The sequence below is a fragment of the Arthrobacter humicola genome, from assembly GCF_022803015.1.
Classification (GTDB): domain Bacteria; phylum Actinomycetota; class Actinomycetes; order Actinomycetales; family Micrococcaceae; genus Arthrobacter; species Arthrobacter humicola_A.
The window spans coordinates 115344-172275 of record NZ_JAFKON010000007.1 but is presented as its reverse complement, the minus strand read 5'-3'; the positions used below and the strand labels follow the sequence as shown (position 1 = coordinate 172275).

Here is a 56932-nt window from a genome sequence, read left to right as displayed (position 1 = left end):
CCGGCGCCGGATACGACGGCGGCGTGCCCTGCCCGGCGCAGCGCGCCGATCAGTTCCGCGCTGGGCCGCATGGCCTCGGCTCGGTAGCTCTGGTGCAGGTAGTCCTCGGTGCCGGGCAGCAGGAATTCCGGGTTCGTGGTCAGGGCATGGATCAGCAGGGCGGCGCGGCCGGAGTTCATGGCCGCGGCATGGTGGCCCACCGAAGCGGGCAAAAGGGCCCGGGCGGCCTCAGTGGAGAGCTCGTAGTCGGGCACGGCGACCACAGGGATCACCGAGGCGGCCACGGACGCGCACGTGCTGCTGTACTGGTCACTGTCCTGCCATGACAGCGCCAGTCCGCCGAAAATGGCGGGTGCAACGTTGTCCGGGTGGCCTTCCATTTCGCTGGTGAGCTGCAGGATCCAGTCGCTGCCACGCCGGGAGGCCTCCGGAACCAGGGCATTGGCGGCGCTGACGGCCGCCACCACGGCCGAGGCCGAGGAGCCCAGGCCCCGTCCGTGCGGGTTGACGTTGTCCGCCGTGATCCGCAGGCCTTCGTGCCGGAACCCCAGGCGGTGCAGGGCCTCGGTCAAGGCCTTGACCACGAGGTGCGTCGCATCGCGGGGCAGGGACTCGGCACCCTCGCCGCTGAGCTCGAATTCGAGTTCACCGCTGGCCAGGGTTTCCACGGTCAGCGTGTCATGCAGCGAGAGGGCCAGGCCGAGGCTGTCGTACCCGGGGCCCAGGTTGGCGCTCGTGGCCGGGACACGCACGGTGACCAGCTGGCCCGCCGGAACGGCCGGGGAGCCGGCAGCTGATTCGGCCGGGACGGTGAGGGTTGTTTCCAACGTTATTTTTCTTCCAGTCCCAATGCTGCGGCGACGGTGACGACGTCGTTGGAGACCTTGACCGGCTGCACGTCGCTGCCGTCCTCGGTGCGCAGGGCCCACTGCGGGTCCTTGAGGCCGTGACCGGTCACCGTGATCACGATCGTCTTGCCTGCCGGCACTTCCCCGGCCGCGTGCTTCTTGATCAGCCCGGCGACGCCGGCAGCGGAGCCGGGCTCCACGAAAACGCCTTCCCGGGCGGAGAGCCACCGGTGCGCGGACAGGATTTCCTCGTCCGTGACGGCCTCGATCACGCCGCCGGATTCATCCCGGGCCGCCACGGCGGTGTCCCAGGAGGCCGGGTTGCCGATCCGGATGGCGGTGGCAATGGTGTCGGGCTCGGTGATGGGGTGGCCGGCCACGAAGGGTGCCGCCCCTGCGGCCTGGAAGCCCCACATGACGGGTGTCCTGGTGGACACGGCGGGCAGCGACCCGGCGGTGGGCGACTCAAACGCCGCAGCGTATTCCTTGTAGCCCTTCCAGTACGCGCTGATGTTGCCGGCGTTGCCCACCGGGAGCACATGGAAGTCGGGGGCGTCGCCGAGCGAATCCACCACTTCGAAGGCACCGGTCTTCTGGCCTTCGATCCGGGCCGGGTTGACGGAGTTGACCAGGAACACCGGGTAGGACTCGCCGAGCTTGCGGGCGATGTCAAGGCAGTCGTCGAAGTTGCCGTCCACCTGCAGCAGCGTGGCTCCGTGCGCGACTGCCTGGCTGAGCTTGCCCATGGAGATCTTGCCCTCCGGGACCAGCACCGCGCACTGCAGCCCGGCAGCCGTCGCATAGGCCGCGGCGGAGGCGGAGGTGTTGCCGGTGGAGGCGCAGACCACGGCCTTGGCGCCGGCGGCCACCGCTGCCGTCATGGCCATGGTCATGCCGCGGTCCTTGAAAGAACCGGTCGGGTTCATGCCTTCGACCTTGAGGTAGACGGTGCTGCCGGTCAGCTCGGAGAGGTGGCGGGCATGCACGAGCGGGGTGCCGCCCTCGCCCAGGCTGATGACCTTGGTCGCTTCCGTGACAGGAAGACGGTCGGCGTATTCGCGGATGACACCGCGCCATTGGTGAGCCACTTAGACTCCTTCTACCCGGAGTACGGATGTGACGGAATTGATGACGTCCAGGCGCCTGACGGCCTCGACGGTTGCTGCAAGTGCGGCTTCGCGTGCACGGTGTGTCACGATCCGCAGCTCGGCCGATTCCACGTTGGAGTCGGCGTCGCGGTGAATGGTCTGCCGCATGATTTCGATGGACACGCCGTGCTCGGCGAAGAGCTGCGCGATCCTGGCCAGGACGCCGGGCTGGTCCGCGACGTCGAGTCCGATGTAGTAGCTGGTGACGGCCGCGTCGATGGGCAGCGATGGCACGTGCCCCGTGGTGGTTTCGGTGCGGCCGGGGCCGCCCAGGACAATGCGGCGGGCCGCGGAGACGAGGTCGCCCAGCACGGCGGACGCCGTCGGGGTGCCGCCGGCACCCTGGCCGTAGAACATGAGCTCGCCGGCGTTCTCGGCTTCGATGAAGACGGCGTTGAATGCACCGCGGACAGCAGCGAGGGGGTGCTCGCGGGGCAGGAGCGTGGGGTGGACACGGACTGAGACGCCGGTTTTGCCGTCCTCGTCAACAAGTTTCTCGGCAATGGCCAGCAGCTTGATGACAAAGCCGGCTTCCTTGGCGGCGGCGATGTCCGCCGCGGTGACCGACGTGATGCCCTCGCAGGAGACATCTTCCAGGGCAAACCGCGTGTGGAAGGACAGCGAAGCGAGGATTGCGGCCTTGGCGGCGGCGTCGTAGCCTTCGATGTCGGCCGTGGGGTCGGCTTCCGCGTAGCCCAGGCGCTGGGCCTCGGCCAGCGCGTCGGCGAACTGCGCGCCGGTCGAGTCCATCTGGTCGAGGATGAAGTTGGTGGTGCCGTTGACAATCCCGAGCACCCGGGTGATCCGGTCGCCGGACAAGCTGTCGCGGATGGGTCGCAGGATGGGGATGGCGCCGGCCACGGCGGCCTCGTAGGACAGCTGCACCCCGGCCTTGTCCGCTTCCTCATACAGGGTGGGGCCGTCCTGGGCCAGGAGCGCCTTGTTGCCGCTGACAACACAGGCACCGTGCCGCATGGCGGTAAGGATCAGGGTCCGGGCCGGCTCAATGCCGCCCATGAGTTCAATGACGACGTCGGCGTCCTTGACGAGGACTTCGGCGTCAGTGGTGAACAGCTCCCGCGGCAGCTCGACGTCGCGCTTGGCATCGAGGTTGCGCACCGCGATGCCCTGCAGTTCCAGCCGGGCGCCGGTGCGCGCGGCGAGGGCGTCGGCGTCGTTAATGAGAATCCGCGCAACCTGGGCCCCAACGTTGCCACAGCCCAGCAGGGCCACTTTCAGGGTTCGCAATTCAGACATTCAGACTCCCATGTCGCGGTTGAGCAAATCTTCTTCGGTTTCCCCGCGGACAATGAGCCGGGCAGATCCGTCGCTGACAGCGATAACGCCCGGCCGGGCCAGATAGTTGTAGTTGCTTGACAGGGCCCAGCAGTAGGCGCCGGTCCCCGGTACAGCAAGCAGATCACCGGCTGCCACGTCCTCGGGCAGATATACATCTCTAACAACTATGTCGCCGCTCTCGCAATGTTTGCCCACCACTCGGGACAGCTGCGGCGCCGCGTCGGAGCTCCGCGAGGCGAGAATCGCCGAATAATCCGCGTCGTACAGCACCGGCCGGGGGTTGTCGCTCATCCCGCCGTCCACCGACACATAGCGGCGGGGGTGCGTAACGTCCCCGGCTCCGTCGTGGCCGGCCGCGGCACCAGCAGAGGCCGGGGAATCCACCCGGACGGTCTTGAGCGTGCCGACCTCATACAGCGTAAAGGTGGTGCTTCCGACGATCGCGCGGCCCGGTTCGATCGAAATCCGGGGGGCGGTTATGCCGAGGGCAGCGCATTTGGAACGGACGACGGCGGCCATCGCCTGCGCGATTTCGGCGGCCGGGCGCGGGGTGTCCACGGGGGTGTAGGCGATGCCGTAGCCGCCGCCGAGGTCAAGCTCGGGCAGCACGATGGAGTACTTCGACTGCATCGCTGCCAGGAAGTCCAGCAGCCTCTCGGCGGCGAGGGCGAAGCCGTCCGGTTCGAAGATCTGCGAGCCGATGTGGCAGTGCAGGCCCAGCAGTTCGATGCTGGCGTGCCCGGTGGCCGCGGCCACGGCTTCCTCTGCGGCGGACAGGCCGGCCTGGTCCGTGGAGTCCCCGGCCATGGACAGGCCGAATTTCTGGTCCTCGTGGGCCGTGGCGATGAATTCGTGGGTGTGGGCGTGTACTCCGGGGGTCAGCCGCAGCATCACCCTGGCGGTGTCGCCCCGGTTGGCGGCGATCGCCGCGACGCGTTCGAGCTCGTCGAGGCTGTCCACCACGATCCGTCCCAGCTGCATGTCCAGCGCCCGGTGGATTTCGCCGTCGGACTTGTTGTTCCCATGCAGGGCGACGTCGGCGCCGGGGATGCCGGCGCGGAAGGCCACGGCGAGTTCGCCGCCGGACGCCGTGTCCAGGCGCAGCCCCTCTTCCTCGACCCAGCGGACCACGGAGGTGCACAGGAAGGACTTGCCGGCGTAGTAGACGTCCACTCCCCCGCAAATATCGGCGAAGGCGTCGTTGAAGGCGTCGCTGAACGCCCGGGCCCGGGCCCGGAAGTCTGTCTCGCTCAGCACGAACAGCGGCGTGCCGTACTGGCGCTGCAGCTCACTGACCGTCAGCCCCTCGATGGTGAGCTCGCCGTCGTCGTTGCGCGCAACACCGCCCGCCCACAGCGGTTCGTGGAGGGCATTGAGGTCGGCGGGGACCTCGAGCCAGTCCGGGGCGAGCGGGGACTGTCCTGAATTCGCGGTCATGGCGGTTACATCCGTTCCGGCGCCGAGACGCCCAGCAGTTCCAGTCCGTTGGCCAGCACCTGGCTGGTGGCGTCGTTGAGCCACAGCCTGGTGCGGTTGGTGTCGGTGATGGGTTCCTCGCCCTGCGGCGCCACGCGGCAGGCGTCATACCAGCGGTGGTAGGCGCCGGCGATCACTTCGAGGTGGCGGGCCACGCGGTGCGGCTCGCGCAGCTCGGCGGCCTTGGCCACGATCGAGGGATAGCTGCCCAGGTGCGAGAGCAGCTCGTTTTCGGTGGGGTGCTCCAGCAGGGCAGCGTTGAAGCTGTCTAGGCCGTCCACACGGCGCTCCACGCCGGCGGCCACGGCATTGCGGGCGGCGCCGCGGGAGCGGGCGTGGGCGTACTGGACGTAGAACACCGGGTTTTCGTTGCTGTGTTTCTTCAGCAGCTCCGGGTCCAGCGTCAGCGGCGAATCGGCGGGGAACCGGGCCAGCGAGTACCGGACGGCATCCTTGCCGAGCCAGGAGATGAGGTCCTTGAGCTCGATGATGTTGCCGGCTCGCTTGGACAGTTTGGCGCCGTTGACGGAGACCAGCTGGCCGATCAGGACCTCGATGTTGACCTCGGGGTCGTCCCCGGCGGCTGCCGCGATGGCCTTGAGCCGGTTGATGTAGCCGTGGTGGTCGGCGCCGAGGAGGTAGATCTTCTCGGTGTAGCCGCGGTCCTTCTTGGACAGGTAGTAGGCGGCGTCGGCGGCGAAGTACGTGGGCTCACCGTTTGCGCGGACCATCACGCGGTCCTTGTCATCGCCGAAGTCGGTGGTGCGCAGCCAGACCGCGCCGCCGTCGTCGAACACGTGGCCCTGTTCGCGCAGGCGGGCGACGGCGTCCTCGATCGCGCCGGCGTCGTGGAGCTCCTGCTCGGAGAAGTAGACATCGAAGTCGACGCCAAACTCGGCCAGCGTCTGCTTGATGTCATGCATCTGCGCCTTGTAGGCGGCGCCCCGGATCACCGGCAGGGCCGCCACTTCGGTGAGTTCGCGGATGTCCGGGTGTTCGGTGAGCACTTCGTGGCCGAGGTCCGCGATGTACTGGCCCGGGTAGCCGCCCTGGGGCACGTCCCGGCCGTGCAGCCTGGCGAACACGGAGTTCGCGAACACGTTCATCTGGGAACCGGCGTCGTTGATGTAGTACTCGGCAGTGACGTCGGCACCGGAGGCCCGGAGGACGCGGGCGATCGCGTCGCCGAGGGCGGCCCAGCGGGTGTGGCCGATGTGCAGCGGGCCGGTGGGGTTGGCCGAGACGAATTCCATGTTGACCGTGTGCCCGGCGAGCGCGGTGTTGGTGCCGTAGGCCGCACCGGCCTCGACGATCGCCTTAGCGAGGGCACCGGCGGCAGCGGCGTCCACGGTGATGTTCAGGAAGCCGGGGCCGGCGATGTCCACCGCGGACACGCCGTCGATCGTCTTGAGCCGGGCGCTCAGGACGGACGCGAACTCCCGCGGGTTGGTGCCCGCCGTTTTGGCCAGCTGGAGGGCGACGTTGGTGGCCCAGTCCCCGTGGTCCCTGTTCTTGGGGCGCTCCACGCGCACCTCATCCGGGATGTCGGCCGCGGAGAGGGCTATGTCACCGGCGGCGACGGCGTCCTTCAGGCAGGCGGATATGGCGAGGGAGAGTTCTTCTGGGGTCACACTTCTAGCCTACCGGTGGGCCCGGAGTGCGGCGGAATCTGCCGTCCCGGCATGACGTCGGGGCCGGTTACGGGAAGGCCCGAGGTCATCAAGGCCTCGCGCCCAGGGTGAACCGTTACCCTGAATTCAACGTCTGCAACCTGTCATGCCTCCACCTTGTTCGCTGTCCGATCCCCGCAAAGAATCGAGTCCCGCATGAATACCGCCTTCCGCAAAAGCGTCCTCGTCGGCATTGCTGGCCTCTCCGTGGCCGGAACAGCGGCTGGCTGCGCCCCGTCGGCCCAGGCCCCGGCCGCACAGGGCGCGCCCCCGGCATCCGAGTCCGCTGCAGGTACCGGTTCTTACAAGGACGGCACGTACAGCGCCGACGGGAACTACACCTCCCCCAACGGCACTGAGACCGTGGGCGTGGAACTGACGCTGGCCGGCGGTGCCGTGTCCGCCGTGAAGATCACGCAGCACCCCTCGAATCCGAACACCCGAAAGTTCCAGGGCGAGTTCGCCGGCGGCATCCAGTCCCAGGTTGTTGGCAAGAAGCTTGACGAGATCAAGGTTTCCAAAGTGGCCGGATCCTCGCTGACCAGCGGCGGCTTCAACCAGGCCGTGGCGAAGATCAAGTCACAGGCCCAATAGCGCAGCGAGGGACAGAGGAATCGTGGCGCATCCGGGCTGGACGCACTTCAGCTTTGACGGGATCGGGACCCGCTGGGAGATTTCCACCCCGTCCCGGCTCTCCGGCGAGCTCCGCCGTGGCCTGCTCGCCACGGTGGAGGAGTACGACGCCGCGTGGTCCCGGTTCCGCCCCGATTCGCTCATTGCCGACGCAGCCCGGACGCCTGGCCGCATTGAGCTGCCCGCCGAAGGGGCCGCCCTGGGCGAGCTGTACGGCACCCTGTACCGGCTCACCGAGGGTGCGATGACCCCGCTCATCGGCGGGAGCCTGGAGCGACTGGGCTACGACGCCACCTACACCCTGCGCCCGGGCGGCGCGCCGCTTCCCGCGCCCCGGTGGGAGGATGCGCTGGACTGGCAGGGCACCGCGCTGACCACCACGGTTCCGGCGGTGATCGACGTCGGCGCGGCCGGAAAGGGCCAGCTGGCGGATCTGCTCTCCGCCCGGCTCCGGGACGGCGGCTGCGCCGGGCATTTCATCGATGCCAGCGGGGACCTGCTGAATCCGGGGCCGGATCCGGTGGTGGTTGCCCTCGAGCACCCCTACGATCCCACCCGGGCAATCGGCACCGTCCAGCTGGGGGCCGGCGCCCTGTGCGCTTCCGCCGCCAACCGGCGCGCCTGGGGCGACGGGTTCCATCATGTCCTGGACGGCACCACGGGAGCTCCGGTGCGTACCGTTGTCGCCTGCTGGGCCATGGCCGGGACCGCGATGGTGGCCGATGCGCTGGCCACTGCGTTGTTCTTTGTCGACGGTCCGCGGCTGGAGCAGGAGTTTGATTGCGCCTGGCTCACGGTGTATGCGGACGGGCACGCGGAATATTCAGCCGACTTCGAAGGGGCCCTGTTCTCATGACTGCCATCACCACCACCGCCCTTGGCTCGAGGCTGGACACCGCCTTGGGCCGGCTCACGATGTACCGGCTGGTGCTGTGGGTCCTGGCCGTCCTGGCCGGCTACAGCCTGCTGCTCAATGTGCTGGGCTGGTTGACGTTCGGGCTGCCGGAAATGCTGACCCACCTTGCCCTGTGCCTTGGCCTGACGTACGCCTCCAGCCAGGGGCTGGCCGCCCTGTTCCGTGTGCGGCCGCACACGGAATCCTCCCTCATCACCGGCCTGCTGCTGTACTTCCTTTTCTGGCCCAGCGAGCTTTTCTGGCCCAGCCAGCCGACCCAGGGCCTCCAGCTGGCAGAGATCGCCGGCGTCGCCCTGGCCTGCGTCCTGGCCTCGGCCTCGAAGTATGCGCTGGCCTGGCGCGGCCGGCACATCTTCAATCCGGCCGCGGCCGGCGCGTTCCTGGCCGGGCTGACCGGGCTCAACATTGCCACCTGGTGGGCCGCGACGCCGGCCATGCTCTGGCTGGTGCTGCCAGGGGTGCTGCTGGTGCTCTACCGGACCCGGAAGTCCGCCATGGCCGCCGTCTTCACCGTGGTTGCCGTGTCCATCGTGGCCGCGGATCTGCTCCAGGCCGGGATGGATCTCCCCGAGGCCCTGTGGCAGACGCTCGCGCAGCGGCCGGTGCTGTTCTTCGTCGGGTTCATGCTCACCGAGCCGCTCACCCTGCCCCCGCGGCGCTGGCAGCAACTGGCGCTGGCCGCCGTCGTCGGGGCCCTGTTTGCCGTCCCCTACAACCTGGGGTTTGTGGCCAACTCCCCCGAGCTGGCGCTGCTCGCGGGCAACGCGCTTGCCTTCGCCGTCGGACAGCGGGGCGGGGTCCGGCTGGCGTTCGTCGCGAGCCGTCCGCTGACGCCGACGACGACGGAATTCAGCTTCCGCCCGGAACGTCCGGTGCGCTTCGCTCCCGGACAGGCCCTGGAGCTGCACCTGCCCCCGGACACGACCGGCGGGAAGGATGACGGCAGGGGCGATGGGAAGGGTGACGGCAAGGCCCCCGGCAAACGTGACGGGAAGTCGGCCGGCAAGGGTGACGGGAAGGGAATCCGGCGCGTGTTCAGCCTGACCAGCGCGCCCGACGCCTCCCTGCTGACGATCGGGGTGGGGACGGCGGAGCCGGTGTCGTCAGCCAAGCGCTCGCTGCTGGCCCTTGAAGCGGGCGACGGGCTCACCGCAACCACGGTGAACGGCGACTTCCTCCTGCCGCGGAACCCGGCCACCCCCGTGCTGCTCATCGCGGCCGGAATCGGCATCACCCCCTACATGGCCCAACTGGCCGCGGTGTCCGCCGGAACCCCGTCCGGGAACCGCGACGTTGTCCTCCTGTACCTGGCCAAGAATGCCGCCGAGCTGGGCTACGCCGAGGAGCTGCAGCGCTCCGGGGCGCGCGTCCTGGCGCGGCTTGCGGACGGTTCGGCGCCGCCGGCGTTCATGCAGGACGCAGGTTCAAGAAGGATCGATGCGGCGGCCCTCAAGGAGCTGGTCCCCGACATCAGCGGCCGGGTGGTCTTCGTCTCCGGCTCGCCCGCCAGTGTGCGATCGCTGCGGGCCGCGGCACGTGGCGCGGGCGCCCGGCGGGTCCATGTGGATACGTTCACTGGCTACTGAGCCGGCTACGGAACCGCCGGCCAATTCGCTGGACTTGCCACGCACCCAGGACACGTTTGACTGCCGCTTGACTCCACTTGACGCTATAAATGAGCGACCGTTTTCCATGGTTTTCCGTTGGAGGCCAACTTCCTGCTAAGCTCTAGGACGTCCCGCCCGCAACGGCAGGATCCCTGGATGCCCTCGTAGCTCAGGGGATAGAGCGTCTGCCTCCGGAGCAGAAGGTCGTTGGTTCGATTCCAATCGAGGGCACGAACAAAACCCCGCCGTTTGAAACGGCGGGGTTTTTTGTGCCCTGAATCCCGCCAAAAGACCGCGGAAAACCAGCGGCATTGCCCCTGCCGATTGTCGGTGCTCCCTCGTAGGCTGTTTTCATCGGTGGCGGGCTACCCTGCCCGCTCCGAAGCGTGAAGGGGGTCTCACATGTTCTATCCAACTCCGTCCTGTTCTATCGTTCCGCCCTATTTGCTCCGCAGGCTGGCCGCACAGCAAAAGCCGGAGCTCTCCAGGGCCGCCCACGGGGCAAAGCAGGCCCTGCAACACGTCCCGAGCTTCCAGGCCTCCCGCACAGTGCCAGGGCCCGGCAGCCGTCCGGGCCTGCGGGAACTCAAGCCGTCCCCGCCGGAACGGACGGTCTATGACGCTAAGTCCACCGAGAAGCTGCCCGGCAGCGTGGTCCGCAAAGAAGGCGAACCGCCCACCGGCGACCCCGCCGCCGATGAGGCCTATGACGGGCTGGGGCACACCCACCGCCTCTACGCCGAAGCCTTCGGACGCAATTCGATCGACGGCAAAGGCCTGCACCTTGATGCCACGGTCCACTATGGCCGCCTGTACGACAACGCTTTCTGGGACGGCCAGCAAATGGTCTTCGGCGACGGTGACGGCCAGGTCTTCGAGCGGTTCACGAAATCCTTGAGCGTCATCGGGCACGAGCTCACCCACGGCGTGACCCAGTACTCCGCTGGGCTGGTCTACCGCAACCAGGCCGGCGCCCTGAACGAATCGATGTCCGACGTCTTCGGGGCCCTCGTTGAGCAGTATGTCCGGAAGCAGTCGACGGCGGAGGCCAGTTGGCTGATCGGCGAAGGCCTCTTCACCGACCAGGTGCAGGGGGCCGCCTTGCGTTCCATGAAGGCTCCGGGAACGGCATACGACGACGACGTGCTCGGCAAGGACCCGCAGCCGGACTCGATGGACGGCTACGTGCGCACCAGCGCGGACAACGGTGGCGTGCACATCAACTCCGGTATCCCCAACCGTGCGTTCTGTCTGGTGGCCACTGCCCTGGGTGGCAATGCCTGGGACGCGCCGGCACAGATCTGGTACGAGACGCTGACGGGCGGCACGCTGTCCCCCACCGCCACGTTCGGCGCCTTCGCCAAGGCCACTGCAGCCTCTGCCAAGGAGCTGTTCGGGGACGATTCCAAGGAACATGACGCCGTGCGCTCCGCGTGGGAAACTGTGAAAGTAAAGTTCCCGGGGGCCCGGCGATAAGCCAAGCCCCGCAAATCGAGTCCAATTGAGATCCGAGTCCGATGAAGATAACTGTCCAGCGCAGTGGCGGCGTGGCCGGAATGAAGAGGACGTGGACCGTCCGGCCCGAGCCGCCGGAAGACACCGACCGGTGGCAGCCGCTGATCGAGGCCTGCCCGTGGGACGACGTCGCCGGAATCAACGGGACAACCGGCCAGCCGGACCGGTTCATGTACAGCATCCGGGCCGATCAGCGCCGGGCGGTCCTGCCGGAGCGTGCGCTGACGGGTCCGTGGCGCGACCTCGTCGAATGCGCCCGGGCCGCCGCTGAGGGGCCGGCGTCGCCGGGCTTTGGCTAGCCGCTGCTGCCGGGCCGAGGCCCGCTATGCCGTGGCCAGGTGCCCGCGGAACGTGCGCCGGTAGGACTGCGGGCTGGTGTCCAGCGCCTTGGCAAAGTGGTGCCGCAACAGGACCGAATGCCCGAACCCGGACTCCCTTGCGATTTCGTCGATATTGAGCTCCGTGCTCTCCAGCAGCTCCTGGGCGCGCAGCACCCGCTGGGAATTAAGCCAGGCCGCGGGAGTGGCTCCCGTTTCCGCGCGGAAGCGCCGCGCAAACGTCCGCGGCGACATATGGACCCGGGCCGCCAGTTCGTTGACCGCGTGTTCCTCGTCCAGGTGCCGGACCATCCACTGCAGCAGCTGCTCCATGGGCTCCGAGCCGCACGTCGGAATGGGCCGGTCGATGTATTGGGCCTGGCCGCCGTCCCGGTGCGGAGGGACCACCATGTCCCGGGCGATGGCGGCGGCCACCTTGGCGCCGAACTCAACGCGGACGAGGTGCAGGCAGGCATCGATCCCTGCGGCCGTGCCGGCACTGGTAATGATCCGGCCGTCTTCGACGTAGAGGACGTTTTCATCCACCAGGACAGCGGGGTACCGGGTGGCCAGTTCCTGGGAGTAATGCCAGTGCGTGGTGCAGCGGCGGCCATCGAGCAGGCCCGCCCGAGCCAGGGCGAAGGCCCCGGAACAAATGGACATCACCCACGCACCGCGCGCGTGGGCGGCCCGCAGCGCCTCCAGGACGGAGTCGGGAACGTCTTCGTCCCGGCCGTACGGCGCCATCACCACCAGGTCGGCGTCCGCAGTTGCTTCCAGCCCGAGACCCACGTGCATGGATAGGCCGGACTTGAGCGGGACGTCGCCCGGCTCGGGCGCGCAGACGCGGAAATCGAACGCGGGCACGCCGTTTCCGCGGTCCGAGCGGTCGATGCCGAAGACCTCGAAAGCCGTCGCGAACTCGAAGATCGAGAAGTTGGGAACCACGATCATTGCCACTGATTTGATCATGATTCCATCCTGACAGAACAGTGGCAGAAATTATAGCTTTTTGGGCATTTCTGCCACTTTTTTAAGGGCCCGGACCGGAGAACCATAGAGGTATGGAACTCCTCGGAATCGCCCTCATCATCCTGGTTCTTGCCGGCGTCACCGCCACGATCTCCGCCCTCCGCAAGGATGGCCTCGGCCACACTCCGCCCGTCCGCTCGGAAGAATACTGGATGGCCCGGGACCTGCCGAGCATCAACTACACGATGCGGAACATCTAAGTCCGCGCACGCTTAGTCCACACGCCCATCGGGCCCGGTCATCCAGCCGGGCCCTCAACATGCGCCGAGGCTGAACAGCGGAACAACGCGAATTGAACAACGCGGCCGGACAGCCGGACCCGATATCCGCCTCCGCCACCCCAGCGGACAGTCCACCCCAGTAGACTGTCTCCAGCCATGACATTGCATATTTCCTACCCCGCCGAGCTGCCGGTCTCCGAGCGCCGCGAAGATCTTATGGCCGCCATCGCGGCCAACCAGGTGACCATCATCGCCGGCGAGACCGGCTCGGGTAAGACCACCCAGATCCCCAAGATGTGCCTTGAGCTCGGCCTGGGTGAGAACGGGCTGATCGGCCACACCCAGCCCCGCCGGCTCGCGGCCCGCACCGTGGCCGAGCGCATCGCGGAGGAACTCGGCGTCGAAATCGGCCAGGAAGTCGGTTTCCAGGTCCGCTTCACCGGTGAGGTCAGCCGGTCCACCAAGGTCAAGCTCATGACCGACGGCATCCTGCTGGCGGAAATCCAGCGCGACAGGCTGCTGCGCAAGTACAACGCCATCATCATTGACGAGGCGCACGAGCGCAGCCTCAACATCGACTTCATCCTCGGCTACCTCAAGCGCATCCTGCCGCAGCGCCCGGACCTGAAGATCATCATCACCTCGGCCACCATCGATCCGGAGCGCTTCGCCAAGCACTTCGGCAGCGACGAGGAGCCCTCCCCCATCATCGAGGTGTCGGGCCGGACCTTCCCGGTGGAAATCCGCTACCGGCCGCTTTCCCAGCCGGCCGGCGGCACCGGCGCCGAAGATGGTGACGGAGAAGGTGCCGCCGCGGACGACGAACTCGAGGAGGACCGCGACCCGCTCGACGCGGTGTGCGACGCCGTCGACGAGCTCGCCTTGGAAGCCCACGGCGACATCCTGATTTTCTTCTCCGGCGAGCGCGAAATCCGCGACGCGGCGGAGGCCCTCAACGCCCGCATCCAGTCCAACCGGCGCCTCGCGGGCACCGAGGTCCTTCCCCTCTTCGCCCGGTTGAGCCTGCAGGAGCAGCACAAAGTTTTCCACCCCGGCAGCAAGCGCCGGATCGTACTTGCCACCAACGTCGCCGAAACCTCGCTGACGGTCCCCGGCATCAAGTACGTGATCGACACCGGCACGGCCCGGATCTCGCGCTACTCACACCGGACCAAAGTCCAGCGCCTGCCGATTGAGCGCGTCTCCCAGGCTTCGGCCAACCAGCGCTCGGGCCGCTGCGGCCGCGTTTCCGACGGTATCGCGATCCGGCTGTACTCCGAAGAGGACTTCGAGTCGCGGCCGCTGTTCACGGATCCGGAGATCCTGCGCACCAACCTCGCGGCCGTCATCCTGCAGATGACCGCCATGGGCGTGGCCCGCGGACCGAAGGACGTGGAGAACTTCCCCTTCGTCGAGCCGCCGGATTCGCGCGCCATCAACGACGGCGTCAGCCTCCTGCGCGAGCTCGGCGCCCTGACCGCCGCGCGGCAGGAGCCAACGGACGACGGCGGGCAGCGCGACGGCGGGCAGCGCCGCGGTTCCGGCCGTCCCGGCAGCGGGCTCACCGCCGTCGGACAGCAGCTGGCCCAGCTGCCGGTGGACCCCAGGCTCGGCCGGATGATCGTGGAGTCCGGAAAGCGGGGCTGCGTCCGGGAGGTCATGATCCTCGCGGCAGCGCTCACCATCCAGGACCCGCGCGAGCGTCCAACAGACAAGCAGCAGCTCGCCACGGAGAAGCACGCCCGCTTCCGGGACGAAAACTCGGATTTCACCGGTTACCTGAACCTGTGGAACTACCTGCAGGAGAAGCAGCAGGAACTGTCCTCCACGGCGTTCCGCCGGCTCTGCCGCAACGAATTCATCAACTACCTGCGGGTCAGGGAGTGGCAGGACCTGTTCGCCCAGCTCCGCCAGCTGGCCCGGCCGCTGGGCATCAGCCTGGACAACAAGCGCCTTGCCGATCCGGTGGGCAACCACGACGGCATCCACATCAGCTTGCTCTCGGGGCTCCTGAGCCACGTCGGCATCCTCGACGAGCGCAAGCGCGAGTACGCCGGCGCCCGCGGCAGCCGCTTCGCGATCTTCCCGGGTTCGGCACTGTTCAAGAAATCACCCACGTTCGTGATGGCCGCCGAACTCGTGGAGACGAGCCGGCTCTGGGCCCGCGTCGCGGCGAAGTTCGATCCGCTCTGGGCCGAACAGGTGGCCCCCGACCTGGTCAAGCGCAGCTACAGCGAGCCGCACTGGTCCAAGAAGATGGGCGCGGTGATGGCCCACGAAAAGGTCACGCTTTACGGCGTGCCCATCATCCCGAGCCGGCGGATCAACTACGGCAAGGTGGATCCGGAGCTCTGCCGCGAGCTCTTCATCCGCCATGCCCTGGTAGAAGGCGACTGGCAGACCCACCACAAGTTCTTCCACCGCAACCGCGCGCTGCTGCACGAAATCGAGGAGCTCGAGGCCCGGATGCGGCGCCGCGACATCCTGGTGGACGACGAGACACTGTTCGAGTTCTACGACGCCAGGATCGGCGCGGAGGTCGTCTCGGAGCGGCACTTCGACAAGTGGTGGAAGGACGCACGGCAGCAGGATCCCACGCTGCTCGACTTCGACCAGTCCCTGCTGATCAGCGAGGACGCCGCGGCCCTGGACGATTCGGCCTATCCCAAGACCTTGTTGCACAAGGGCTTCGAGCTGCCGCTGAGCTACGAGTTCCATCCAGTCGCGCCCGGTTCGCCGCCAAATCCATCCGACGGCGTCACCGCAGAGGTGCCGGTGCTGTTCCTGAACCAGCTCGACGACGCCGCGTTCCGCTGGCTGATCCCCGGGCAGCGCGTGGAACTCGTCACGGCGCTCATCAAGTCGCTGCCCAAGCAGATCCGCAAGAACTTCGTTCCTGCCCCGGACGTGGCCCGCCAGGCCGTCGCGGCGCTGGAAGCGGACTTCGATCCCGCCACGGACGAGCTCGAACCCTCGCTGGAACTGGTGCTGCGCCGGATCCGCGGACAGGTCATTCCGCCGGGCTCCTGGAACTGGGACGCCGTGCCATCGCATTTGCGGGTCAGCTTCCGCGTGGTGGATTCCCGCGGCAAGCTGCTGGATGAGGGCAAGGACCTGAACGCGCTGCAGGAGCGGCTGGCCCCGGCCACCCGGCGGGCCATCGCGGAATCCCTCGGTGCCACCCCGGGCACCACGGCACCCCAATCCAAGGGAAATGCCGCGGCAAAGGCGAAAGCCGGCGCGAACGGCAGGGATGGCGCGCGTTCATCACAGGCCGGCGCGTCCCCGTCGGCCGCCCTGGCCGCTGCCGCGGCGCCGGGCGGGTTCACCGAAATGTCCGGGCTCAAGGACTGGACCTTTGGAACCGTCCAACGCCAGGTCCAGGGAACCGTTGGCGGGCACACCGTCACCGGCTATCCGGCTCTGGTGGACGAGGGAACGTCCGTGGCGCTGCGGCTGTTCCAGACGCCGTCGGAACAGCAGGAAGCCATGCGCGGCGGGGTCATCCGGCTCCTGGCCCTGAAAGTGCCACCGCCGGACCGCTATGTCCTGGAGCACCTGAACAACACCGAGAAACTGACCTTCAGCCAGAACCCGCACGGTTCCGTGGCCGCCCTGATCGCCGACTGCGCCCTGGCCGCCATCGACAAACTCACGCCGGCCCCGCTGCCGTGGGACGAGGCCTCGTTCAAGGCGCTCTACGAGAGCGTCCGGGCGGAGCTGATCGACACCGTCTTCACCGTCACTGCCGTCGTCGAACGCATCCTGGCCAGCACCCGCCGGATCGAAAAGCAGCTCAAGGGCACCACGAGCCTGGCCCTGATCAGCGCGCTCAACGACGTCAAGAGCCAGCTCGAGCAGCTGGTGTATCCGGGCTTCGTGGCACGCACGGGCTACGCCCAGCTCAGCCAGCTGCCCCGCTACCTCGCGGCGATCGAAAAGCGCCTCGAGAAGCTGCCGGGCAACGTCCAGCGGGACGCCCAACACATGGCCGCTGTCCAGGCCTTGGAGGACGACTACGACGACGCCGTGTCCGCGCTGCTGCCCGGGCGGCGGGCGGGCGCGGAGTTAACCCACGTGCGCTGGATGATCGAGGAACTGCGAGTGAGCCTCTTCGCCGTCGAACTCGGGACCGCCTATTCGGTGTCCGAAAAGCGTATCCGGGCCGCGCTTAACAAAGTGCTGGCGCCGGCGTAGACCCCTGAGGGTGCTGCGCCGGCGCCAGCATTGGCGGCCGGGAATGTCCGGGCGGGACCTAGGCGGCCGGGACGTGCTCCGCGTGGCCGGCCGTGCGCAGGCCCTCGCGGAGCTTCTCCGCGTTGGCGTCCAGCGTGGCCGGATCCGGGTGCTGGTCCACGGAGCCGAAATCAAAGTCCGCCATTGAGTTCGATGGCCACACATGGACGTGCATGTGGTTGATTTCGTAGCCGGCCACGATCAGCCCGGCCCTGGCGGCGTCGAACACCTCCACCTGGACGGCGCCGATCTTGCGGGCAACCTCCATGACCCGGCCGAGGACCTCGGGCGAGGCATCCGTCCAGCGGTCCACTTCCTCGGTGGGCACCACGAGCGTGTGCCCGTCGGCCAGCGGGCCCATGGTCAGGAACGCCACGACGTCGTCCTCGCGCCAGACGAAGCGGCCCGGGATCTCGCCGTTGATGATTTTGGTGAAGAGAGTGCTCATGCGTCCGCCTTTTCTGCCGGGGACCCCAGGGTACTGACGTCCAGGACAAAACGGTACTTGACGTCGCCTGCCACCATGCGGTCGTAGGCTTCGTTGAGCTGGTCCGCGCCGACCACCTCAACGTCGGACACCACGCCGTGCTCGGCGCAGAAGTCCAGCATCTCCTGCGTCTCGGCGATGCCGCCGATGAGCGAACCCGCATAGGCGATCCTGCGCCGGATCAGCACCCCGGGGTTGACTGGCGGCATCGCTTCGGCGGGCAGGCCCAGCTGGAACAGCACGCCGTCCAGGCCCAGGGTGCGGAAGTAGGGGTTGAGGTCGTGCGGTGCGGCGACGGTGTCGATGATGACGTCGATACTGCGGTTCGCGGCTTCCATCGCGGCCAGGTCGGTGGAGAGGATGACGTCGTCGGCGCCGAGCTCGCGCGCTGCGTCGAACTTGTTCTCCGACGTCGTGAAGACCTTGACCTCGGCGCCCATGGCCTTGGCGATCTTGACGGCCATATGGCCGAGGCCGCCCAGTCCGACGACGCCGACGACGTCGCCTTCCTCGACCTCGAAGTGGTTCAGGGGCGAATATGTGGTGATGCCGGCGCACAGCAGGGGCGCCGCGGCGGCGGGGTCCAGAGCTTCCGGCACCCGCAGGACATAGTGCCGGTCCACCACGATCGACGTCGCGTACCCGCCCTGGGTGATGGCGCCGTCGTTGCGGGCATCCTTCGCCCCGTAGGTTCCCACGGCGGCGTTTTCGCAGTACTGCTCGAGGCCGTCCAGGCAGCTCTCGCACTCTCGGCAGGAGTCCACGATGCAGCCCACGCCCACGCGCTCACCCACTGTGAAGTCGTCGACGGCGGAACCGAGCCGGGTGACCCGGCCGACGATCTCGTGGCCCGGGATCAAAGGGTAGGTGTCGCCGCCCCATTCGCCCCGGGTGGCGTGCACGTCCGAGTGGCACAGTCCGCAGAATTCGACGGCGATCTCGACGTCGTCGGCCTTCGGCGCCCGTCGGGACACAGTCAAGGGCACAAGCCCGCTATCCGGTGAGGTGGCACCGTACGCAGCAGCGAGAGTGGGGCCGGCCTTCTGAGCGGCGCTGTCCGCGGTAGCGGATTTGGTGTCTGTGGTGTCCAAATCCGGCAGCGGCTTGGCAAGGGGCGGGGGTACGGGACGTCCAGGTGTCATACGTTGACGCTACCCCCGGTCCCGGGATGTATTCCACTTTGGGGTGCGGGGCCACGCTGCGGGTCACGTGTGGGCGGTCTGCGCACCGGAGACCGCGCCGCCGCGGGAGACATGTCAACAATGAGGCCACGGTTGCGGTCCGATATGGCCTCGCGCGTCCGCCCGCCTCGGCTGTTCCTATTAATGTCGGACCCCGACGGAGACTGGGTTCATGGACGGCAAGCAGGGGCCCGACGAGGCTTCATCAGTGGCAGGGCACGGTGACGAGGACCTCCAGGAGTTGCTCGCATTCTGCTCCCGCGTGCTCCGGGACCAGCGTCAGCCCGAGGACCGCGCCGGGATCCTCGAACAGTACCGGCGGCTTGACGAGCTTCACTCCGCTATCGACGCATTGCTGATGCGTTTTCGGCTCGACGTTTTCCTGGGCAGCGTTCCTGGAGTTACGCCCGGAAGCTCCCCGATGGCTTCCGAAGCGGTGGAACGGTTCCGGAGGGCCATTAATGTCATAGCCCGCAGGGACACTTAACTCATGGACGGCAACCAAGGGCCCGAAGTGGTTCCGGCAGACCCGGCATCGGCAACTGCGGTGACCGTCGCTGAACTGGCCCGGATCCTGGCTTTCCTCCCGGCCCCGGACAGCGCCGCCGCCCTGATCGACGAGATCCGGGACCTGGAAGACCTGAAATCCGCCATGGCAGCCCGGCAGGCCCGGCACGCCGTGGCGTTCGACCTGCTCCAACGCCGCGAACAAGCCGCCGCCGGGGTTCCGGCCAAGGAACTCGGGACCGGTGTCGGCGCGCAGATCGCCCTCGCCCGCCGCGAATCACCCGCCAAGGGCGGCCGGCTCCTGGGCCTGGCCAAAGCCCTCGTGACCGAAATGCCCCACACCCTCACCGCCCTGGAAACCGGGCAGCTGAACGAATGGCGCGCCACCCTGCTCGTGCGCGAAACCGCCTCCCTGACCGCCGCCGACCGGGCCGCCGTCGACGAGGAACTCGCGCCCGACACCGGGACGTTCGCCGGCGCCGGTGACCGGTCCCTGGTCGCCGCGGCCCGGGCCGCCGCCTACCGGCTGGACCCCCGCTCCGTCACCGAACGCGCCGCGCACGCCGCCACCGAGCGGCACGTCAGCCTCCGCCCCGCCCCCGACACCATGTGCCACCTCACCGCCCTGCTCCCCGTGACCGCCGGCGTCGCAGTCTACAAGGCCCTCACCGGGCACGCCGACACCCTCCGCGCCGCCGGGGACCCGAGGGGCCGCGGGCAGCTGATGGCCGATGCCCTGGTCGAACGCACCACCGGCATTCCCGGCGGGATCAGCGGCGTCGAAATCCAGCTCGTCATCACCGACCGCGCCCTCTTCCAGGCCGGCGCCGAACCGGCCCGGCTTCCCGGCTACGGCACCGTCCCCGCCGGCTGGGCCCGCAGCCTCATCAACGGCACGGCCGGCGCCCACAGCGGTGACGGCGGCGGTTCCCCGGGACACAGTGGTCCCCCTGGACCCGGCGCCGCGGCCCCAAACACGGACAGAAACGGTGACGGCCAGTCCGGCGGTCCCCCTCAACCGGGCGGCACCGCCGGGAGGGCCGATGACCCCGCGTTCACCCTCTGGCTCCGCCGCCTCTACACCCACCCCGGCACCGGCGAGCTCATCGCCATGGACTCCCGCGCCCGGCTCTTCCCCGCCGGGCACCGCCGATTCATCCTGGCCCGCGACGACACCTGCCGCACCCCCTACTGCGACGCGCCCATCCGCCACCTGGACCACATCGTCCCCTGGCACACCGGCGGCCCGACCACCACGGACAACGCCGCCGGCCGCTGCGAAGCCTGCAACCACACCAAAGAAACCCCCGGCTGGAAAGCACGCCCCGGCCCTGAAGCCGCACCCGGATCCGCCTCGAGCATCGGCGCGAGGCACACCATCGAACTCACCACCCCCACCGGCCACACGTACCGTTCCACCGCGCCGCCCCTGCCGGGGACACCGCTTCGGCCATCGGCCAGAGACCAGCCGGGGTCCCAGCCGGGCTCCCGCCACCGGCGCCAGCTCCGGCACCAAGCCAAAACGCTCAGGCGCGAAAGGCCCAAAGGGGCAGCCGCCTAGGAATCATTGACTGCCCCAGGAGGAACTGGAGGCGCTCTGGGCAACCTGCGCGGGCCGTCCGGTGCTCGTGCTGGCCCTCAGTGTGAAGCCGCATCCTCACCGTACGGTTCCGGCCCGGTGACAACATCGTTCGCGGCACCGTGGCACCACTCCGAAAAGGACCCCGGATAGAGGGCAGCGGAAAAGCCGGCAATCTCGAGGGCGGCGATTTCATGGGCCGCCGTCACTCCGGATCCGCAGTACACGGCAGTGGGGACGCCGTCCCGGTAACCGAGCCGTTCGAAACGCTCCCGCAGCTCCGCCGGGGCCAGGAAGCGCCCGTCAGCGCGCAGGTTCCCGGTAGTGGGGGCACTGACGGCCCCCGGAATATGGCCGGCGCGGGGATCCACGGGCTCGATTTCACCGCGGTACCGCTCCCCCGCCCGGGCGTCCAACAGCAGCCCCTGCCGGCCCCAAGTGGCGGCTTGTCCGGCGTCGATCGCGGGCATGGCGCCGTCGGACAGGGTGACGTTTCCGGGTGCGGGCTGTTCGGGTCCGGCAACCAGCTCGAACCCGGCAGCCCGCCACGCGGCCAGGCCGCCGTCGAGCAGGTACACAGAACTAAAGCCGGCGTTGCGCAGCATCCACCACAGCCGGGCCGCAGCCATGTTGCCGCTGTCGTCGTACGCTACGACCGCATCGCCGTCGTTGATGCCCCAGCGGCGCGCAGACTCCTGGAACTGCTCCGACGGCGGCAACGGATGCCTGCCGCGTGCCGGTTCCGCCGGTCCGGCAAGTTCAGTGGCGAGATCCACGAAGACGGCCCCGGGGATGTGTCCGCGCAGGTAGTGATCGTGACCGTGGGGATCTCCCAGCGCCCAGCGAACGTCGAGGAGTACTGTGCGCTGGCCGGCTGCGCCGGCGTCGTCCATCCGGTCCTTGAGGGCGGCAGCATCGAGAATTGTGTCCATTTCCCCACTCTATCTTTGGCGTCCCACCGCCCCCGGTAGGCTGTAGCGGTGAACACCGCGCACCTGCAGGACCGGGCCTGGGCCGACGAGGCCGTCCGCCGGATCAACGCCGAAAACAACCGCTCTGCCGACACCCACCTGTATTCGGTGCCGCTCCCGGAGCACTGGGGCGTGCAGCTTTACCTGAAAGACGAGTCCACCCACCGCACCGGCAGCCTCAAGCACCGTCTGGCGCGGTCCCTGTTCCTCTTCGGCCTCGTCAACGGCTGGATCCGGGAAGGCACCACAATCGTGGAGGCATCCAGCGGCAGCACCGCCGTCTCCGAAGCCTATTTTGCGCAGCTGCTGGGACTGCCCTTCATCGCCGTGATGACCCGGACCACCAGCCGCGAGAAAATCGCCCTGATCGAACAGTTCGGCGGCTCCTGCCATCTGGTGGACCACGCCTCCGAGGTCTACGAGGCCGCCGCGGATCTGGCCAGCAGCACAGGCGGACACTACATGGACCAATTCACGTATGCCGAACGGGCCACGGACTGGCGCGGGAACAACAACATCGCCGAATCGATCTTCGGCCAGCTGGCGCTGGAGGAGCACCCGGTCCCCCGCTGGGTGGTGGTCGGGGCCGGCACCGGCGGGACCAGCGCCACGATTGGCCGGTACCTGCGCTACCACCGCTACGAGACGGGCCTCGCCGTCGTCGACCCGGAAAATTCCGCGTTCTATCCGGGCTGGCGGAACAGCCGGCCCGACGGCGGGACAGCTGCCGTACCCGCGGCGGGATTGCCCTCCCGCATCGAGGGCATCGGCCGGCCGCGGATGGAGCCGAGTTTTGTGCCCGCCGTGATCGACCACATGATCCAGGTTCCCGACGCCGCCTCGGTGGCGGCCATGCGGCATCTGAGGGACCACGCCGGTCTGCACGCGGGTCCGTCCACCGGGACCAACCTCTGGGGCGCGTGGCAGCTTATCGCCGGGATGATCGCGGAGGGCCGCCGGGGCAGTGTTGTGACCCTGATGTGCGACGCCGGGGACCGCTATGCCGGGAATTACTACAACCCGGAGTGGCTGGAGGCCCACGGCCTGGATCCCGAACCCCATGAGGCCGTGCTGCGCGAGTTCTTCCGGACCGGCGCCTGGCCGGCCTAAGCCAGCCGGCCAGCACGCCCGCCAGTACGCCGGCCTAAGCCCGCCAAGGCGCCCGCGGCGGCTAAACCTCCGCTGTATCGCCGCTTGAGAGGTGCCGGTACTCGGTGCCGTACTTGGCGCCGATCCGGGTCACGTGCCCCTCCACCAGGCCGCGGCCCAGCTCGTTCAGCAGCGCGTCGTGGATCGGGAAGGCCTGCGGTGCGCGGACACCGATGACAAAATCCACCACTTCGCCCACCTTGTTCCACGGAGCGTGGATGGGTACCAGCAGCGTCTTGACGTCGACGCCGTCGGGGATCGCGAAGGAGTCCCCCGGATGGTAGACATTGCCGTCGACGAGGTAGCCGACGTTGGCCACCACGGGGATCTGCGGATGGATGAGGGCGTGCTGGCCGCCAAAGGTCCTGATGGCGAAGCCCGACGTTTCAAATTCCTCGCCCGCGCCCGCCGCATGGATGCGGCTCGCGGCGTCGGGCGCCTTGCCGCGGAGCGTCGCGGCCACGGTCTCCGGGGCGAAAAGCTCAAGGGTGGTGTTCGACTGCAACGCCGCGGCGACGGCGTCGACGTCCACATGGTCCGCGTGCTCGTGGGTAATGAGCACAGCATGTGCTCCGGCCAAGGCCTGGTCCGTCTCCGAAAAGGTGCCCGGGTCAAACACCAGCACCCGGCCGTCCTGTTCGAGGCGGACACAGGCGTGAGTAAATTTCGTCAGCTTCATCCGGCCAGCCTAGGCACCAGCCGTCACAGTGTCCACGGAGCGGTGCTGGCAATCTTGGGCGCTGGTAATCTTGGACATTGCCACCCTTAGCGAGTCCCACCCGCAAATTCTTATGACGAAGCGAGTTCCACGATGTCCCAAGGCGCTACCACCGGCAGCAGCCGGACTCCGGCCTCGGCACCCGTGCAGGGCAAGGAACAGCGCGTCACCAAGCAACGCCTCGCCGTCAGTGCCGCCTTGGACGACCTGGCGGACTTCGTCAGCACCCAGGAACTGCACCGCATCCTCCAGGAGCGCGGCACCGCGGTGTCCCTCGCGACCTCCTACCGGATCCTGCAGTCCCTCGCCGACGACGGGCTGGTGGATGTCCTGCGCAACGCCGACGGCGAGGCGGTGTACCGGCGGTGCGCCGTCACCGGGCACCACCATCACCTGCTGTGCCGGAACTGCGGCAAGGCCGTGGAAGTGGAAGCACCGGCGGTCGAGGCCTGGGCCGCGCGGATCGCGAATGAGCACGGCTTCACCGCAGTGGAGCACACCGTGGAAATCTTCGGACTGTGCCCCGAATGCACAGCCAGTCAGCCCGGCCAGTAGCCGGAGCTGCTGAAATTCCCCACCTTTGACCTCGTGACCCCGGAAATCACCGGCGGGGCGCAGGGACCCGCCGGCTGCCGGCGGCTAACCTGGGGAAATTCCGCCGCAAAGGCGTGAGAGCGTTTAAGCCACAGCTCCCGCGCTCCGCACCACCCGCCCGTTGAGCCCCCGCCTGGCCCGGGCACTGCCGATCATCCGGCAGGCCACGTAGATCAGGAACGACAGCGTGGTCACATAGGGGCTGATCGGCAGCCGGCCGCCGAGGGCCAGCAGGATGCCTCCGACGGTCGCCGTCATCGCGAAAACGATGCTCAGCGTGACCACCAGCCGGGGCGAGGACGTGACGCGCATCGCCGCCGCCGCGGGCGTGATCAGGAGGGCCAGCACCAGCAGGGCGCCGACAATCTGGATGGACAGCGCCACGCTGATGCCCAGCAGCACCATGAACCCAAGGGCCAGGGCCCGCACCGGGACGCCGCGGGCGGTGGCGACGTCGGGGTCGACACTGGCAAAGGTCAACGGCCGCCAGATGGCGGCCAACGCCAGCATCACCACGACGGCGGCGACCGCCAGGACCTGCAGCTGGACGGTCCCGACCGACACGATCTGCCCGGTGAGCAGGCCGAACTTGTTGGCCGCCCGGCCCTCGTACAGGGACAGGAAGAGGATGCCCAGGCCAAGCCCGAAGGGCATGATGACGCCGATGATCGAGTTCTTGTCCCGTGCGCGGACCCCCATCACGCCGAGCACCAGGGCTGCCAGCACGGATCCCGCCAGCGAGCCGAGGATGATGTCGGCGCCGATCAGCAGTGCGAACGCCGCGCCGGCAAAGGAGAGTTCCGAGATTCCGTGGACGGCGAAGGCGAGGTCGCGTTTCATCACGAAGGTGCCCATGATTCCGCCGAGCAGCCCGAGGACGGCGCCGGCCCAGATGGAGTTCTGCACCAGGACCAGCAGCTCGCCGTAGTTTTCGAAGTTGAAGATTGAGTGCAGCAGGTCGCCCAGATCCATTTAGCCCACCTCGCCCGCGACTGAGTGCGCGTCCAGATGGTGGTGCGTCGCGGCATCCGGCAGCCCGACGACGATCAGCCGGCCGTTGGCCTGGATGACTTCAACACGGCTGTCATACAAATCGGAGAGCACCTCGGTGGTCATGACCTCCGCGGGTGTGCCCACCCGGAACTTTCCGCCGGCCAGGTACAGGACCCGGTCCACGTAGTCCATGATCGGGTTGATCTCGTGGGTCACGAACACCACGGCGCTGTCCGCGTCGCGGCATTGCCTGTTGATCAGCGCGCTGACGCCCTGCTGGTGCTGAAGGTCAAGGGAGAGCAGCGGCTCGTCGCACAGCAGCACCTTGGGATCGGTCGCGAGGGCTTGCGCCACGCGGAGGCGCTGCTGCTCACCGCCGGAAAGCTGCCCCACCGGCACCTTGGCGTAATCGGTGGCGCCCACAAGCTCCAGGAGTTCATCGACTTTACGGTTCACCTTGGCGCTGCCGAGGCGGATGCCCCAGCGGTGGCCGTCTACGCCGAGGGCCACGAGGTCGCGGGCGCGCAGGGGCGTATCGGGGTCGAATGATTTCTGCTGGGGCACGTAGCCGATCCGGCGGCTTCCCCGCTCAACGGGGTGGCCGTCGAGCACGGCCGTTCCCGTGCTCAGTTCCTGCAGTCCCAGCAGGACCTTCAGGAAGGTGGTCTTGCCGCTGCCGTTGGGCCCGAGCACGGCAAAGAATTCACCCGGGTTGATGTCCAGGTCCAGGCCCTCCCAGAGAGTCCGTTGGCCGAACGCCAGGGAGGCGCCGCGCAGGCTCACTACCGGTGTCAAAAGGGGTTTCCTCGATTTTCCGCGGAGATGGCTGCTCCCGCTGTTGCGATCATCCTAGGGCCTTGCCGATGCTCTCCACGTTTCCGGTCATCCATTGCAGATAGGACTGGCCGTCCGGGAGGGTCTCGCTGAAGTTCACGACCGGGACGCCGGCGTTCTCGGCGGCCTTTTTCACCGCCGCCGTCTGCGGTCCCTCGGTCTGAGTATTGTAGGCCAGCAGCCTTACGCCCCGGGATGCCACGAGATCGACGGTGGTCTTGAGCACTGCGGGTGGGACGTCGGCGTCCTCCTCGATCGCCGCCGTGTACTCGGCCGGGGTCTCGTTCTCCAGTCCGGCGTCCTCGAGCAGGTAAAGCGGTACGGGCTCGGTGACGGCCACGGGCGCGTGGCCCGCCGAGGACTTGATGGCGGCGAGCTTCGCTTCCAGGCCTCCGAGCGAGTCCTTGAAGGCCGCCGCGTTGCTCCGGAACGTCTGCGCCGAGGCCGGTTCCAGCGAGCCCAGCTTCTCGGCGACGGCGTCCGCGAGGCGGGACATGGCAGGCAGGCTGTACCAGACGTGTTCGTTCAGCCCCGTGGACCCGTGGGTGTGGCCGGCGGAGTCGGGGCTCGCCGCTGCCGGGCTTTCGCTGGCAGCGCTTTCGGAGACAAGGCCTGAAACGTCCACGGCGCTGATGACGCTGCCGCGGTCCAGTCCGGTGTCGGTCGCCAGCGTGTCCATGAAGGCGTCGTATCCCCCGCCGTTCTCCACCACCAGCTCGGCCTTGGAGACGGCCAGCTTGTCCTGCGTGGTCGCCTCGTACGAGTGCGGGTCCTGGCTGGTGCGGTTGATGATCGAGCTGACCCGGACCTTGTCGCCGCCGATGCTGGAGACGATGTCGCCGTACACGCTGGTGGATGCGACGACGTTGACCATGCCGTCCCCCGCGGTCCCCCGCAGGCTGCCGGACGTCGGACTGCACGCGGTGAGCAGGAGGCCCAGGCCGGCAAGACCAGCCAGCAGGACTCGGGCAGCGGGACGACGCACGGAAAACCTCGGATCTGTTATTGAGAATCAGGAGCAATAGCAACAGCCCGAGTGTATCCCTAAATAGGAATCATTCCTATTTAGGGATACACGGCGTGCCCCGCCAATGCCCGGCCGCAGCTGCCCCATCCGCTGCTGGGCTGCCCGTTATTGGGCTGTCCCTTACTGGTCCTGGCCCAGCCTGCGGTAGCCGGTGGCCTGCGTCGCGTCCCGGATTTCGCCGACGAGCTGCTCGATCACGTCTTCGAGGAACAACACGCCCTGGGTCAGCCCGTCGGGTCCGATCACGCGGGCCAGGTGCGAACCCGTGCGCTGCATGACGGACATGGCCTGCTCGATTTCGTCGTCCATGGCGAGGTTCGCCAGCGACCGGATGCGGCTTTCCGCAATGGGCTGGTGGTACCCGGCGTCCGGGATGGACAGCACGTCCTTGATGTGGAGGTAGCCGGCCAGCATGCCGTCGTCGTCGAGCATCGGGAAGCGCGAGAACCCGGTCCGGCTCACTGCCTTTTCGAATTCGACCGGAGTGGTGGCCGCCTTGAGCATGACGAGCTTGCCCAGCGGAACCATCACACGGGACGCGGTGTGTTCGGAGAACTCGAGCGCTCCGGTGATGAGTCCGGCGTCGTCGTCCACGAGTCCGTGGCGGGTGGATTCCTGCACGATCGACTGCACTTCTTCAAGGGTGAAGGTGGAGGTCACCTCGTCCTTCGGCTCAATCCGCATCAGCTTCAGGATGTGGTTCGCGGACCAGTTAAGCGCCGCAATGACGGGCTTGACGAGCCGCCCGATGAACATCAGCGGCGGCGCCAGCAGCAGCGCCGCCTTGTCCGCGACGGACACGGAGATGTTCTTGGGCACCATTTCCCCGAACGTGACGTGCAGGAACGTCACCAACAGCAGGGCGACGGCGAAGGCCACAATGTTCGCGACCTCCTCGGGGACGCCCACCGCTTCCAGCGGCACGGCCAGGAGGTGGTGGATCGCGGGCTCGGCCACCTGCAGGATCAGCAGCGAGCAGACGGTGATGCCGAGCTGGGCGCAGGCGAGCATGAGGGAAACGTTTTCCATCGCCCGCAGTGTGGTCTGGGCGCGCTTGGAACCTGCCTCGGCCAGCGGCTCGATCTGGCTGCGGCGGGCCGACATGACGGCGAATTCGGCGGCCACGAAGAAGGCGTTGCCCACCAGGAGGAACGCAAGCCAGAGGATTCCTGCCCAGTCGCTCATGCGGCACCTGCCTGGCTGGCGGGCTGGCCGTCGCCGGACACGCGGATGGGCCGGAAACAGATCCGGTCGATCCGGCGGCCGTCCATGCGTGTCACGCTGAGTGTCCCGCCGACGACGTCGACCGTGTCGCCGACTGCCGCGATGCGGCCGAGCTGGCTCATGACGTAGCCTCCCACCGTTTCGTAGGCAGCCTCGTCGGGCACGGTCAGACCCGGGATCTGTTCGGAGAGTTCATCGGGCCGGAGCAGGCCCGGGAAGTACCAGTCCCCGGAGGCGCTTTGGAGCAGGCCGGGCCGGACCTTGTCATGCTCATCGGCCACTTCCCCGACGATTTCCTCCACGAGGTCCTCCAGCGTGGTGATGCCAGCGGTTCCACCGTATTCATCCAGGACTACGGCCAGTTGCAGGTTGCCCTCGCGCAGTTCGGCGAGGAGGGCGTCAAGGTGGATGGTTTCGGGGACCCGGAGCACGTCGGTCATGATGGCCCCCGCCTGCAGCTTGGCGCGGCGGTCCGCGGGCACGGCAATGGCCTTCTTGATGTGGACCACGCCGCGGATGTCATCGGAGGACTCGCCGATCACGGGGAACCGGGAATATCCGGTGCGCTTGGCGGCCTCGACGATATCCGAGACGGGCTGGTCGGCGTCGATGGTCTCCACGCGGATGCGGGGGGTCATGACGTCCGCGGCGGTCCGCCCGGAGAACTTCAGGGTTCGGGCGATGAAGTTGGCCGTTCCGGCGTCGAGGGTGCCCATGGCCGCGGAGCGGCGCACCAGCGAGGCCAGCTCGGCCGGGGTGCGGGCGCCGGAGATTTCCTCCTTGGCCTCCAGGCCGAAGACGTTGAGGACCTTGTTGGAGAAGCCGTTGAGCACCACGATGGCGGGCTTGAAGATAGCGGTGAACACCAGCTGGGGCCGGGCGACGGCCTTGCCGATCGGGAAGGACAGCGCGATGGCCATGTTCTTGGGCACCAGTTCGCCGATCACCATGGAGAGCAGGGTGGCCACCGCCATTGCCAGGACCAGGGACAGCGAGGCAGCCGCCGCCGGCGGGACACCGAGCGCGGTGAGGGGGCCTTCGAGCAGCTTGCCCACGGACGGTTCCATGACATAGCCGGTCAGCAGCGTGGTCATGGTGATGCCCAGCTGGCAGCTGGAAAGCTGGGTGGAGAGTGACTTGAGACATCTGAGCAACGGCTCGGCGGCGGTGTCGCCGGTGTCAACGGCGCGCTGCACAGTGGCCTGGTCCAGGGCGACCAGGGAAAATTCCACGGCGACAAAGAAGCCGGTGCCGAGGATGAGCAGGAGGCCTGCTGCGAGGAGTAGCCATTCCATGTCAGCGGCCTGCTTCCGCAGCAGCGCATGGCACGTGACGCGTCAGGGGACGCAAATGCGGGAAGGCCCGGTCTGGCGGAGGATGGTCGGCGGCGGCGGACCCTGTTTCCTGGAAAGCTCCGGAATGGCGTGCGGCCGGAGAATGATGGGCACGTGAACGGGGTTTGCCGGCTCTGCGGGTGGACTGGGCGGGCACGGTTTCCGTACTCCGCTGACAGCCCCCAGGCCGGCACCTAGATTTACTGTCCATAAGAAGTTCAGTCTACAGGAGCAACCGCCGCCAGCCCCCGACCGCCCGCGTCCCCGGCCGCGCCGGATTCACCAGCTCTGCGGGACGGGCCGGCCCTCCTCGTACCCGGCCGCGGACTGGATGCCTGCCACGGCGCGTTCCCGGAAAGCGGCGAGATCGGCAGCGCCGGCGTAGCTCATGGAACTGCGCAAGCCCGCGGTGATCATGTCCAGCAGGTCCTCGACGCCGGGCCGGGCCGCGTCGACGTACATGCGGGAGGTGGAGATGCCTTCCTCGAAGAGGGCCTTGCGGTCCTTTTCGAAGGCGCCCTCGCGTTGGTTGCGGTTCTGCACCGCCCGGGCGGACGCCATGCCGAAGCTCTCCTTGTACTGCCGGCCCGAGGCGTCGAGCTGCAGGTCCCCGGGGCTCTCGTGCGTACCGGCGAACCAGGAGCCGATCATGACCTGGCTGGCCCCGGCGGCCAGGGCCAGCGCGACGTCGCGCGGGTAGCGGACCCCGCCGTCGGCCCACACCCGGCCGCCCGCTTCCCGGGCCGCGGCGGAACATTCCAGGACGGCGCTGAACTGCGGGCGGCCCACGGCCGTCATCATGCGCGTGGTGCACATGGCGCCCGGACCCACGCCGACCTTGACGATGTCCGCCCCGGCCTCGATGAGCTCACGCGTTGCCTCGCCGGTGACGACGTTGCCGGCGACTACCGGCACGCCGGGGTTGAGACCCTTCACGGCGGCGAGGGCGTCGAACATTTTCTGCTGGTGCCCGTGCGCGGTGTCGAGGACCAGCACGTTGACGCCGGCCGCCAGCAATTCGGCGGCCCGCCCGGCCACGTCCCCGTTGATTCCGACGGCGGCGGCGACCTTCAGCCTGCCCTCGTCGTCCAGGGACGGCCGGTAGAGCGTGGCGCGCAGGGCGCCCTTACGGGTGAGCACGCCGGCCAGGACCCCGTCCTGCTGCACCGGTGCGTAGTCGGTTCCGGCGGCGTCCATCGCCTCAAAGGCGCCGCGGAGGGCCTGCGCAGCATCGGCCGCCGACCCGCCCCCAAACAATCCGCCGGCGAGCGGTCCGGCGTCGAGCACCAGCGGCTGGTGGCGGATGACGGAGGCCAGGGACGCGAAACGGTCCTGGCCCTCGCAGTCGGTGGCCCGGACAACACCGGTGACCGCGCCGGAGTCGTCCACCACCACAACGGCCCCGTGCGGCCGCTTGCCCATCAGGTGGAGGGCATCAATGACGGTGTCCGTGGGCGCGAGCGTGACGGGGGTTTCCAGGACCGGGTGGCGTCCCTTGATCCAGGCCGTGACGTCACGGATGACGTCGAGCGGGACGTCCTGCGGCAGGACGCCAAGGCCGCCGCGGCGGGCCATGGTCTCGGCCATCCGCTTCCCCGTGACCGCCGTCATGTTCGCCGCCACCAGCGGGATCGCGGAGCCGGTCCTGTCGTCGGCCGCGAGGTCGACGTCCAGGCGGGAGGTGACATCGGACCGGGACGGGACCAGGAAGAGGTCCGAGTAGGTCAGATCGGCGGTGGGCTCATTCAGGAAACGCACTGCTGCTCCTTTGCTGGCACCCGCAGCTGGCACCGTCGGCGACAAACGGGTTCTCACTGCATTCTAGGTGGGTTTCCGGCGGGGCCGGCACCGCCTCCGGCGCCGGGGCCAGCACCGCGTCCGGCCTCGCGCAGGGCACCGCATGAGGGCCGCATCCGGGGCCGATTCTGCAACTCTTCTTCACCGCAATTCGGCGGCTGCCGGGGCGGATCATGATTTGGGTCACGCTTATTGGCGGTTTGGCAAGAATCCTCACTAGACTGGCATGGGTCTGGGTTCACTGGACGCAGAGACTGGCTCAATCGTTGTGCCGAGGCACCGTGGAAGCCAGAGGGAATCAAACTCACGGAAGAGGCGTATTTCAAGTGCCAGAGCAGCCTAGCCACCGTCTACCAGAGGAATTTGGCGGAAACGAGTGGCTCGTTGACGAACTGTATGAGCGTTACCAGCAGGACAAGAACACGGTCGACTCCAAGTGGTGGCCCCTGTTCGAATCCTTTGAAGCTAGTGACGCCTCTCCCGCCAACGGAACGTCCGGCACCGCGACAGCTGTGCATCCTGCCACCCGTGAACTTCCCGTTGTAGCGCCCGCCGCCGCTCCGGCTGCACCTGCGCCCGCCGCCCCCGCCGCCACGGCTGCGCCCGCAGCCCCCGCCGCCCCGGCTGCGCCCGCCGCCAAGAAAGCCCCGGCCACCGTCGCCCGGGACGGCTCCAAGACTTCCGACGCCGGCCCCGGCACCGCGCCGATCCCGGCGCAGCTGCCCAAGAACCTCAAGGCCCCGACGGCTCCCGAAGAAGACGTCGTCTCGGTCCTGCGCGGCCCGGCCAAGGCGATCGCCTCGAACATGGTCACCAGCCTGGAAGTGCCGACCGCCACGAGCGTGCGCGCCATCCCGGCGAAGCTCCTGATCGACAACCGCGTGGTCATTAACTCCAACCTGGCCCGCGCCCGCGGCGGCAAGGTCTCCTTCACGCACCTGATCGGCTACGCCGTCATCCGCGCCCTGTCCCAGTTCCCGTCGATGAACGTCTACTACGACGAGATCGACGGCAAGCCGGTGGCTGTCCAGCCGGCGCACGTGAACTTCGGCATCGCGATCGACATGCCCAAGCCCGACGGCACCCGCCTGCTCATGGTCCCGAACATCAAGAAGGCGGAGACCCTCAACTTCTCCGAGTTCTGGCACACCTACGAGGACCTGATCAAGCGTGCCCGCAACGGCAAGCTGACCGCGGACGACCACTCCGGCACCACCGTGTCCCTGACCAACCCCGGCGGCATCGGCACCGTCCACTCGGTCCCGCGCCTGTCCAAGGGCCAGGCCGCCATCATCGGCGTCGGCGCACTGGACTACCCGGCCGAGTTCCAGGGTGCCAGCGAGAAGATCATCGCGCAGAACGCGATCAGCAAGGTCCTCACGCTGACGTCCACCTATGACCACCGCGTCATCCAGGGTGCCGGCAGCGGCGAGTTCCTCAAGCTCGTGCACCAGCTGCTGCTGGGCGCACAGAACTTCTACGACGAGATCTTCGAGTCCCTGCGCATCCCCTACGAGCCCGTGCGCTGGAGCCCCGACCTGCAGGTGGACCCGGCCGACGAGATCAACAAGGTCGCCCGGATCCAGCAGCTGATCCACGCCTACCGCGTGCGCGGCCACCTCATGGCGGACACCGATCCGCTCGAGTACGTCCAGCGCAAGCACCCGGACCTCGATGTCCTGACCTACGGCCTGACCCTGTGGGACCTGGACCGCGAGTGGCCCACCGGCGGCTTCGGCGGCAGGCCGATGCTCAAGTTCCGCGACATCCTCGGCGTCCTCCGTGATGCCTACTGCCGCACCGCCGGCATCGAATACATGCACATCCAGGACCCGGCCGAGCGCAAGTGGTTCCAGGACCAGCTGGAGCACCCGTACTCGAAGCCGAGCCGCGACGAGCAGCTGCGCATCGTCTCCAAGCTCAACGCCGCCGAGGCCTTCGAGACCTTCCTGCAGACGAAGTTCGTCGGCCAGAAGCGCTTCTCACTCGAGGGCGGCGAGTCCCTGATCCCGCTGCTGGACGCGATCATCTCCGACGCCGCCGACGACGAACTCGACGAAGTGGCGATCGGCATGGCCCACCGCGGCCGGCTCAACGTGCTGACCAACATCGCGGGCAAGACCTACGCGCAGGTCTTCCGCGAATTCGAAGGCACCCAGGACCCGCGCTCCGTGCAGGGCTCCGGTGACGTCAAGTACCACCTGGGCACCGAGGGCACCTTCACCTCGGACAACGGCAAGGAGACCAAGGTCTACCTCGCCGCGAACCCGTCCCACCTTGAGGCCGTCGATTCCGTCCTCGAAGGAATCGTCCGTGCCAAGCAGGACCGCCTGGACCAGGGCGAGGCGTTCCCCGTGCTGCCGATCATGGTGCACGGCGACGCCGCCTTCGCGGGCCAGGGCGTGGTCGCGGAAACGCTCAACCTCTCCCAGCTGCGCGGGTACCGCACCGGCGGCACCATCCACATCGTGGTCAACAACCAGGTCGGCTTCACCACTGCACCGTCGTCCTCGCGTTCCTCCACGTACTCCACTGACGTCGCCAAGATGATCCAGGCACCGGTGTTCCACGTGAACGGCGACGACCCGGAGGCCGTGGTCCGCATCGGGCAGCTTGCCTACGAGTTCCGTCAGCGGTTCCACAAGGACGTTGTCATCGACATGGTCTGCTACCGCCGCCGCGGCCACAACGAGGGCGATGACCCCTCGATGACCCAGCCGCTGATGTACAACCTGATCGAGGCCAAGCGCTCGGTCCGCAAGCTGTACACCGAATCACTGATCGGCCGCGGTGACATCACCGAGGAAGAAGCCGAGCAGCTGCTGCGGGACTACCAGGAACGCCTGGAACGCGTCTTCGCGGAAACCCACGCGGCCCAGACGTCCCCGATCCCGATCATCACGGCCGATTCGGCCGCGGTGTCGGACCTGGAACGCCCGATGGCCCAGCAGTCCGATTCCGGCGTCAGCGCGCCGGTATCCACCGCGATCTCCGCGGAGACCCTGGCCCGCATCGGCAAGGCCCACACCGATATCCCGGACGGCTTCACCGTCCACGCCAAGCTCAAGCAGCTGCTGGAGAAGCGTGAGGCGATGTCCCGCGAAGGCGGCATCGACTGGGGCTTCGGTGAACTGGCCGCGTTCGGTTCGCTCATCATGGAAGGCGTCCCCGTCCGGCTCGCAGGCCAAGACTCGCGCCGCGGCACCTTCGTGCAGCGCCACGCCGTCTTCCACGACCGCGCCAACGGCGACGAGTGGCTTCCGCTGTCCCACCTCTCGGATGACCAGGCGAAGCTGTGGATCTACGATTCGCTGCTCTCCGAATACGCCGCCATGGGCTTCGAATACGGATACTCGGTGGAACGCCCGGATGCGTTGGTGCTCTGGGAAGCGCAGTTCGGTGACTTCGTCAACGGCGCGCAGACCATCATCGATGAGTTCATCTCCTCGGCCGAGCAGAAATGGGGCCAGCGGTCCTCGCTGGTTCTCATGCTGCCGCACGGCTACGAGGGCCAGGGCCCGGACCACTCCTCCGCCCGCATCGAGCGCTTCCTGCAGATGTGCGCCGAAGAGAACATGATCGTGGCCAACCCCACGACGTCGGCCTCGCACTTCCACCTGCTGCGCCGCCAGGCGTACAGCAGGCCGCGCAAGCCGCTCATCATCTTCACGCCCAAGCAGCTGCTCCGCCTCAAGGCCGCCGCGTCCTCCGTGGAGGACTTCACCACCGGCTCGTTCCGCCCGGTCATTCCGGAACACGCGCAGCTGCAGGCCGACGCCGTCGAACGCGTGCTGCTGGTCTCCGGACGCCTGTACTACGATCTGCTGTCCACCCGGCAGAAGACCGAGAACAAGACCACGGCGATCGTCCGCGTCGAGCAGCTGTACCCGCTGCCGGCCGACGAGATCGCCGCGGAGCTGGCCAAGTACCCGAACGCCGAAGTGGTCTGGGCGCAGGATGAACCGGCCAACCAGGGTCCGTGGCCGTTCATCGGCCTGAACCTGCCGGACGCCCTGGACCGCCGGGTCCGCCTCATCTCCCGCCCCGCCTCGGCCTCCACCGCGGCAGGGTCGATGAAGCGCCACGCGGCAGAACAGGACTCCCTGCTCAAGCAGGCATTCGCTCGTAAATAGCGGCATTACTGCCCGGCCGGAGACTGAAACAACAACACTCCGGCCGGGCGGTTCTGTTTAATGGACTATTAGTGGTCAGCTTGATGGACAGCGTTGAAGTGAAGAGGTAGTCGTGGAAGATCGGAAGCTGCGGATCGCAGCCGTTGGGGACGAGCTGTTGGCCGGGCTTGGTGATCCGCGCGCCTTGGGCTGGCTGGGCCGGGTCCTGGCCCGCACGCCGCAGGACAGCGTGGCCCTGGAGTGCTACTCCCTGCCATGCCCCGAAGAGGGCACCGAGGGCCTTGCAGCCCGCTGGCTCGAGGAGTCGGGCCGACGATTCGGCAACCACCACGAAAACCGCCTGGTGATCGGCCTGTCAGGACGCGACATTGAGTTCGGCCTGTCCACTGCCCGAAGCCGCCTGAACCTGGCCAACATCCTGGACTCCGCCTCCCAGAACAAGATCGAGGTCTTCGTCGTGGGCCCGCCGCCCACGCTCGACCCCGCACAGAACCGCAGGCTCGGCGAGCTCAACACCGCCTTCGCCGACGTCACGACGCGCCGGAAGCACCTCTATGTCGACACGTTCTCGCCGCTGCTGAACCACGAGCAGTGGCGCCAGGACCTCGCGGCCAACGGCGGCACGCCCGGCCAGGCCGGCTATGGCCTCATGGCCTGGCTCGTGCTGCACCGCGGCTGGTTCCAGTGGCTGGGCCTGGACACTCCGGAATAGGCGGGTAAGCAGGCAACCGGTCGCGCCGGGTCCCACCCTCCAGGGGATTTCGCGATATATCTTGACCTGCCGGCAAGCGCGATATATCGTGACTTCATAGTCGCGATATATCGTTAGTTGCCCAGCCCCTTTCGCCTTTCCGGAGGAACCATGTCAGAGAACACGTGGACCGTGACCGGCCCGCAGACCATCGACGTCGACGGCGTCCACTCCCTCAAACTCGGGATTGTCCGCGGCCGCTTCGACGTCGTCACCCATGACGAGGACGTTGCCAGGATCGAGGTCTCCGAAATCGAAGGCGATCCCCTGTCGGTTTCGATCGTCAACGGCCGCCTGGAAGTCCGCCACCAGCTGCACGGCCCGCAGGGCTGGTTCAAGAACCTGATGAGCACCGTCAACAACGGCAGCAGCAACTCGGTGGTCATCAGCATCGCCCTGCCGGCCGGCGTCGAGGTCGAGGCCGGGACGGTGAGTGGCGACGGCATGGTTTCCGGGCTCAGCGGCCACACCCGGCTCAACACCGTCTCGGGATCCGTGCTGGCCGACGGCACCGCCGGCAACCTGTCCGTCAACACTGTCAGCGGCGAGGTGATTGCCCGCAACCACCGCGGCGTCCTGACCGCCAAGAGCGTCTCCGGTGAAGTGACGGCCTCGGGCGAATTCAGCAACATCCGGGCGAACACCGTCAGCGGCGACCTGAACTTCGACCTGCACGGCTTCACCCATGACTTTGGCGCCAATTCGGTCTCCGGCGACGTCACCATCCGGCTGCCGCACGACGTCGGTGTGGACATCGTGGCCAAGTCCGCCAGCGGCGCGGTGGTCATCGATGACACGAGGTACGTCCAGCCCGGCGGCACGGTGCAGACCATTGCGGGACCGGACGCCAAGCTGATGCTGGTCCGGACCAACTCGGTCTCCGGAAAAACGTCGCTCTTCCACGGCCAGCCCAGCCCGGACACCGAAACGGCCCTCTGATGCCTCCCGTCTTCGCCCACGGGGCGCTGCGGCTGTACCTGCTCGCCCTGCTCGAATCGGGCCCCAAGCACGGCTACGAGCTGATCAAGGCGCTCAGCGAGCGTTTCGGCGGCACGTACTCCCCCAGTGCCGGAACCATCTACCCGCGCCTGGGCAAGCTCGAAGAGGAAGGGCTCGTCGCCACCCGCACGGAAGGCCGCCGCACCAACTACAGCATCACTCCGGCCGGCCTCACGGAACTGAACCGCCGGCGGGACGAACTCGCCGGCGTCGAGAACGACATCTCGGCGTCGGTCCGCCGGCTTGCCGACAACCTGCGCCAGGACATCCGCGTCAACATGCGCGGCCTCCGGGCCGACCTTGCGGCCACGGCGGAGGCGGCCCGGACCTCGGCCCGCGCCGCCGGTTCTGCCGGCGGGACGGGCACTGCCGGCGGCGCGGGAAGCCCGCGGTACTCCCCGGAGGGCGAACGGCGGCTGAAGGAGGCGGAAATGCTGGTGCAGGCGTTCCGGGACGACATGCGGGTGGAACTGCGCCGTCATGCCGGGAGCCGTCCGGTTACCGCCGTCACGCTCGAAACGGTCAGGACCGTGCTGGACCAGGCCCGGATCTCGATCCGAAATTCGTTGGAGGGCTGAGGCCGGGCCGGACCGGCCGCGGCCCGTAGCACGGGCCTCCGGTTCGCGGCGGGTGCCGCGATGTGGGAGACTTGAGGGCAGCTCTTTTGAGTACCAAGATTAAGGAGGCCAGCTATGAGCAAACGTGCACGTAAACGTCGTGACCGTAAGCGTGGCGGCGCGAACCACGGTAAGCGCCCCAACGCCTAAGCAAAGCTTGGAATGACAGCTTTAAACGAATGACCCCGGAATCCTCACGGATTCCGGGGTCATTCGTTTATGTCGGCTCAGGCTTCCCTGGTCCGGCTCACGCTTCCACTGTCCGGATCGAGTGAATCCGGTCCAGGATGGAGTTCTTGAGGTTTTCCGGAGCTGCTTCCGTGCACGAACGCTTGACCATCACGCGGATGACACATTCGAGGTCGTACTGCTCCAGGCACTCCGGGCAACTGTCCAGGTGGTCCTTGATCTCTGCGATGTCTGCACGCGTGAGCGCACCATCCAGATATTCATAGATACGTTGCATCCGGGCGTCATCGCAATCGCCCAGTCCCTGGCAGTCGCTCATTTCCTGTTCTCCTGTTTGTTGCTGTCGGCCGCGGCGCTTGACTCGGTGGCGGCCCTGAATCCTCGTTCGGCGGCATAGTCCGCCAGCATGTCCCGCAGCATCTTCCGGCCGCGGTGCAGCCGCGACATGACGGTCCCGATGGGGGTGTTCATGATGTCCGAAATTTCCTTGTACGCGAAACCCTCGACGTCGGCGAAGTACACGGCCAGCCGGAATTCCTCCGGAATCGACTGGAGGGCGCGCTTCACATCCGAGTCGGGCAGGTGGTCCAGGGCCTCAGCCTCCGCCGAACGCAGTCCCGAGGACGTATGCGACTCGGCGCGGGCCAGCTGCCAGTCCTCGATGGTGTCCGAATTCGACTGCAGCGGCTCGCGCTGACGCTTCCGGTACAGGTTGATGTACGTGTTGGTGAGGATGCGGTACAGCCAGGCCTTCAGATTGGTTCCGGGCTTGTACTGGTGGAACGCGGAAAACGCCTTCGTATACGCCTCCTGGACCAGGTCCTCGGCGTCGGAGGGGTTCCGGGCCATCCTCATGGCCGCCGAATACAGCTGGTCCACGTACTGCATGGCGTCACGCTCAAAGCGCACCCGGCGCTCTTCCGCGGACTCGGTGGAGACATCAAGGGGCTTCCCGTCCACCTCGGTCTCCAAAGCGGCGGGCGTGCCGGCATCAGGTGTCTTGGTGGGCGTGGCGTCGTTTCCGGCAACCTCGTGCATGGCCGCAACGGCCGGGTCCATGGTGCTCATTGCGTTCAAGTCTACTGTCACCTTCCGCCGGGCACCCGGAACCGACGGAAGCGCGAGGGTCCATGATTGCCCGGAACCGGCTTCCGGTTCCGCCCTGTCTTTGACCAGAGTCAAATCTCCGCCTTCGTTAGCCTGCTGGGATCTGCCTTTCACAACCACGTCCTGCGGGCAAATATTCCGCAAAAGTGCAAGACTAGAACCGGTTCTCCCGCAGTGAAGCCGCTGTTCGTCCATCCAGGAGGAAATTCATGTCGTTTGTCCGCTTTCTCGCCCGGCCCATGCTCGCCTCCAGTTTCGTCCTCGCCGGCATGGACAAGCTCAAGAACGCGGATGACACTGCGGCCCAGCTGTCCCCCCTGTTGCGGCGTGCGGCCGACGCCTTGCCGTTCCAGCCAAATGAGAAAGTCGTGGCACGCGTGATCGGCGGCACCCAGATCGGTGCCGGCGTCTGCTTCGCCCTCGGCAAGTCCGCCCGGCTGGCGGCCACCCTGCTCGCCGTCATTTCGCTCCTGAACGGCTACGTCGAATGGCGCAGCGCGGACATCTCCTCGAAGGAAGCCCGCGACGCCCGCCGCAAACAGCTCCTGAAAAACGTCTCCCTCACCGGCGGCGTGCTCCTCGCCGCGGTCGATACCGCCGGCAAGCCCAGCCTGGCCTGGCGCGCCGGGCACCTGGCCGCCGATGCCAAGAAGAGCGCCGGACACCTCGCCGCCGATGCCCGCAAGACCACCAACAAGCAGCTGAAGAAGGCCGACAAAGTCGTCCGCAAGGCCGTAGACCACTCTGCCGGGGCCTAAGACGGTAATGACTGGCACCACCCCCTCTGCAGCTGCCCCGTCCCACCCTGCCGGCGCCCATGCAGCCGGTCCCCATGCAGCCGACGCCGGTACGCACTGGCCCGCCCCCTTCGCCGCACGGCCGGTCGATGCCACTGTCACCGTTCCCGGATCCAAGTCCCTGACCAACCGGTACCTCGTGCTCGCCGCCCTCGCGGACGGACCTTCCCGGCTGCGGGCTCCCCTGCACTCCCGGGATTCCGCGCTGATGATTGAGGCCCTGCGGCAGTTGGGGGCCACCGTCACGGAAGTGCCCGGCGACGGCGCCTTCGGCCCCGACCTGGAAATCGTCCCGATCAGCATGGATGCCGCGGCGGCGGACACGGCGATCGACTGCGGCCTGGCCGGCACGGTCATGCGCTTTGTGCCGCCGGTGGCCGCGCTGCGCCGCGGTGAGTCCCGTTTCGACGGCGACCCGCATGCCCGCAAACGCCCCATGGGCACCATTATCGAGGCTCTCGCCGGCCTGGGTGTGGCGGTGACCGCGCCCGACGGCGGTCCGGCGTCGTCGTTGCCGTTCACGGTGCACGGCTCGGGCGAGGTGCGCGGCGGCCACCTGGTCATTGATGCCAGCGCTTCGTCCCAGTTCGTCTCCGCCCTGCTGCTGGCCGGGGCGCGCTTCACCGAGGGACTCCACCTCGAACACGTCGGCAAGCCCGTGCCGAGCCTGGACCACATCAACATGACCGTGGCCGTGCTGCGCGGCGTGGGCGTGGCGGTCGACGACTCGGTGCCGAACCACTGGGTTGTCTCCCCCGGCCCGATCCGCGCCTTCGACGTCCGGATCGAGCAGGACCTCTCGAACGCCGGACCCTTCCTCGCGGCGGCCCTGGCCACCGGCGGCACCGTGCGGATCCCGAACTGGCCCGCGGAAACCACCCAGGTGGGTGATCTCTGGCGCGGAATCCTGACCGCTATGGGCGCCACGGTGACGGTTGACGGCGGCACCCTGACCGTCAGCGGAGGGCCGGAGATCAAGGGCGGCGACTTCGACGAGACCAGCGAACTCGCCCCCACCGTAGCCGCGCTGTGCGCCCTCGCCACCGGCCCCTCACGGCTGGGCGGCATCGCCCACCTCCGCGGCCATGAAACGGACCGGCTCGCCGCCCTCGTCGCCGAAATCAACCGCCTCGGCGGCGACGCCGAAGAAACCCCCGACGGCCTCATCATCCGCCCGGCCGCGCTGCACGGCGGTGTGGTGCACAGCTACGCCGACCACCGCATGGCAACCGCCGGCGCCATCCTCGGCCTTGCCGTAGCCGGCGTGGAAGTCGAGGACATCGCAACCACGGCCAAGACCATGCCCGATTTCCCGCAACTCTGGGAAGCGATGCTGGCCCAGGGACCCGCCGCAGATGAGGACACCGCCGGTGGCACGCAGCACTGATTCCTGGGACGAGTCCGACGTCCGGATCCGGCCGAACAAGAAGGGCACCCGGCCCCGCACCAAGGACCGGCCCAGCTACGACGACGCCGTCACCGGACGCATCATCACCGTTGACCGCGGCCGCTACACCGCCGTCGTCGGCGAGGGGACCGCGGACGAACGCAAGATCATCGCGGCCCGTGCCCGGGAGCTGCGCCGCAACCCGGTGGTTGCCGGCGATTTCGTCTCCCTGGTCGGGGACGTCACCGGCGAGCCCGACACCCTGGCGCGGCTGGTCAAGATCCAGGACCGCAAGACGCTGCTGCGCCGCAGCGCCGACGACACGGACCCGATCGAACGTGCCGTCGTGGCCAACGCCGACCAGCTGGTGGTGGTGGTCGCCGCCGCCAACCCCGAGCCGCGGACCGGTTTCATCGACCGCGCACTGGTCGCCGCGTACGACGCCGGCATCGAACCGCTGCTGCTCGTCACCAAGGCCGACGTCAAGGATCCCGCCGAGCTGCTGTCCAACTACCAGCACCTCGACTTCCCCGTCATCATCTCCAAGACCGCCGACTCCGCCGCTTCCGGCATCGACGCCCGCTCCGACGACGGGCTCTCCGCCCGGCTCGACAAGGACGCGGTATCCCAGCTGCGCGACTACCTCGACGGCAAGGTCACCGTGATGCTGGGCCACTCCGGCGTCGGCAAGTCAACCATGGTCAACGCCCTGACCGGGGCCGAGCGGGCCACGGGAGGCGTGAACGCGGTCACCGGCCGCGGCCGCCACACGTCCTCGTCGGCACTGGCGCTCAAAGTCAACGATGCCCCGGCCGGGAGCTGGATCATCGACACCCCCGGCATCCGGTCCTTCGGCCTGGCCCACGTGGACCCGGACCGGATCCTGCGTTCCTTCCCGGACCTGGAACCGGGCACCGATGATTGCGAACGCGGCTGCAAGCATGACTCCACCGCCGTCAACTGCGGGGTCGACAAGTGGGTTGCGGCCGGGCACGCGGGGCCCTCGGGACCGGCCAGGCTCGCGTCCCTGCGCCGGCTGCTGGGCACTGACCCGCGGATGGAAGCGCAGGAAACCAAGGAACTGGGCACCGTCTCCTAGCCGGACCGGCAACGGGGCGGCGGCGCCGAGCCGCGGCCTCCCGCCCGGCAGCCCGGTTTGACGGTAGTTTGGAACCATGAGCCAACCCGCTTCGAGCTACAACGATGACCTGCGCCTTGCCCATGTACTGGCAGATTCGGTCGATTCCCAGACCATGAGCCGCTTCAAGGCGCTCGACCTTCGGATCGAGACGAAGCCCGACCTCACACCCGTCACCGATGCCGACAAGTCCGCGGAAGAGGCCATCCGCGGCCAGCTCTCCCGGTCACGTCCGCGTGACGCGGTCCTGGGCGAAGAGTTCGGCAGCTCGGGCCACGGTTCCCGCCGGTGGATCATCGACCCGATCGACGGCACGAAGAACTTTGTCCGCGGCGTCCCGGTCTGGGCCACCCTGATCGCCCTCGTCGATGAGGGCGAGCCGGTGGTCGGCGTCGTCAGCGCGCCGGCACTGGGCAAGCGCTGGTGGGCCGCCAAGGGTGCAGGCGCCTACACCGGCCGCTCGCTCGCCGCCGCCACACGGTTGAAGGTATCCAACGTCTCCAATCTCGAGGACGCGTCGCTGTCCTACTCCAGCCTTGGCGGCTGGAAGGAACGCGGGAACCTGGATGAGTTCCTGGGCCTGACCGAGGAAGTGTGGCGGACCCGCGCCTACGGTGACTTCTGGTCGTACTGCCTCGTGGCCGAGGGCGCCGTGGACATCGCCTGCGAACCCGAGCTGAATCTCTACGACATGGCCGCCCTGGTGCCGATCGTGACCGAGGCCGGCGGCCGCTTCACCTCGCTCGAAGGCGAGGACGGCCCCTTCGGGGGCAACGCCCTGGCCACCAATTCGATCCTGCACTCGGAAGTGCTCAAGCGGCTCAACCCCGGACTCGACGACCTCTTCCAGGCCCACCCGAACAACTGATCCGCGCCCGTAATATTCCGCTTCACAATCGGCGGCCGCCTTTTCCCCGGCTGCGCCAATGTCCTACGCTCGATGCAGGTCACGAGTGCCAGCGCTAAACCCCGGTTTGCTGGCCGGCAACCCTCCAGTCGCGGTGGGGTGCCCCGGGTGACGACCTGGCCGGTCCGGAACGGACCCGGCAAGCGCGGATTCCCACGGTGTGGGGTCCTGTTCGAGTGAGGTCCCATGACAACTGCCATTTTCCCCGTTGCCCCTGAATTCCATGCACGGCTTGCCCTCGCGGCCCGCCCGCTGGCAGCCGTCACCGGGGCCGAAATCCAGGCCCCGCTGATCACCGGCGGCCACGCGCGCTACGCCAACCTCGACTACGGCGCCTCCGCCCCGGCCCTGTCCGTGGTCTCGGCATACCTGAACGAAATCCTGCCGTACTACGCAAGCGTGCACCGCGGGGCCGGCTACGCATCGCAGATCAGCACCTCCGTCTACGAGAACGCCCGGGACATCGTGCGGGACTTCGTGGGCGGCCGGCCCGGCGATTCCGTGATCTTCACGCGCAACACCACCGATTCCCTGAACCTGCTGGCCGGCTGCCTGCCGCTGCGCGACGGGCGGCCCGCGGGCGAGGTCCTCTACCTCGACATCGAACACCACGCCAACCTCCTGCCCTGGCAGAATGTCCCGCACCGCAGCGTCGTGGCCGCCGCCACCCTCGCGGCCACCGTGGACCGCCTGCGCGACGAACTCGCCCGCGGCGGCGTCAGCCTGCTGGCCGTCACCGGCGCCTCCAACGTCACCGGGGAGATCCTCCCCATCCGGACCCTGGCCGCACTGGCGCACGAATACGGCGCCAGGATCGTTGTCGACGCCGCGCAGCTCGCCCCGCACCGGCGGATCAATATCGCCGCGGACGACGTCGATTACCTCGCCTTCTCGGGGCACAAGCTGTACGCCCCGTTCGGCGCCGGCGTGCTGGTGGGACGGACGGACTGGCTCGACGCCGGCACCCCGCACCTGGCCGGCGGCGGCGCGGTCCGCGATGCCCGGCTCGACTCCGTCAGCTGGACCACAGGACCCGCCCGGCACGAGGGCGGCTCGCCGAACGTCCTCGGTGCGGCGGCCCTCGCCCGCGCCACCCAGGTCATTGCAGCCCTGGACCCGGAGCAGTGGCAGGCCCACGAGGACGCCATCCGGTCCTTCCTCGTCGAGGGCCTCCAGGGCATCGAAGGGGTAACCGTGCACCGGATCTTTGCCGATTCTGCTTCCGATTCTTCCTCCGCTTCTTCCACTGGAGGCGATCAGCCGGACACCGGCACGATCGGCGTCGTGAACTTTTCCGTGGCAGGCTACGACGCCGGACTGGTGGCCGCCTACCTGTCGGCCGAACACGGCATTGGCCTGCGCGACGGCCGCTTCTGCGCCCACCCGCTGCTCAAGCGGCTCGGCCTGCCCGCCGGCTCCCTGCGGGCCAGCTTCGGCCTCGGCTCACGACTGGAGGACGCCGAACGCCTGCTGGCCGGCCTGCAGCAGCTGCGGCAAAACGGACTCGGCTGGGATTACGTGGTGGACGCCGGGCGCTGGGTGCCGGCCAACGATACCCGCAGCTACCCCCACTGGGCGCCGAACACCCCGGGCACGGCCGGCGCTGCGCCCTGCACCCTCGACTAGCGCAGGACCGGGGCCCGGCGCGGGTGCGGTAAATTCGAAAGGTATCTGTAACAAGCAGGACCTTCCCGAAGGAGATCGCACGTGGCAAGCGCCGGACCCAGGCTCCACAGCGGACCGAAGCTGCACAGCGAGCGGCGCCAGGAACTCGGACAAAGCTTCCAGGACGGCGGCGAGCACTATGAACGCGTCCGCCCCGGCTATCCGCAGGAGTCGGCCGACTGGCTGGTCCGGGCGGGAGCCAGGGACGCCGCGGACATTGGCGCGGGCACCGGGAAGTTCACTTCCCTTTTGGCAGAACGCGGACTGGCCACGGTGGCCGTGGACCCCTCTGCCGACATGCTTGAGCAGTTGCGCCGGACCCTGCCGGACGTCACCGCCATCGAGGGCAGCGCCGAGGACACCGGTCTCGAGCCGGAGTCCTTTGACCTGGTCACGGTTGCCCAGGCGTGGCACTGGTGCGACCCAGGCTTGGCCTGCGCCGAGATTGCCCGGATCCTGCGGCCGCACGGCGTGCTGGGCCTGATCTGGAACCAGCTGGACACCAGCGTGCCCTGGGTGCACCGGCTCTCCCGGATCATGCACGCCGGGGACGTCCACAAGCCACACTTCCGTCCGGCCGTGGGCCCCGAGTTCACCGGACTGGAGAGCCACCTGACGCGCTGGGAGGATTCCGTCACGGCGGAGGACATCCAGGAGCTGGCCAAGTCCCGCAGCTACTATCTCGCGGCATCGGACTCCACCCGGGCCAAGGTCACAGCCAACCTCGCCTGGTACCTGCACGAGCACCTGGGGCACACCCCAGGCGAGGTGCTCCGGCTGCCCTACCTGACCCAGACGTGGCGGGCCTTCCGGGCCTGATGCACGCTCACCCCGGATTCCCCCGGATTGCACGCAGCGCCCGCCAGGCCTATTGTTTCGGTATGCCTAATAATTTCTTATAGGCACACGAAACTTTGACACCGGCTGTTTTCCGGCCGGCGCCGATCATCGCGTCAACGCCGACGCGCCAATCACAGGAGCTGGCAGTGCTGGAGCTAACGGGACACGGGCAACCGGCGCAGGACGCCCCCACTTACAAACACCCGGGTGCCCGGAGGGCGCTGATCGGCCTGTTGGGACCGGCCTTCGTGGCGTCGATCGCCTACGTGGACCCCGGAAACGTGGCCGCCAACCTGACCGCCGGAGCGCAGTACGGCTACCTGCTGGTGTGGGTCCTCGTGGCCGCCAACGTCATGGCCGTCCTCGTCCAGTACCAGTCCGCCAAGCTCGGGATCGTCACGGGCAAGAGCCTTCCGGAGATCCTTGGTGAACGGCTCAAGCCGTTCTGGCGCCGCGCCTTCTGGGTGCAGGCCGAAGTTGTCGCCGCCGCCACCGATCTCGCGGAGGTGGTGGGCGGCGCAATCGCCCTGTACCTGCTTTTCGGCCTGCCCCTCCCCCTTGGCGCCCTGATTGTCGGCGCCGTGTCGATGCTCCTGCTCGCGGTCCAGGCCCGGCAGAAACAGCGGCCGTTTGAATTCATCATCATGTTCCTGCTCGGCATCATCACAGTCGGCTTCCTGGCCGGGCTTTTCATCAGCCCGCCCGATCCGGGAGCCGCCCTGGCCGGGCTCATGCCCGGCTTCCAGGGACCGGACACCGTCCTGTTGGCCGCCAGCATGCTCGGGGCCACCGTCATGCCGCACGCCATCTACGTCCACTCGGCCCTGTCCCGGGACCGGCACCGGCCGGACGAACACCTGCATGTTCCCCCGGCGGCCATCGCGCGCCTGGTCCGGGCCACCCGGTTCGACGTCGTGGCCGCCCTCGCGATCGCCGGACTGGTCAACATCGGCATGCTGCTCCTGGCCGCCTCCACCCTCGGCGGCGAAGAAGGCACGGACACGATCGAGGGCGCGCACGCCGCCATCACCGCCAATCTCGGTCCGATCGTCGGCGTGATCTTCGCGGTCGGGCTGCTCGCCTCCGGCCTGGCATCGACCTCAGTGGGCTGCTATGCCGGCGGCACCATCATGCAGGGCCTGCTCAAGATCCGGATCCCCGTCATGGCCCGGCGCGTCGTGACCCTCATCCCCGCCGTCGTGCTGCTGGCGGTGGGCTTCGACCCCACCTGGGCGCTCGTCCTGAGCCAGGTGGTCCTCAGCTTCGGGATTCCCTTTGTCCTGGTCCCGCTGGTGGTGCTGACCAGCAACAAAGCCCTGATGGGCCGGTTCGCCGACGGCCCGGCCCTCCGAGTCGCCGCCATCATCAGCGTGGTGCTCGTCGTGGCCCTTAACCTGGTCCTGCTGTGGCTCACTTTCTCCGGAGGCAGCTGACGGTAGGCTTAGGTCTGTGAAGACCAGTACGCCCTCCTCCTCGATCGAGGACTACGTCAAGGTCATCTATTCGTTCACCGAGTGGCAGCGCAAGCCCATCACCTCCACGCAGCTGGCGCAGCGCCTGGGCGTCGCCAACTCCTCGGTGTCGGAAATGGTCCGCAAACTCAAAGACCAGGGCCTCGTAGACCACAAGCCCTACAGCGCCGTCACGCTCACCAGCGATGGAGTCCGGCTCGCCCTGTCCATGGTCCGGCGGCACCGGCTGATCGAGACTTTCCTCGTCCGCGAGCTGGGATACCGCTGGGACGAGGTCCACGACGAAGCCGAACTCCTGGAGCACGCCGTCTCGGACACCTTTATTGAACGCATGGCGGCCAAGCTGGGGAACCCCACCCGGGACCCGCACGGCGATCCCATCCCGGCAGCCGACGGCTCGGTGCTGATGCCCGCCGCCCACCGCCTGAGCGAACTCGACGACGGCCACACCGGCCGGATCACCCGGATCAGCGACGACAACCCGGAGCTCCTGCGCTATCTCGCCGCAGAGGACATCGACCTCGACGCCGAAGTGGAGGTGGTGGGCCGGCGTCCCTTCGGTGGCCCCATGGTAGTGCGGATCGGTTCCGCCCCGGCACCGCGCGAATTCGATTTCGCCGACGAGGTCGCCTCGGCCCTCTGGGTCCACAGCGATGCCGGGCACGCCGGCTGCAGCGTCACGGAGAGCTGAGTGAAGGGTGCGCTGGACGAGCGCCGGGCCGTGCCGCGCCCCGGCGTGCCGGGCTGGAAGGCCTGGTCCGCCGTCGCCGTCGGCGGGCTGATCGGAACCGAGCTGCGTTTCGGCGCCGGCCTGATTTTTCCCGAAAGCGCCGGCGCGGTGCCGTGGACCACGTTGGCGATCAATGTCTCCGGGAGTTTCGTTCTGGCCACCCTGACCACCCTCTGGATCGCGCGGCCACAGACGGCTTTCTGGCTGCGGGCCGGCATCGGCCCCGGCCTCCTGGGTTCCTTCACCACCTTTTCGGCGCTGGTGATCGCCATTGACCAGCAGATCCGCGGCGGCTACCACGCCACGTGGCTGGCCTACCTCGGGCTCTCGCTCGTCCTGGGCCTCGGGGCCGCGGCGGCCGGCTGGAAAACCGGCAAGGCGATCGCCGACCTCCGCGGCGGTGCCCAATGATGACCGCGCTGGTGGTCGGGGCCTGCGGGGTGGCGGGAGCACTCCTGCGGTTCGCCGTCGACTCTTGGTTCGCGCACCATCAGGGCTCCCGACCGCACTGGCCCTGGGCGACGCTCACGGTCAACGTCGCCGGATCTTTCATCATCGGTTGGTCCATCGGCTTGACCGGCCACCTGGAGCTGGGCGCCGACTGGCACGCCGCGATCGCAACCGGTCTCGCCGGCGGCCTGACCACCTTCAGCTCATGGACCACCGCGACGGTCCGCCTGGTCAGCGAAGAGCGGTACCGGGCGGCGGCGCTCAACATCGGCGCGAACCTTCTCGCGGGGCTCGCGGCCGCGGCGCTTGGGCTTGCCCTCGCCGGCTGAAAACCTCAGGCCTCCGCCGGTGTGGCGAGGGTAACACCGGGGCGCCGTGGTGGCTTCGGGCCGCCGTCGTTCCCGTATCGTTGAAGGATGGTTACCCGACGTGAAGCAGCCCAGATCCTCGACATTCCCCTGGAAATGGCGCACCGTCACGGCATCCCGCCCCGGCTGTCCGAGGCCGAGCTGGGCGAGCTGCTGGACAACCCGCCGGCGTGGCTGGTCCAGTCCAAGGCAAACCGCACCGGCAAGCGGCCCGTCTGGGTCCAGCTCACCTGTGCCGTCTGCGGATTCTCCGAAGCGGCCCGGCCCAAAAAATGGTGGCCGGAATTCACGTACGTCTGCTGCGTGCACCACGAGGCACGCGAGATCCCCGTGCTCGGGCCCGGGCTCGTGCGCAGTGTGTACGACGGCGTCGGCAGCCGTTTCGCAGGGATCGTGGACGCCGCCGTTCCCGAGGCGTAGCTTAAAAGACGGGGCTACCCCTGGCCCCTGCCGTGAGGGAGAGCACCATGCCTGACAAGACGCCGCACCAGAGCGTGTCGAAGAAGTCGGTTAAAACCATCAAGGAAAAACGGGCAGAGAAGAAGGCGAAACACATCGTCGATGCCCACACCGACCCAGTGGCACACATCAAGAAGCGCTGAAATATCGAGAGGCCGGAAGCCGTTGCTTCCGGCCTCTTGTCGTATTGGCCTGACACGTCGCGGCGGGCTGGGGGCTCACCCGAAATGGATGATGTGACAATCTCCCGTTGGCGGTTTAGTGGTCTTGGAATCCGACCGAGAGGTCCCATTCCGGGGCCATGTCCGCGGGGCAGTTCCAACCGTTGAGCGGCGCGGCCCCCATCGGAATCATTCGACGCGGGTGGTGACGGCCCGGCGGGGACCGCCCACACTAAGACCAGTGCGCCAGACAGCGTGCTCGACACAGACCGGAGGAATACCAGTGACAATCACACCGGAGACTGAGGCCCACGGGCCGGTCGACTTCGTACTCCTGGAGTTCCCCGTATCGGGACTGACGGGACAGGCGAGTGAGGAACTCGTTAAGCTCGTCGAGCAGGGCGTGATCCGCCTCTTCGATCTCCTCGTCGTCATGAAGAATGACGACGGATCTGTCGAGGTGCTCGAACTCACCGACCCAGGCGGTCCGGCGGCGGGGTTCTCCTACTTCGAGGGAGCCCGGACCGGGCTCTTGGGCGATGACGACATCGCCGAGGCCTCGGCCGCGCTGCTCCCCGGGACTGTGGCCGCGCTGATCGTCTACGAGAACATCTGGGCGGCACCGTTCGTGGCGGCCGTTCGGGACAGCGGGGGCGAACTCATCGCGAGCACGCGGATCCCTGCTCCGGACGTGATGGAAGCACTCGATGCCCTCGAGGCCCTCGACGCCGAGACGACGGCACCCGCCGTGTCGCAGGCACCCGACGCGTAAGACACACAGGAAGCAATCCGACAGGAGAAAATTATGGGACTTCTCAGAGGTATAGGGCGGACGGCGGTGGTTGCCGGGACAGCCAGTGCAGTCAGCGGCCGGGTCCAGCGCCGCCAGGCCAACAAGTTTGCCGAGAAGGACGCCGCGACCGCGGCCAAGCAGCAGGAGGCCTACGATTCGCAGATGGCCCAGCAGGAGCCACCGCCGCAGGCCTACCAGCAGCCGGTCTACCAGCAGCCACCACCCCCTCCCCCGGCTGCCGGCGGCATCTCAAACGAAGCCCTCGAACAGCTCAAGCAGCTCGGGGCGCTGAAGGATCAAGGGATTCTCACGGAACAAGAGTTTGGCGTCCAGAAGGCGAAGATCCTCGGCATGTAGTGACAAGAAACTGCAAAGAGGAGGGAAGTGTCGGAAGACGCTTCCCTCCTCTTTGGCTTTAAGCACAAGACTCCCCGCCGGCAGAAGCCGGCGGGGAGTTTTGTGAACCCAATACGGGGTGGAGCGCCGTTGCCGGGCCCCTATGTGGAGATGGGGGGAATTGAACCCCCGTCCGATGTCGTGTTGTCAGGGCTTCTCCGGGCGCAGTTTGCGTTGGAATTTCTCGGCCCCAGCCATGCTGCAAACAGCTGGCTGATCCGGGCCCAGTCATCTAAGAGTCCCGTTTACCCCGATGACGGAGGTAAACAGCAGTGGCTATCTAAATGACGCCAGGATCCGGGGCAATAGCAACCTCGGGCTGACGGACTGTCTTACTGCTTAGGCAGCGAGAGCGAAGTCAGTGCGTTTTGATTCGGCACTTATTGGTTTGCAGACAGCGTTTACGAGATAATTCTGCATCCTCGGCCCGCTTCACCTGTCGCGACTAACATCGTCGAAACCGATCATCCCCGTATTTTTTTATCAAACCCGGACCGGACACTTTCGGATCCTTCCCGGACTACCAATCATAACGCACCGCCTCCGGGAAACATTCCCTGGCACCGTGACAGCCTGCGGCGCGCTAGCGGCGGTTGCGTTCGCGCATGACGCGCTGGGCCTCGCGCTTGTCCTGCTGTTCGCGCAGTGTCTGGCGCTTGTCATATTCCTTCTTGCCGCGGGCGACGCCGATTTCGACCTTCGCACGGCCGTCCACGAAGTACAGCTGCAGCGGCACGATCGTGAAGCCCGACTCGCGGATCTTGTGCGAGATCTTCGTGAGCTCTTCGCGGTGCAGCAGCAGCTTGCGACGGCGGCGTGCGGCGTGGTTCGTCCAGCTCCCCTGGTGATACTCGGGGATGTGGATGCCCTCCATCCACAGCTCGTCGTTGTAGAACGTGCAGAAGCCGTCCACCATCGAGGCATGGCCCTCGCGCAGGGACTTCACTTCCGTGCCCATCAGCGCGATGCCGGCCTCATAGGTGTCAAGGACGTGATAGTCGTGCCGGGCCTTGCGGTTGGTGGCCACTACCTTACGGCCACTTTCTTTGGGCACGGTAGGACTCCTCGGTTTGTTGGTGGTTCACTCCGGCCAGGTGGTGCGGAGTCTTTCCAGTTTACGGCAGGGCGCCCGCCTCAGCGGATGGCCCGCCGGATGGCCTGCCGGATGGCCCGGGCCGGACTACAGCAGGTTCATGGGGTCCACGGCCCGGCCGTTGAGCCAGGTCTCAAAGTGCGAGTGGCAGCCGGTGGAGTTGCCGGTGGTGCCTGAATAGGCGATCAGCTGCCCCTGGTTGACGTGCTGGCCGACCGAGACCGCCACGGAAGTGTTGTGGTAGTAAATCGTGGTCAGCGAGTTGCCCTGGACCACCCCGTGGGAAATCTTCACGTTGTTGCCGCCGCCGTCGTTGGCCCAGCCGGCCGAGAAGACGGTGCCGGCAGCCGCGGCGTAGACGGGCGTGCCGCAGGCGGCACCGAAGTCGATGCCGGTGTGCATGTAGCCGCCCTGGCCGTAGAAGTCGATGGTGCCCGGCGGCGTCGCCCGCCAGCCAAACCCGGAGGTGATCGGAATATTGCCTGGGAACGGGTGCTGCAGCCCGAAGGCCGACGGCGAGCCCTGGGCCGGCGGGACATACGGCTGGACCGCCTGTCCCTGCGCCCGGGCAGCTGCCGCCGCGGCCTCGGCAATGCGCCGCTGCTCGGCCAGCCAGGCCTCACGCAGCTTCCGGTCGCGTTCGGCGATCTCGGCGGCGACGGCGTCCTGCTGGGCCTTGACCTGCGCGAGCTGGTTCTGGATGCCGGGCTTGGCGGCCTGGAGTTGGGCGTCGAGCCGGGTGGTGTCGGCAATCAGCTTGTCGACGGCGGCCTTCTTGGCTGCGGCCTCGTCCCGGGCGGCCTTTTCCCGGGCCAGTGCGGCGTCGGCTTTGGCCTTGAGGTCGGTGATTTCAGCCTCGACGGCGGCCAGCCGGGCCTGCGCGTTGACGTTGGTGGCGCTCTGCTGGGTGAGCTTGTCCATCGCGGAGTTCTGGCTGCGCAGGGCCTGGTCCGCGAGGTCGATGGTGTCCGTCAGGCTGCTGCCCTGGTTCGACCCGAAGAACAGGGACAGGTTGGATGGGACGCCACCGGACTTGTAGGCCTGCGTGGCGATCTGCCCGATCAGCTTCCGGGTGTCCGCGATCTTTTGCTTGTCCGCTTCCAGCTGCTGCGTGATTTTTGCCTTGTTCTGCTGCGCCAGGTCCACACGGGCCGCGAGGGCCTGCACTTCCTGGACCGCTCCGGCCACCCGGCCCTGGGCGTCCGTGAGCGCCTGCTGGGCGCCGGGGAGCTGGCCCTGGTACAGGACCAGGTCTGCCGCAGCCTGGGCGATCTTGCCGTCCACGAATTCGAGGGAGTGCTGGACCCGGGCCGCCTCCTCGCGCAGCGCGGCCTGCTGGTCCTCAAGGTCGTCGGCGAATGCCGCCGGACTCGAGGCCCCCATGGTCCCGGCCAGGACCAGCGCCAGGGTGGCGCTGATCATCCGGCTGCGGCGCCCCACCAGGCGGAGCCGGAGGGATTGCCGGAGGGGGCGGCGGGCCATCGGTGTCATAAGCATTCCCTTTTCGTTGCGCAAAGCTAGACCCGCAAGTACCGGCGGAGGGTCAGCAGGGAGGAAATTCCGGCCAGGACAACGCCCAGGCCAATCAGGGCAGGTACCAGGATCAGGGTCTGCCCGGGTGAGATAAACGCGGTGTCCGGATACTGCTTGGACAGGACGCCTTCGAGGAAGAAGCGGGCCACGGCCCACAGGGTGCCGGAGGCCAGGGCGGCACCGATGACCGCGGCGATGACGCCTTCGAGGATGAACGGGAGCTGGATGACCATCTTGGACGCGCCCACCAGTCGCATGATGCCTGTTTCCCGGCGGCGGCTGAACGCGGAGAGCCGGATGGTGGTTGCGATCAGCAAAATGGCGCAGATGATCATGACTCCGGCAATGCTCACGGCCACCAGGGACGCGGCGTTCATGGCCGAGAACAGCCGCTCCAGCAGCTGCCGCTGGTCGATCACGGTCTCTACCCCGGCCTGGGAGGAGAAGGTCTCGCTGATGATCTCGTACTTCTCCGGGTCCTTCATGTTGATCCGGAAGGACGCCGGCAACTGGTCCGGGGTCACGGAGTCAACGATCGGGGAATTGGAGAACTGTTCCTTGAAGTGCTTGTAGGCGTCGTCCTTGGACTCGTATTGGAAGTCGTTGACGTACTGCGCCACTGCGGGCGACTTCAGCAGCGTGCGCAGGTTGTCCTCCTGCTCCGGCGTCGCCGGACCGGTGGCGCAGCCGGGCGCCGTCGAACCGTCACTGCAGAGGAAGATGGCCACCTGGACTTTGTCGTACCAGTAGCCCTTCATCTGGTTGATCTGCAGCTGCAGCATGCCGGCGGCGCCGACGAAGGTCAGCGACACGAAGGTCACCAGGATCACGGAGATCACCATGGACAGGTTGCGGCGCAGGCCGCTGCCGATCTCGCCCAGGACGAATGCAAGCCTCACGCTTGGCCCTCCCCTGCGGTGCGGAACTCGGTGCGGGCTTCGGCGCGCGAGCCGGCCCGGGGCGGGATAACTTGCGGCTGTTCGTCCCGTCCGCTGGCGTCGCGCAGGCGGCGCGACTGGCCCACGACGGGAATCATGGAGGTGTAGAGGGCCTTGGCCTCGTCGCGGATCACGACCCCGTTCTTCAGTTCCACCACCCGTTTGCGCATTTCGTTGACGATGTCGTCGTCGTGAGTGGCCATCACCACGGTGGTGCCGTTCTGGTTGATCTTGTCCAGCACGCCCATGATGCCCATCGAGGTGGTGGGGTCCAGGTTTCCGGTCGGCTCGTCGGCCAGCAGGATGCCGGGGCGGTTCACGACGGCGCGGGCGATCGCCACGCGCTGCTGCTCGCCGCCTGAGAGTTCGTGCGGGAGACGGTTTTCTTTGCCTTCCAGGCCGACGGTCTTCAGGACCTCGGGGACGGTGTCGCGGATGACGCTGCGGCTCTTGCCGATGACCTGCATGGCGAAGGCGACGTTGGCGAAGACGGTTTTCTGCGGCAGCAGGCGGAAGTCCTGGAAGACGACGCCGATTCCGCGGCGCAGGCGCGGCACGCGCCAGCTGGAGATGTTTGCGACGTTCTGGCCGGCCACGTAGACGGCGCCGGAGGAGGCACGGTCCTCTTTGAGGACCAGGCGCAGGAAGGTCGATTTGCCGGAGCCGGAGGCGCCGACGAGGAAGGCGAATTCGCCACGGTCGATCTCAAGGTTGATCGAATCCAGCGCCGGCCGCGCCTTCTGGTCATAGACCTTGGTGACATTTTCGAAACGGATCATGGCCCTTAGTACCCTGCAGGACATGGCCGCGAGGGCCCGGTTCTGCTGCCGGCGCAAGGGCTTTCGTTTGGGGGAAGTAGAGCTCCGGCCCCTCGACTATACGCACGGGTAACGGCGGAACCGCCGGAACGGCGGGGCGTGTCGCGCGATTGTCAGGGACCTCCCAGTGGAGGCGCCCGGCCGGGCGCCGGGCCTACTTCTCGGCGTTGCGGTTGTCCGTCCGCCAGCGGATGCCGGCGTCGATGAAGTCGTCGATTTCGCCGTCGAACACGGCCGAGGTGTTGCCGACCTCATGCTCGGTGCGGAGGTCCTTGACCATCTGGTACGGGTTCAGGACGTAGGAGCGCATCTGGTCGCCCCACGAGGCTTTGACGTCGCCGGCGAACGCCTTCTTCTCGGCGTCCTCCTGTTCCTTCTTCAGCAGCAGGAGGCGGGACTGCAGCACGCGCAGGGCGGCGGCGCGGTTCTGCAGCTGCGATTTCTCGTTCTGCATCGACACCACGGTGCCGGTGGGGATGTGGGTGAGGCGCACCGCGGAGTCCGTGGTGTTGACCGACTGCCCGCCGGGGCCGGAGGAGCGGAAGACGTCCACGCGGATCTCGTTGTCCGGGATGTCGATGGAGTCCGTCTGCTCGATCAGCGGGATCACTTCCACGGCCGCGAACGAGGTCTGGCGGCGGCCCTGGTTGTCGAACGGGCTGATCCGGACCAGGCGGTGGGTGCCGGCCTCGACGCTGAGCGTGCCGAAGGCGTAGGGCGCTTTGACCTCGAAGGTGGCGGACTTCAGCCCAGCTTCTTCGGCATAGGAGGTATCCATGATGGTGGTCGGGTAGCCGTGGCGTTCGGCCCAGCGCAGGTACATGCGCAGCAGCATTTCTGCGAAGTCCGCCGCGTCCACGCCACCGGCGCCGGCGCGGATGGTCACCACGGCTTCGCGCTCGTCGAACTCGCCGGAGAGCAGGGTGACGACTTCAAGGTCGGCCAGCGCCTTGCGGACGGATTCGAGTTCCGCGGCGGCCTCACCCATGGAGTCGGCGTCGTCCTCGTCCTGGCCGAGTTCCACGAGGACCTCGAGGTCGTCGATCCTGGCCACGAGCTTGTTGAGCCGCTCGAGTTCGGTCTGCTTGTGCGAGAGCTTCGAGGTGATGACCTGCGCCGCGGCGGGGTCGTCCCACAGATTGGGTTCACCGGCCCGCTCGCTGAGCTCGGCGATGTCTTCCTTGAGCGCCTCGACGTTCGAGACGTTCTCGATGGACGTGTAGGTGGCCCGCAGCGCGCGGATTTCAGCGGGAAAATCAATGTTTGCCATGGTTTTTTAAGCCTACGCTATGTGTCCTAGCCCCCTGACCCTGCCGGTTGCCCTGTATCCGGGTGACCTGTCACTTGGGTTGCCTGACGGCCTGGTTGGCAGCATCTACAGATAGGGCAACCGGAGTGGCGGGCCAGCAGCTCACCGGCTGAGGCGGGAGCGCGCCGTGGACGTCGCCTCGATCCGGATGCCGTCCGGCACCAGGAAGTTCACCACCGGCGGGTGGACGGCTGCACTCAGGACGACGACGGCGGTGGCGCCGTCCGGGCTGCCGGTCCCCGGCGCCACGCTTAGGGCGCTGAAGCGCTCGAACGCGCCGTTGCGGCCCAGATAGTCGACGGCGGCGCTGCGAACCCTCGCCCCGCTGAGGACGGCGGACGGTGTGCCGCCGGAGTTGCCCAGCTGGCCGAGCGTGAAGCTGTCCGCGGCGGCCACCGAGGCGCCGTCAGCGAGGGAGAGCAGTTTCTTGTGTTCGAGGTAGACGCTGGAGGCCGCCATTACGACGGTGGCGACCAGCAGGGCAATCAGCATGAAGCCGATGCTCAGCACCAGCACCTGTCCCTCCTGCCGGCGGGGCCCGGGCCGGCCCCTCACCGGAACCTGCCCAC

At 67.7% G+C, this 56932-nt stretch carries 55 protein-coding genes, 1 tRNA gene, 1 other RNA gene and 1 riboswitch (2 of these 58 only partly in view); of the genes, 31 read left to right on the top strand and 26 right to left on the bottom strand.

Annotated elements, in window-relative coordinates; all coding sequences use genetic code 11:
• The 5 genes in view from thrB to argS are tightly spaced (at most 5 nt apart) and all read right to left on the bottom strand, a layout consistent with a single transcriptional unit that may run on beyond the window.
• Nucleotides 1–827: the 5' portion of a homoserine kinase gene (thrB, locus tag ARTB_RS14860; protein ID WP_243181251.1), read on the bottom strand. It extends 160 nt beyond the left edge of the window; 827 of the gene's 987 nt are visible here — the first part of the coding sequence; its start codon is at nt 825–827; its stop codon lies off the left edge, out of view.
• Nucleotides 828–829: 2 nt separating this feature from the next.
• Nucleotides 830–1936, bottom strand: coding sequence for a threonine synthase (gene thrC / locus ARTB_RS14855; protein WP_243181250.1), 1107 nt, complete (start codon nt 1934–1936; stop codon nt 830–832).
• A complete protein-coding gene (locus tag ARTB_RS14850) occupies nt 1937–3253 on the bottom strand; it encodes a homoserine dehydrogenase (protein WP_243181249.1) in 1317 nt (438 codons plus the stop codon).
• Nucleotides 3254–4732 (bottom strand): diaminopimelate decarboxylase, encoded by a 1479-nt coding sequence (gene lysA, locus ARTB_RS14845; protein ID WP_243181248.1) that lies wholly within the window; start codon nt 4730–4732, stop codon nt 3254–3256.
• Between the two features lie 5 nt (nt 4733–4737).
• Complete coding sequence (argS, locus tag ARTB_RS14840; RefSeq protein ID WP_243181247.1) at nt 4738–6402, bottom strand: arginine--tRNA ligase; 1665 nt, start codon at nt 6400–6402, stop codon at nt 4738–4740.
• A gap of 195 nt (nt 6403–6597) precedes the next feature.
• Here argS and ARTB_RS14835 point away from each other — a divergent pair, with 195 nt between their 5' ends.
• The 6 genes from ARTB_RS14835 to ARTB_RS14810 all read left to right on the top strand — a co-directional run bounded on the left by ARTB_RS14835 (nt 6598) and on the right by ARTB_RS14810 (nt 11411).
• Nucleotides 6598–7035 (top strand): FMN-binding protein, encoded by a 438-nt coding sequence (locus tag ARTB_RS14835; protein WP_243181246.1) that lies wholly within the window; start codon nt 6598–6600, stop codon nt 7033–7035.
• Between the two features lie 22 nt (nt 7036–7057).
• Entirely contained in the window at nt 7058–7930 is an 873-nt protein-coding gene (locus tag ARTB_RS14830) for an FAD:protein FMN transferase (RefSeq protein WP_243181245.1), read from the top strand.
• On the top strand, nt 7927–9576 hold the full coding sequence (locus ARTB_RS14825) for an FAD-dependent oxidoreductase (protein ID WP_243181244.1): 1650 nt from the start codon (nt 7927–7929) through the stop codon (nt 9574–9576). Before ARTB_RS14830 ends, ARTB_RS14825 begins: the two co-directional genes overlap by 4 nt.
• A 179-nt stretch (nt 9577–9755) precedes the next feature.
• Nucleotides 9756–9828: transfer RNA gene (locus ARTB_RS14820), tRNA-Arg, on the top strand.
• Between the two features lie 171 nt (nt 9829–9999).
• Entirely contained in the window at nt 10000–11073 is a 1074-nt protein-coding gene (locus ARTB_RS14815) for a M4 family metallopeptidase (protein ID WP_243181243.1), read from the top strand.
• 41 nt (nt 11074–11114) lie between these two features.
• The gene (locus tag ARTB_RS14810; RefSeq protein WP_243181242.1) at nt 11115–11411 is read left to right on the top strand and encodes a protealysin inhibitor emfourin; all 297 of its coding nucleotides are present in this window, start codon (nt 11115–11117) and stop codon (nt 11409–11411) included.
• A gap of 24 nt (nt 11412–11435) precedes the next feature.
• Here ARTB_RS14810 and ARTB_RS14805 read toward each other — a convergent pair whose 3' ends face one another.
• Nucleotides 11436–12401: a GlxA family transcriptional regulator gene (locus tag ARTB_RS14805; protein WP_028276082.1), complete on the bottom strand. Its 966-nt coding sequence runs from the start codon at nt 12399–12401 to the stop codon at nt 11436–11438.
• 92 nt (nt 12402–12493) lie between these two features.
• On the opposite strand from ARTB_RS14805, the gene ARTB_RS14800 reads away from it, so the two are divergent.
• Nucleotides 12494–12661 carry a hypothetical protein gene (locus tag ARTB_RS14800; protein WP_164468553.1) on the top strand — a complete coding sequence of 56 codons (168 nt, stop codon included), beginning with the start codon at nt 12494–12496 and terminating at the stop codon, nt 12659–12661.
• Nucleotides 12662–12838: 177 nt separating this feature from the next.
• Complete coding sequence (gene hrpA, locus ARTB_RS14795) at nt 12839–16879, top strand: ATP-dependent RNA helicase HrpA (protein ID WP_243181241.1); 4041 nt, start codon at nt 12839–12841, stop codon at nt 16877–16879.
• Between the two features lie 58 nt (nt 16880–16937).
• Here hrpA and ARTB_RS14790 read toward each other — a convergent pair whose 3' ends face one another.
• Nucleotides 16938–17366 carry an HIT family protein gene (locus ARTB_RS14790; protein ID WP_028276083.1) on the bottom strand — a complete coding sequence of 143 codons (429 nt, stop codon included), beginning with the start codon at nt 17364–17366 and terminating at the stop codon, nt 16938–16940.
• Nucleotides 17363–18547 (bottom strand): NAD(P)-dependent alcohol dehydrogenase, encoded by a 1185-nt coding sequence (locus tag ARTB_RS14785; protein ID WP_243181240.1) that lies wholly within the window; start codon nt 18545–18547, stop codon nt 17363–17365. The genes ARTB_RS14790 and ARTB_RS14785 overlap by 4 nt, the downstream gene beginning before the upstream one ends.
• 211 nt (nt 18548–18758) lie before the next feature.
• Between ARTB_RS14785 and ARTB_RS14780 the strand changes: the two genes are divergently transcribed.
• A complete protein-coding gene (locus tag ARTB_RS14780; protein ID WP_243181239.1) occupies nt 18759–19073 on the top strand; it encodes a hypothetical protein in 315 nt (104 codons plus the stop codon).
• Between the two features lie 3 nt (nt 19074–19076).
• Nucleotides 19077–20654 (top strand): HNH endonuclease, encoded by a 1578-nt coding sequence (locus tag ARTB_RS14775; protein WP_243181238.1) that lies wholly within the window; start codon nt 19077–19079, stop codon nt 20652–20654.
• A gap of 77 nt (nt 20655–20731) precedes the next feature.
• Here ARTB_RS14775 and ARTB_RS14770 read toward each other — a convergent pair whose 3' ends face one another.
• Nucleotides 20732–21604, bottom strand: a complete 873-nt coding sequence (locus tag ARTB_RS14770; protein WP_243181237.1) for a sulfurtransferase — start codon at nt 21602–21604, stop codon at nt 20732–20734.
• A gap of 48 nt (nt 21605–21652) precedes the next feature.
• Between ARTB_RS14770 and ARTB_RS14765 the strand changes: the two genes are divergently transcribed.
• Nucleotides 21653–22753 (top strand): PLP-dependent cysteine synthase family protein, encoded by a 1101-nt coding sequence (locus ARTB_RS14765; protein WP_243181236.1) that lies wholly within the window; start codon nt 21653–21655, stop codon nt 22751–22753.
• Between the two features lie 61 nt (nt 22754–22814).
• Here ARTB_RS14765 and ARTB_RS14760 read toward each other — a convergent pair whose 3' ends face one another.
• On the bottom strand, nt 22815–23471 hold the full coding sequence (locus tag ARTB_RS14760; RefSeq protein ID WP_243181235.1) for an MBL fold metallo-hydrolase: 657 nt from the start codon (nt 23469–23471) through the stop codon (nt 22815–22817).
• Nucleotides 23472–23603: 132 nt separating this feature from the next.
• On the opposite strand from ARTB_RS14760, the gene ARTB_RS14755 reads away from it, so the two are divergent.
• Nucleotides 23604–24065, top strand: a complete 462-nt coding sequence (locus tag ARTB_RS14755; protein WP_223916071.1) for a Fur family transcriptional regulator — start codon at nt 23604–23606, stop codon at nt 24063–24065.
• 123 nt (nt 24066–24188) lie between these two features.
• On the opposite strand, the gene ARTB_RS14750 is transcribed toward ARTB_RS14755, so the two are convergent.
• The 6 genes from ARTB_RS14750 to ARTB_RS14725 form a co-directional block, all read right to left on the bottom strand.
• On the bottom strand, nt 24189–25076 hold the full coding sequence (locus tag ARTB_RS14750; RefSeq protein ID WP_243181234.1) for a metal ABC transporter permease: 888 nt from the start codon (nt 25074–25076) through the stop codon (nt 24189–24191).
• Nucleotides 25077–25892 (bottom strand): metal ABC transporter ATP-binding protein, encoded by an 816-nt coding sequence (locus tag ARTB_RS14745; protein WP_243181233.1) that lies wholly within the window; start codon nt 25890–25892, stop codon nt 25077–25079.
• A gap of 49 nt (nt 25893–25941) precedes the next feature.
• Entirely contained in the window at nt 25942–26916 is a 975-nt protein-coding gene (locus ARTB_RS14740) for a metal ABC transporter solute-binding protein, Zn/Mn family (protein ID WP_243181232.1), read from the bottom strand.
• A 162-nt stretch (nt 26917–27078) separates the two neighbouring features.
• Nucleotides 27079–28143 carry a hemolysin family protein gene (locus ARTB_RS14735; protein WP_028277499.1) on the bottom strand — a complete coding sequence of 355 codons (1065 nt, stop codon included), beginning with the start codon at nt 28141–28143 and terminating at the stop codon, nt 27079–27081.
• Nucleotides 28140–29477 (bottom strand): hemolysin family protein, encoded by a 1338-nt coding sequence (locus ARTB_RS14730; protein WP_028277498.1) that lies wholly within the window; start codon nt 29475–29477, stop codon nt 28140–28142. The genes ARTB_RS14735 and ARTB_RS14730 overlap by 4 nt, the downstream gene beginning before the upstream one ends.
• A gap of 318 nt (nt 29478–29795) precedes the next feature.
• The gene (locus ARTB_RS14725; protein WP_243181231.1) at nt 29796–31274 is read right to left on the bottom strand and encodes a GuaB1 family IMP dehydrogenase-related protein; all 1479 of its coding nucleotides are present in this window, start codon (nt 31272–31274) and stop codon (nt 29796–29798) included.
• Nucleotides 31275–31639: 365 nt separating this feature from the next.
• Here ARTB_RS14725 and ARTB_RS14720 point away from each other — a divergent pair, with 365 nt between their 5' ends.
• From ARTB_RS14720 to ARTB_RS21975, 5 genes are all read left to right on the top strand, one after another.
• Nucleotides 31640–35446: a multifunctional oxoglutarate decarboxylase/oxoglutarate dehydrogenase thiamine pyrophosphate-binding subunit/dihydrolipoyllysine-residue succinyltransferase subunit gene (locus ARTB_RS14720; protein ID WP_243181230.1), complete on the top strand. Its 3807-nt coding sequence runs from the start codon at nt 31640–31642 to the stop codon at nt 35444–35446.
• Between the two features lie 112 nt (nt 35447–35558).
• Nucleotides 35559–36158: a GDSL-type esterase/lipase family protein gene (locus ARTB_RS14715; RefSeq protein ID WP_028277496.1), complete on the top strand. Its 600-nt coding sequence runs from the start codon at nt 35559–35561 to the stop codon at nt 36156–36158.
• A gap of 150 nt (nt 36159–36308) precedes the next feature.
• Entirely contained in the window at nt 36309–37136 is an 828-nt protein-coding gene (locus ARTB_RS14710) for a DUF4097 family beta strand repeat-containing protein (protein ID WP_243181229.1), read from the top strand.
• Entirely contained in the window at nt 37136–37774 is a 639-nt protein-coding gene (locus ARTB_RS14705; RefSeq protein ID WP_028277494.1) for a PadR family transcriptional regulator, read from the top strand. Before ARTB_RS14710 ends, ARTB_RS14705 begins: the two co-directional genes overlap by 1 nt.
• Nucleotides 37775–37888: 114 nt before the next feature.
• A complete protein-coding gene (locus ARTB_RS21975) occupies nt 37889–37963 on the top strand; it encodes a 50S ribosomal protein bL37 (protein WP_104061284.1) in 75 nt (24 codons plus the stop codon).
• Between the two features lie 97 nt (nt 37964–38060).
• On the opposite strand, the gene rsrA is transcribed toward ARTB_RS21975, so the two are convergent.
• Nucleotides 38061–38321 carry a mycothiol system anti-sigma-R factor gene (gene rsrA / locus ARTB_RS14700; RefSeq protein ID WP_018775287.1) on the bottom strand — a complete coding sequence of 87 codons (261 nt, stop codon included), beginning with the start codon at nt 38319–38321 and terminating at the stop codon, nt 38061–38063.
• Nucleotides 38318–39070 (bottom strand): sigma-70 family RNA polymerase sigma factor, encoded by a 753-nt coding sequence (locus ARTB_RS14695; RefSeq protein ID WP_156945176.1) that lies wholly within the window; start codon nt 39068–39070, stop codon nt 38318–38320. Before ARTB_RS14695 ends, rsrA begins: the two co-directional genes overlap by 4 nt.
• A gap of 248 nt (nt 39071–39318) precedes the next feature.
• Between ARTB_RS14695 and ARTB_RS14690 the strand changes: the two genes are divergently transcribed.
• The 14 genes from ARTB_RS14690 (at nt 39319) to ARTB_RS14630 (ending at nt 50633) form a co-directional block, all read left to right on the top strand.
• Nucleotides 39319–39867, top strand: coding sequence for a DoxX family protein (locus ARTB_RS14690; RefSeq protein WP_028277492.1), 549 nt, complete (start codon nt 39319–39321; stop codon nt 39865–39867).
• 7 nt (nt 39868–39874) lie between these two features.
• On the top strand, nt 39875–41293 hold the full coding sequence (aroA, locus tag ARTB_RS14685) for a 3-phosphoshikimate 1-carboxyvinyltransferase (RefSeq protein WP_243181228.1): 1419 nt from the start codon (nt 39875–39877) through the stop codon (nt 41291–41293).
• The gene (rsgA, locus tag ARTB_RS14680) at nt 41277–42392 is read left to right on the top strand and encodes a ribosome small subunit-dependent GTPase A (protein ID WP_079553032.1); all 1116 of its coding nucleotides are present in this window, start codon (nt 41277–41279) and stop codon (nt 42390–42392) included. The genes aroA and rsgA overlap by 17 nt, the downstream gene beginning before the upstream one ends.
• Nucleotides 42393–42468: 76 nt before the next feature.
• A complete protein-coding gene (gene hisN / locus ARTB_RS14675; protein ID WP_028277489.1) occupies nt 42469–43299 on the top strand; it encodes a histidinol-phosphatase in 831 nt (276 codons plus the stop codon).
• A 77-nt stretch (nt 43300–43376) separates the two neighbouring features.
• Nucleotides 43377–43490: riboswitch (SAM riboswitch) on the top strand.
• A gap of 34 nt (nt 43491–43524) precedes the next feature.
• A complete protein-coding gene (locus ARTB_RS14670; protein ID WP_243181227.1) occupies nt 43525–44964 on the top strand; it encodes an aminotransferase class V-fold PLP-dependent enzyme in 1440 nt (479 codons plus the stop codon).
• An 81-nt stretch (nt 44965–45045) separates the two neighbouring features.
• On the top strand, nt 45046–45822 hold the full coding sequence (locus tag ARTB_RS14665) for a class I SAM-dependent methyltransferase (RefSeq protein WP_243181226.1): 777 nt from the start codon (nt 45046–45048) through the stop codon (nt 45820–45822).
• Nucleotides 45823–45989: 167 nt separating this feature from the next.
• Complete coding sequence (locus ARTB_RS14660; RefSeq protein ID WP_308197245.1) at nt 45990–47276, top strand: Nramp family divalent metal transporter; 1287 nt, start codon at nt 45990–45992, stop codon at nt 47274–47276.
• A gap of 16 nt (nt 47277–47292) precedes the next feature.
• Nucleotides 47293–48006 (top strand): metal-dependent transcriptional regulator, encoded by a 714-nt coding sequence (locus ARTB_RS14655; RefSeq protein WP_243181225.1) that lies wholly within the window; start codon nt 47293–47295, stop codon nt 48004–48006.
• Nucleotides 48007–48456, top strand: coding sequence for a fluoride efflux transporter FluC (locus ARTB_RS14650; protein ID WP_243181224.1), 450 nt, complete (start codon nt 48007–48009; stop codon nt 48454–48456). It begins immediately after the preceding gene.
• Nucleotides 48456–48824: a fluoride efflux transporter FluC gene (locus tag ARTB_RS14645; protein ID WP_243181321.1), complete on the top strand. Its 369-nt coding sequence runs from the start codon at nt 48456–48458 to the stop codon at nt 48822–48824. Before ARTB_RS14650 ends, ARTB_RS14645 begins: the two co-directional genes overlap by 1 nt.
• An 87-nt stretch (nt 48825–48911) precedes the next feature.
• Entirely contained in the window at nt 48912–49283 is a 372-nt protein-coding gene (locus tag ARTB_RS14640) for a hypothetical protein (protein ID WP_243181223.1), read from the top strand.
• A gap of 47 nt (nt 49284–49330) precedes the next feature.
• Nucleotides 49331–49465, top strand: a complete 135-nt coding sequence (locus ARTB_RS21625; RefSeq protein WP_018775274.1) for a hypothetical protein — start codon at nt 49331–49333, stop codon at nt 49463–49465.
• Between the two features lie 301 nt (nt 49466–49766).
• On the top strand, nt 49767–50255 hold the full coding sequence (locus ARTB_RS14635; RefSeq protein WP_243181222.1) for a DUF6325 family protein: 489 nt from the start codon (nt 49767–49769) through the stop codon (nt 50253–50255).
• 33 nt (nt 50256–50288) lie between these two features.
• Nucleotides 50289–50633, top strand: a complete 345-nt coding sequence (locus tag ARTB_RS14630; protein ID WP_243181221.1) for an SHOCT domain-containing protein — start codon at nt 50289–50291, stop codon at nt 50631–50633.
• Between the two features lie 142 nt (nt 50634–50775).
• Here ARTB_RS14630 and ssrA read toward each other — a convergent pair.
• From ssrA to ARTB_RS14590, 8 genes are all read right to left on the bottom strand, one after another.
• Nucleotides 50776–51144, bottom strand: a transfer-messenger RNA (tmRNA) gene (gene ssrA / locus ARTB_RS14625).
• 111 nt (nt 51145–51255) lie between these two features.
• On the bottom strand, nt 51256–51726 hold the full coding sequence (smpB, locus tag ARTB_RS14620; RefSeq protein ID WP_026266743.1) for an SsrA-binding protein SmpB: 471 nt from the start codon (nt 51724–51726) through the stop codon (nt 51256–51258).
• Between the two features lie 126 nt (nt 51727–51852).
• Nucleotides 51853–53256 carry a M23 family metallopeptidase gene (locus tag ARTB_RS14615; protein WP_243181320.1) on the bottom strand — a complete coding sequence of 468 codons (1404 nt, stop codon included), beginning with the start codon at nt 53254–53256 and terminating at the stop codon, nt 51853–51855.
• Nucleotides 53257–53282: 26 nt separating this feature from the next.
• Entirely contained in the window at nt 53283–54197 is a 915-nt protein-coding gene (gene ftsX, locus ARTB_RS14610; protein WP_028276034.1) for a permease-like cell division protein FtsX, read from the bottom strand.
• On the bottom strand, nt 54194–55015 hold the full coding sequence (gene ftsE / locus ARTB_RS14605; RefSeq protein ID WP_243181220.1) for a cell division ATP-binding protein FtsE: 822 nt from the start codon (nt 55013–55015) through the stop codon (nt 54194–54196). Before ftsE ends, ftsX begins: the two co-directional genes overlap by 4 nt.
• A gap of 193 nt (nt 55016–55208) precedes the next feature.
• Complete coding sequence (gene prfB, locus ARTB_RS14600) at nt 55209–56324, bottom strand: peptide chain release factor 2 (RefSeq protein WP_028276033.1); 1116 nt, start codon at nt 56322–56324, stop codon at nt 55209–55211.
• 141 nt (nt 56325–56465) lie between these two features.
• Entirely contained in the window at nt 56466–56879 is a 414-nt protein-coding gene (locus ARTB_RS14595) for a pilus assembly protein TadG-related protein (protein WP_243181219.1), read from the bottom strand.
• Nucleotides 56880–56914: 35 nt separating this feature from the next.
• A protein-coding gene (locus ARTB_RS14590) for a hypothetical protein (RefSeq protein ID WP_243181218.1) crosses the window boundary here: on the bottom strand, nt 56915–56932 show its 3' portion. The gene runs 435 nt beyond the window's last position; only the last 18 of its 453 coding nucleotides appear in the window; the start codon falls outside the window, past its right edge — the gene reads right to left on this strand; its stop codon occupies nt 56915–56917.

Bases quoted from the DNA above. Each gene is read 5' to 3' on its own strand.
- ARTB_RS14780 (WP_243181239.1), top strand. From the start codon at position 18,759: ATGGACGGCAAGCAGGGGCCCGACGAGGCTTCATCAGTGGCAGGGCAC.
- ARTB_RS14755 (WP_223916071.1), top strand. From the start codon at position 23,604: ATGTCCCAAGGCGCTACCACCGGCAGCAGCCGGACTCCGGCCTCGGCA.
- hisN (WP_028277489.1), top strand. From the start codon at position 42,469: ATGAGCCAACCCGCTTCGAGCTACAACGATGACCTGCGCCTTGCCCAT.
- ARTB_RS14775 (WP_243181238.1), top strand. From the start codon at position 19,077: ATGGACGGCAACCAAGGGCCCGAAGTGGTTCCGGCAGACCCGGCATCG.
- ARTB_RS14790 (WP_028276083.1), bottom strand. From the start codon at position 17,366: ATGAGCACTCTCTTCACCAAAATCATCAACGGCGAGATCCCGGGCCGC.
- ARTB_RS14835 (WP_243181246.1), top strand. From the start codon at position 6,598: ATGAATACCGCCTTCCGCAAAAGCGTCCTCGTCGGCATTGCTGGCCTC.
- ARTB_RS14695 (WP_156945176.1), bottom strand. From the start codon at position 39,070: ATGAGCACCATGGACCCGGCCGTTGCGGCCATGCACGAGGTTGCCGGA.
- aroA (WP_243181228.1), top strand. From the start codon at position 39,875: ATGACTGGCACCACCCCCTCTGCAGCTGCCCCGTCCCACCCTGCCGGC.
- ARTB_RS14645 (WP_243181321.1), top strand. From the start codon at position 48,456: ATGACCGCGCTGGTGGTCGGGGCCTGCGGGGTGGCGGGAGCACTCCTG.
- ARTB_RS14670 (WP_243181227.1), top strand. From the start codon at position 43,525: ATGACAACTGCCATTTTCCCCGTTGCCCCTGAATTCCATGCACGGCTT.
- ARTB_RS14730 (WP_028277498.1), bottom strand. From the start codon at position 29,477: ATGGAATGGCTACTCCTCGCAGCAGGCCTCCTGCTCATCCTCGGCACC.
- ARTB_RS14735 (WP_028277499.1), bottom strand. From the start codon at position 28,143: ATGAGCGACTGGGCAGGAATCCTCTGGCTTGCGTTCCTCCTGGTGGGC.
- ARTB_RS14615 (WP_243181320.1), bottom strand. From the start codon at position 53,256: ATGACACCGATGGCCCGCCGCCCCCTCCGGCAATCCCTCCGGCTCCGC.
- ARTB_RS14815 (WP_243181243.1), top strand. From the start codon at position 10,000: ATGTTCTATCCAACTCCGTCCTGTTCTATCGTTCCGCCCTATTTGCTC.
- ARTB_RS14760 (WP_243181235.1), bottom strand. From the start codon at position 23,471: ATGAAGCTGACGAAATTTACTCACGCCTGTGTCCGCCTCGAACAGGAC.
- hrpA (WP_243181241.1), top strand. From the start codon at position 12,839: ATGACATTGCATATTTCCTACCCCGCCGAGCTGCCGGTCTCCGAGCGC.
- ARTB_RS14630 (WP_243181221.1), top strand. From the start codon at position 50,289: ATGGGACTTCTCAGAGGTATAGGGCGGACGGCGGTGGTTGCCGGGACA.
- ARTB_RS21625 (WP_018775274.1), top strand. From the start codon at position 49,331: ATGCCTGACAAGACGCCGCACCAGAGCGTGTCGAAGAAGTCGGTTAAA.
- ARTB_RS14640 (WP_243181223.1), top strand. From the start codon at position 48,912: ATGGTTACCCGACGTGAAGCAGCCCAGATCCTCGACATTCCCCTGGAA.
- ARTB_RS14710 (WP_243181229.1), top strand. From the start codon at position 36,309: ATGTCAGAGAACACGTGGACCGTGACCGGCCCGCAGACCATCGACGTC.
- ARTB_RS14750 (WP_243181234.1), bottom strand. From the start codon at position 25,076: ATGGATCTGGGCGACCTGCTGCACTCAATCTTCAACTTCGAAAACTAC.
- ARTB_RS14785 (WP_243181240.1), bottom strand. From the start codon at position 18,547: ATGACACCTGGACGTCCCGTACCCCCGCCCCTTGCCAAGCCGCTGCCG.
- prfB (WP_028276033.1), bottom strand. From the start codon at position 56,324: ATGGCAAACATTGATTTTCCCGCTGAAATCCGCGCGCTGCGGGCCACC.
- ARTB_RS14770 (WP_243181237.1), bottom strand. From the start codon at position 21,604: ATGGACACAATTCTCGATGCTGCCGCCCTCAAGGACCGGATGGACGAC.
- ARTB_RS14690 (WP_028277492.1), top strand. From the start codon at position 39,319: ATGTCGTTTGTCCGCTTTCTCGCCCGGCCCATGCTCGCCTCCAGTTTC.
- ARTB_RS14810 (WP_243181242.1), top strand. From the start codon at position 11,115: ATGAAGATAACTGTCCAGCGCAGTGGCGGCGTGGCCGGAATGAAGAGG.
- ftsE (WP_243181220.1), bottom strand. From the start codon at position 55,015: ATGATCCGTTTCGAAAATGTCACCAAGGTCTATGACCAGAAGGCGCGG.
- ARTB_RS14825 (WP_243181244.1), top strand. From the start codon at position 7,927: ATGACTGCCATCACCACCACCGCCCTTGGCTCGAGGCTGGACACCGCC.
- ARTB_RS14705 (WP_028277494.1), top strand. From the start codon at position 37,136: ATGCCTCCCGTCTTCGCCCACGGGGCGCTGCGGCTGTACCTGCTCGCC.
- rsrA (WP_018775287.1), bottom strand. From the start codon at position 38,321: ATGAGCGACTGCCAGGGACTGGGCGATTGCGATGACGCCCGGATGCAA.
- lysA (WP_243181248.1), bottom strand. From the start codon at position 4,732: ATGACCGCGAATTCAGGACAGTCCCCGCTCGCCCCGGACTGGCTCGAG.
- ARTB_RS14805 (WP_028276082.1), bottom strand. From the start codon at position 12,401: ATGATCAAATCAGTGGCAATGATCGTGGTTCCCAACTTCTCGATCTTC.
- ARTB_RS14850 (WP_243181249.1), bottom strand. From the start codon at position 3,253: ATGTCTGAATTGCGAACCCTGAAAGTGGCCCTGCTGGGCTGTGGCAAC.
- ARTB_RS14800 (WP_164468553.1), top strand. From the start codon at position 12,494: ATGGAACTCCTCGGAATCGCCCTCATCATCCTGGTTCTTGCCGGCGTC.